The organism is Paraburkholderia sp. DHOC27 (genome assembly GCF_003429005.1).
Taxonomy (GTDB): Bacteria; Pseudomonadota; Gammaproteobacteria; order Burkholderiales; family Burkholderiaceae; genus Paraburkholderia.
Genome location: NZ_QVQV01000002.1, coordinates 713,371 through 771,041 on the forward strand (window position 1 = coordinate 713,371; position 57,671 = coordinate 771,041).

Below are 57,671 nucleotides of genomic sequence, written 5' to 3' on the forward strand. Positions count from 1 at the left end.
GCAGCTCGACGCGGCCAGCGCCACGTCCGACATGGTGGATTGCAACGCGTTGCTGCCGGGCTGAGAGAGGTTTCACCGTGACCATCCAGGTTCATCAGATGATCGAAGTGTAGGTTTGGCGGCATGGCGCCCGCAAGAAAAAATCCCGTAAAAACCGCTGTAAAAGCGGCATAAAACGCGCATTGAGCGGACGCAACAAGCGGACGCAATGAACGGACGCAATGAAGCCGCTCAGCGAGTGCCCGACACAGCGTCGTCCGCTGCCACCGTCACGCGTAATGTTCGGCTTCGTAGAGCAGTTTGCCGGCTTCGTCGCGCGCCGCCAGAATGGGCGCGCATTCGATCGGCCAGTCCACGCCGATATCCGGATCGCTCCACAGAATGCTGCGTTCGTGTTCGGGATACCAGAAGTCAGTGACCTTGCAGAGGCACTCGGCCCGCTCGGACATCACCACGAAGCCATGTGCAAAGCCTGGCGGCACCCAGATTTGCCGGCGGTTCGCCGCGCTCAGATGCACGCCGATCCACTTGCCGAAGGTATGCGAACTCAGGCGGATATCCACGGCCACGTCGAACACATCGCCCACCAGCACACGAATCAGTTTGCCCTGTGGATGCTGGATCTGATAGTGCAAACCACGCAGCACGCCGCGCCTTGAACACGAGTGATCGTCCTGTACGAAGTCGACGCCATCGGTGACGTGCAGTGCAAATTGCTCGGCATTGAAGGCCTCGAATGAACTGCCCACGTCATCGCAGAACAGATCCGACTCGACGACCTTGACTTCCGGCAACGCGGTTCTCATCACCCGGATGCCTCTGCCGCTCGCGCCATGCAGCGAAGCGGGCACTTGCCCGCGCTGCGCTCCCGCGCCGCGACTCGCCGCCCGCACATAACCGCGCCGCGCGCCATGCATGCCCTGGCGAATCTGCGCGGAGTAACGCACGTTCATGCCAGCGCCCCCGCCACCCTGCGCGTGATGGCCAGGTATTGCTGTGCGGTGTCGTTCAAGGTCAGGCCATCCAGCGAGCGTGCTACACGCGGGGCGCGCAATGCGTCGACCATCGCACTCGCGTATGCAGCGGTATGCGTCGTGTCGAGTAACTGCACGCCAGGAAAGTCGCGGGCGAAATGAAACGCGTCGATGCGGCTCGCTACGACCGGTATGCCGGTTGCCAGCGCTTCGAGAAACGCAATGCTGTGCCCTTCCGACAGCGACGGCATCGCGAATACGCGCGATTCGGCCAGCAGACGCGTCACGTCATCGCGCGGGCCGTCGACGATCACGCGTCCGTTCAGACCAAGCTCGCTGACGAGCGCCTTGACCGCGGCGAAATACGCCGGGTCTTCCACCACGCCCACCAGCAACAGACGCGCATCCTTGACGACCCGCGCCGCTTCGGCAAACGCACGCACCGTCTGCAGTTGATTCTTGACCGCGTTATAGCGGCCAATCTGCACGATCTGACCGCCATCGCTCTGACGGTTCGTCGCGCTATCGGTGGTGCAGACGAAGCGGCTCGTATCCACTCCGTTGGGAATCACCTGCATCAACGGATGACGGCCAATGGCTGCTACGTAGTCCTTGACGTTGGCTTCGGAGACGCCCACCACCGCACCGGCGCGCCGCGACAGCACACGTTCCACGCGGCGAAACATCGAACGCTCGAAATCGTTCGCCGCTGAGTGCATCACGTAGATGACGGGCACGCGCACGGGCAACGCGCGCGCGTAGAACGCGGGAATGGTTGCGTGCGCGAGCAGCACGTCCGGCTTGAAGCGACCAATGGCCTGATACAGATGCCACAGCTTGCCAAAACCACCGTGTGTACGCGTGGGAAACAGACACGTCACCGCCTGTTCGTCCAGTTCCGCACGCAACGCGGCGAAGTCATCCAGTTGCGGCAGCAACGAAGCAAGCGCCACCGTATCGCCATGCTGGCGTTGATGAACCGCGAGATCTTTGGCGAGCACTTCGGCGCCGGACAGACGCGGTGCGAGAACGAGATGAAGAATCCGCATTACGGCCTCTTGAGGATTCGATAGAACATCCAGGCGGCGGCGGCGCTCAACCCTGCCGTCATGGCCCACGCCACACCTGTGACGCCCCACAGATGCGTGGCGGGCGGCACGATGATGACGAGCGCGATCACCTGCAGAATGGAAGCCTGGGTCGCCGCCTTCGGTGCGCCCACCGCGCGCAGGTACGCCACCAGCATCGCAATCACAGCGCCAATCGCCATGTTGATGACGAAAATCTTGAAGAGCGGCACCGCGGACATCCACGCCGGCCCGAGCACGAACATGAAGAGCGGCGCGGCAGTCCAGCGCAGCACCAGCACGACCGCCACGAGACCGATGACGATCACGGTCATGTAGCGCGCGAAGAGCTTGGCAGCGGAACCGTCCTCACGACGATGATGCGCGGAGAAAGTCGGAAACAGATATTGACCGAGCGCGATGGCGGCGTCGGCGAGCAGCATCTGCGCGAGCTTCGACGACATCTGATACGCGCCGAGTGCGACGGGGCCAAGCAGCTTCGCGACCAGCACCTTGTCGAACTGGTTGAGCAGCAGATTGACGACGCTGCCGGCCCAGATCCAGCGGCTGAAGTTCACGTAGTGACCGATGCCATGCCAGGCAAGCCGCACAGGTGGCCGCGGCGTCATGGTGGTCCATGTCAGCACGGTCTTGAGCGTCTCGCCGACGATCATGCCGATCAGCACCGAAAACGCCCCCATGCCGCCCCACGCACACGCGAGACCAATCGCGCAGTCCGCAAACGCCGCGGACGTTTCGACGCCCGCCAGTTGCTGGAAGCCGCGATCGCGTTGAACCATGTAGTAGGCCGGTGACGCGATACCACGCAGCAATGGCAACGCCGCCGCCATTTGCAGCAGCACGAGTGAGCCGCCCAGGTGGAATTGCGCGTTCATCAACGGCGCAAGTGCGATGAGAAGCAGCGCGATGAGCGCGCCGCGCGCGGTGAGTGTGGTCCAGACCGCACCCAGCTCCGCGCGGGTGGGAACGCTCCTGGCCTGCACGACGGCTTGCGCGAGTCCGGTGTCGCTGAGTGCTTCGGCAATCGCCACCGCCAGCAACGCAACGCTCACGCTGCCGATGGCGGCCGGCCCGAGCATGCGGCCAATGGCCAGAAATTTCAGCGCGACGAGGCCGCGCACGACAACCTGCTGTAACAGCACCCAGGTGGCTGCGCTGCCACCAAATGCAGGCCTCATCGAGACAAGCGGAAGCCTGATCGATCTCACGGATGCCCTCCCCTTTAGTATGCGCCAATCCATGCCTGACACGTTAACGCGGCTGTTTATGCGGGGACCGCCATCTCATAGCCGATATCGGCCCCTGGCGGACCCGTGGCCCTGTTTTTAGTTACCTTGCGCATATGCCGAAAGATACCGTCCTCATTATCGAGCCCGATTTCTCGGGACACCGCTGGCGTTATGCCGAATGGGCCGCGCAGGCGTGTCTCGAAGCGGGCTACGCCTGCGTGATTGCGACCGCCTCGGCGAACGCCACGCATCCGCTCGCGCAGCGCCTCGCCAGGCCACAGGTGGACGGCGCGCGCGCGCCCGATCTGCAGATCACCTTTGTCGATCCGCCGACGCAGGAGTCACGCCGCGGCCTCGGGTCGATCAGCTACGTGCGGTTTTTCCGCTATTTCCAGCACATCTTCAAGACGGTGAGCCGCGAGCATCCCGTGGTGCGCGTCATCGTGCCTTACGTCGACTACTTTCTGTACGCACTGCCCGCGCTGGGTTCGCCGTTCGGCAAGATGCCGTGGGTGGGCATCACCATGCGGGCGACGTTTCAGCATCACGAGGCCGGTGTAGTTGCGCCACGCCGCCCGCTGGTCAACGCGGTCAAGGCGCAACTGTTCCGCCGGGCGCTGCGCACGCCGGGTCTGCGGACTCTGCTGAGCATCGATCCCACCCTGGGCGACTGGTGCGAGAAAAACGCCGCGGCAGATAGCGCCACGGTGCAATATCTGCCCGACCCGAGCCCCGATACCCCCGCTCCCGATCCGCTACAGGCACGCGAACGGCTCGGGCTGACGCTGTACGGCCAATACGTGCTGGTCTATGGCGCCATCAGCGAACGCAAGGGCATTTACGAACTGGTCGATGCACTCGCCGCGCGCGCGGACGCGCCCACGCTCGTGATTGCCGGCTCGCAGGACATGGACGTGCGCGCGCCGCTCAAGCGCCGCCTCGCGCAACTGTCTACGCCGCCCATCGTGCTCGATCAATTCATTTCCGGCGAAACCGAAAGCGACCTGTTTGCCGCCTGTGACGTGGTGTGGCTCGGCTACAAGGGGCACTACGGCATGAGCGGCGTACTGGTGCAGGCATATCGCGCCGGCAAGCCGCTGATTGCCACGGCGGAAGGCCTGATTGGCTGGTTCTGCCGCGACGGCGCGCTCGGGCCCGTGCTCGACGATCTCTCGGTCGACGCGATCAACCAGGCGCTCGATCTCGCGCTCGATTCGTACGACGCCTATCCGCGCCAGTCCGATGCAGCGGGCGGTCATCTGCTGGAACGCAATACCCTCAGTCACTTCAAGCAGACCTTGCAGTCGGCGCTGCGCGACAACGCGGTCTTGACCGCCGAGGAATGCCGCCAGGGCGCGGCCGCCTGATCGCTTCGCTTCAATTCCCTTCGCTTCACCACTGAAAAGAAAAGCGCGTGCCAGTCACGGCACGCGCTCGATGAAGCCAATCCCTCAAAGCACCTGTCCGCGTACCGCCGGCACTTCCAGTTCCTCGGGCATGCCCTCGCCGCGCGGCCCTTTGCGGCGCGCCGGGAAGATCGCATCGCGAATGCGCAGGAACGGGAATTCGATGGCCCGCGTCGTCACGTAGCCAATCACGATCGCGATCACGAACTGCGCGATCAGCACCGGCGCCCATGCGGCCACAGGCGGGACATGCCAGGCCGCGAGCTTGCGGATCAGCATGTCGCCGGGCGCGAGCGCCAGCGAATGCCACAGATAGATCCCGTACGAATACACACCCACCCATGCGATGGCACGGAAGAACCATGCCGTGCGCAGATTTTTCGAATATTCGAGGGTCAGCACGATCAGCGCGCAGAAGCCCAGCGCCTGCAGCGTGTAGCCAATGCTTTCGTCGAGCGGCACGTTCTTGGTGGCCAGCACGAGCCACGCAATCAGCGCGATCACGATCGCAATCAGCGTCTTCTTGTGGGATGCAATACGCTGATACAGCTCCGGCTTCATCCAGTAGACCGCAGCCAGAATCACGCCGAACAGCAGGCTGTCGATGCGATATTGGGTGTAGAAGAACGCGGCTTCCAGCTCGCCTTTGGACACCACGAAGCAGCGCGCCGCCAGCACGATGCCGCAGATAGAAAGCAGAATGGCGATGATCGCCGACGAGCGCAGTTTGAGCATCGTCACCAGCAACAGCAGCGCGGGCAGGAACAGATAGAAGTGCTCCTCCACCGCCAGGCTCCAGGTCTGCGAAATCGACGAGCCCAGGTAGTTCTGCATGTGCGTGAGATTCTGCACGAGGAAGGTACTGGTGGGATGCCGCCCGGCGAACACATGAAACAGGATCAGCACGTAATACGCGGGCCAGATCTTGAAGATCCGTCTGATGATAAAGCGGCGCGCGTCGATGCGGCCCACCTTCGCATACTGCTTGAGCAGCAGCCCGCCCACGAGGAAGCCGCTCAGCGTGAAGAACAGGTTGACGCCTTCCTGGCCGAAGTTCTTGAGCGGGTATTCAATGGCTGAAATGATCGCGCTGCCGGTATGCACCGTATGGAAATGGAACCCCATCACGGCGATGATGGCGATTCCACGGATGAAATCGAGTTCGATCAAACGTTGCGGGCCCTTTGACGTGCCCGTGCCGAACCAGCGCATGATTTCCCCCTTCCCACCCAATAAAAGCGCAGCTAATGTATTGAAAACGATTCCCCACCATCTGTCCTCATATCTTGTTGTGCCAGGTCCGCCGTCATCCGCCAACATCACGCCAATCGCGGCCATGCGCGAACCCTGTCGGCACTGTCCAACAGCCGTGTGCGCCAGCGTACCTAGCCGGCTGGCGAATCACGCCGAAGACTAGTTATTGCGCGCCGCTGTCACGGAAGGCGAATTTACGCACTGCTATATTCGTCGCAATGATTGGGGGAATCGGGGGCCTTGGGAATCATCCCAGGAGACTACCCGCCATCGCACTGCCGGCTCCCTATGAGCCCGCCCGGTTGCGCCCTTTTCGCTCAGGAGAAGCCGACCGTGCGCAACAAATTCACCGCCGTCTGGATCTGGCTCTTTCTCGTGCCGCTTGCGCTCGATTTCAAGGCGGCCGAGGATGCCTCCAGCCATCTCGCCCAAATCCTGCTCGTGGTCCCCTCGGTTGGTGCGGGCCTGTTGCTGCTGCTGATCGCGCCGCGCTTCGAAGGCCGCTCGCATCTGCGCAAGCTCATCACGTGGGGGCTGCTTGCCACGGTGCTCGGCAGCGCCGTCACGCAACTGCTGCAAGGCAATGATTTCGGCAACTATCTGCGCGTGCTGCTGCCGTTCATGCTGTTTCTGCTCGGCTACTTCGTGGCCTGCCATCCGTGGAGCGACGTACGCCTCGCGCAGATCGAAAAAGCCCTGTTCTGGGCAATGGTCCTCTCGCTCGTATTCAGCTTCGTGTATGGCGTGGCGACCGGCGGCGGTCTCGACAAGGTGCGTTTTCACATCGTTTCCGTGACGTTCCTCGGTTTGCAGGCCATCCTGCTGCACGAATTCGTGGTGGCACACCGTCACACACGCTTCGCCATTGCGCTGTTCATCGGTACGGTCGTGATCGAACTGCTGAGCGTGACACGCTCGCTGCTGATCGGCACCGCGCTGCTGTTCGTTCTCGCCACGTGGCTCAGCGCGCCCTCGTTGCGGCATCTGCTGCGCGCTGCCACGCGCGCCATCATGATCTGTCTGCTGATCGGTGTTGCCATTGTCGGGGTGGCGTCGTTGATGCCGAGTGTGTCGGCCCACTGGACACAGCGGATCTTCGCCTCGAAGGAAACCGAAGCCGGGGTCGATCCGACTACCATCACGCGGCTCGCTGAAATGAAGGACCAGTACGATCAGGTGACCGGCACGCCCTCTTCGTTGCTGCTGGGCGAAGGGTACGGTCACATATATCGCTACTCGCCCACTTACCTCGCCGATCTGCAAGGGCAGATGAGTGCGAAGGATTTCTTCGCCATTCACGAATGGGTCGCCGGCCACAACTTCTGGGTCTATCAACTGTTCGCCGGGGGCCTGTTGTTTGGCATCGCGATGCCGCTCGCCATCCTGTATGCGTTATATAAGGCGTCGCAGGCGCATCGCGAGTGGCGGCGACGCATGCCGAACCTGTTGTATCTGCCGGTGCTGGGCCGCTCCATTCTGCTGCTCGCCGCGCTGCCCGCCACCTCGATTGGCGGCAATCCACTCGGACCGCGTTTTTCCGGGCTCATCTACGGTGTCGCGCTCGGGCTGGTGGTGGCGAGCTACGCACGCATCGCGCAGACGCTGCGCGTACGCGCCACGCGCCGCGCGCATCGTCCGCATCGCGCTCCGGTGATGACGCCGCACGCGGGCGTCGCGCAGTGGCCAGCCGGCAACCTCGACGCTCACGCCGGCATGGGACAGTTGCCGCACAGCCTGCATGGCAGGGCACGCTCATGAAACTCCTTCATCTGCTGTCCACGCTGGATCCGCGCGCCGGTGGTCCAACTGAAGGTGTGCGCCAGAGCGGTCTCAACATGACCGCGCTCGGCCATCAGATCGAAGTCGCCACCGTCGACGACCCCACTGCGCCGTGGGTGAAGGAATTCCCGCTGCCCGTGCACGCGCTCGGTCCCGGCAAAGGCTTTTACGGCTATACGCAGGAACTCGTGCCCTGGCTCACCACGCATGCGCCGTTGTATGACGCCGTGATCGTCAACGGCTTGTGGCAGTACCACAGCTACGCGACGTGGAAAGCGTTGCGCCGACTCAACGTGCCGTACTACGTGTTTCCGCATGGCATGCTGGACCCGTGGTTCAAGCACACCTACCCGCTCAAGCATCTGAAGAAGTGTCTGTACTGGCCGTGGGCGGAATATCGGGTCTTGCGCGACGCGACACGGGTGGTCTTCACCACGCAGGAAGAGTGCCGCCTCGCGCGCGAATCGTTCCGCCTGTACCGGGCGCACGAGGAAGTCGTGGCATTCGGCACGAGCCGCCCGCCCACGCACGCGCCCGACTTGCGCGAAGCGTTCTATGCGGTGCATCCCGAACTGCGCGGCAAACGTCTGCTGCTGTTTCTCGGCCGTATCCATCCGAAGAAGGGCTGCGATCTGCTGCTGAAGGCATTCGCCGCTGCGCGCCAGCACGATGCGTCGGCGCATGTGGTGATGGCTGGGCCTGACAGTATCGGCTGGGGCGCCACCTTGCAGACACTGTGCAAGGACCTGGGCATCACCGGACACGTCACATGGGCCGGCATGCTGCAAGGCGATGCCAAGTGGGGCGCGTTTTACGCGAGCGATGCGTTTGTCCTGCCGTCGCATCAGGAGAATTTCGGCATCGCCGTGGCTGAAGCACTCGGCTGTGGTCTGCCCGCGCTGATCTCCGACAAGGTGAATATCTGGCGCGAAGTGGCCGAAGACGGCGCCGGATTCGTGGCGTCCGATACCGAGCAAGGCACGCTAGAGAGTCTCGCGCGCTGGCTGCGGCTCGACCCGGCTGCCGCTGACGTGATGCGCGCGCAGGCCATGCAATGCTTCGAGCGCCACTTTACGGTCGACGCCATGTCGTCCGATCTGCTGCGCGTGTTGCAGCAAGGGCGCCCCATTGGCGGCAGCAGGGAACGTTCCCTCGTGCTGGAATAAGCCATGGTGGTTCAAATGTAAAAGGCCCCGCTAGCGGGGCCTTTCCACGTGACGCACGCGGGCGCCGTAGCGCCCGCAGCCTCGTGTCACTTCTTGACGAGAAACAGCATATCCTCGCGCAGCGGCCGCACTTCAGCGGCGAACGGCAGCTTCTCCGTCGCGGCTTCGCCATTGCCGACAAACACCTGTCCCATCGTCGCCACGTCGGTCAACGGCACTGCGTGATGCGCGCGCAGCGTGTGCGCCACGTGTTCGGCCAGACGCAAGGTCAGCGCCGTGATCGTGATGGTCGGGAAGTTTGCGCCCACCGTCGGGAACACCGAACTGCCGGCCACGTACAGATTTGCCATGCCGTGTACCTTGCAGTCGCTGTCCACCACGCCCTGCTTCGGCGAATCGTGCATGCGCGTCGTGCCCATGTGGTGCCACGTGCCTTCCAGTTGCGTGGGCCACGGCTTGCCTTCCAGCGGCTCGTCGAGCGTCACCTTCGCCACGCCCGCGCGCTCCATCTCTTCCGCAAGGAGGATGTTGGTGCGGTCGAAGGTGCGCTTCACCAGCTCTGTCAATTGCCAGTCCACCTTCACGCGGTTCATGCCGAGCTGGTCGCGCTGGTTCGACAACGTGACGCGGCTGTTGCGGTTCGGCTCGGCTTCGACGATGGTCTGAAACTTCACGTCCGTGATCAGCGCACGCGGCTGGAACAGACGTGCCGCCCCGAAGGCGCCCGCCTCGACCGGATGCATGGCCATGGTGAGCAGATCGCGCGTGAGGCTCCAGCCAGGCTGGTCTTTCTTGAGCACGGCCTGCTTGCAGCGGATCAGCGCTTCCGCACCCGCCGTGTTTTCGCCGTAGAACATCGAATAGAACCAGACGCGCGCATTGAGCAGCTTTTCACGTTCGAGCACTTGCTGGGTGAGCGCGAACTGTGACGAGATATGCTGACCGTGCGCCTTCACGGCATCGTTCTGGTAGTGGTATTTGATGTCGTAGAGCTTGTTGCGCGCCCACGCCTTGTTAAAGCGGATGCTGCCCGACATCACACGCGGATGGTCCATGAAATAGCGGCCCACCAGATCATGGCCATTACCGAGGCCCGCGGACTGCACGCGGTTGGAGGCCAGCAGCAGGCGCGCGTTTTCGATGCCGCCGGTGGCCAGCACGAATACCTTCGCCGACACCGCGAAGCGCCGCCCGCTCAAGGTGCCCACCTGAATGCGATTGACCCGTTGCGCGTGGCTGTCGGTTTCAATGTCGAGCGCGTTGGCGTACAGCAGCACCCGCACATGCGGCGACTTCAGCAGTTCGCTGCGGTACTGCTTGCCGAAGCGCACCGGCGGGCTGAACTGCGAAATCGTGTCGCGCACCGTACCGCTCGGTAGAGGATGCCTACGCACGTCCGCGCGATTGATCGACGCTTCCCAATGAGCCGGATCGAAATTCTGCGGCCCCAGTTGCAGCAGCGCATGGGTGCGGGCGTAATACGGCTGCAGTTCTTCCAGCCCGAACGGCCAGCCGCTGTCCTGCACCCAGTCGCGCTTCTCGAAGTCCCACGGATCGAGCGGACGGCACCAGCCGCCCCAGCAATTGCTGCTGCCGCCGAGGAAGCGGCTGCGGCTGCCGTCGGCGAAAGTGTATGGAATGCCGACGTTTTCGCCGCGATAGAGATCGCGTGTCTCGTCGTCGGGCTTGTACCCGCCGCTCTCCAGCACGCAGGTATCAATGCCCAGCTTGTCCATTTCGAGTGCGAACGTGATACCCGCTACGCCCGCCCCGATAATGCAGACGGTTGTTTCGAGAACCGTCCGATCTTCAACACTGCGGCTGTCGATGAACATCCCCGCTCCCCTGATTCTTGTGCAGCCGTATCCGCGCGCCTTACTGGCCGCGTGCCTGAGGAAAACGCTTCTTGATGAACTGCGCCGGATTGCCGCCGTAAATGCCTTCGGCTTCCAGCGAACGATGCACGACCGAGAGCGGCGTCACCAATGCCGAACGTCCGATCGTCACGCCCATCTGCACCACGCACTTCGAAGCGATCCACACACCGTCTTCGATCACGATGGGCGCCACGCGCAGATCCATCGTGGTGGCGTGATCGTGTGAACCCGTGGTCAGAAAAGCGCCCTGCGAGATGCACACGTTCGCGCCAATGCGGATCGGCGCCTGGTTGTAGATCCACGCATCGACACCGAACCACGAATTCGCTCCCACCTCGAGATTCCAGGGCGCCTTCACGCGCAGCGGGTGCACGAAGCGGCAGTTCGGGCCAATCTTCGCGCCGAACAGACGCAGCAGCGCCACGCGCACACCCGAAAGTGGAATCAGCTTGTTGTTGATGACGCATGCCTCGACGAGGAACCACAGTGCCTCGGTGAGCCGGCTCACACGCCGCACATAGTTGCCCTTGCCGGCGCGGCTCAGATCGATCACACGCGGTACCGTTATCGAAGAAGCGGGCGCCCCTGAACCCCACTCTTCCGGCGCATTGATTTCGTCGCGTTTCATCTGCTTATGTACCCCACTTGCATCCGGTTCATGTGACGGAGAACCGCCGTATGCCGTCGTTTTCACGCCGCGCTTACCCCTTCGCCGCTGCGAAAACCCTGCGATAAATTGTGCCCAGTCCTTGCTGCGTTTCGATTTTGCGACCTCTCGATTGGCTTGATGTGCACAGGCTTTGTCGTCTTTCGACTGGCCCGCCAATCAAGCTGTGGCGCGGTTGCCGGTACCATGCACAGGTAGGGGCAAGACGCTGTGTCCCGCCCTCATGAATCGCACTGGAACCCCGCCATGAACTCACTTTCCCGCGGCCCTTTATTCGCTCTTCGCTTCGCCGTTCCATTCGCCTGCCTGCTCACGCTTGCCACCGGCACTGCGCACGCACAAACCGTTGCCAACTACGGCGATGCACCTGCAGCAGAGGCACAAGGCGCAGCGGCTGCCGCCAATCGCGCGGCCAATGGCAACGCCTTCAATGCGACCGGCGACGACGCGCAACTGCTGGGCGGTCCTGCTGCCTACGGCGACGCCTATCAACCGCGCCAGCCTGCCGCTGGCGCCAATGGCCAGGGCACCACCGCGTTCGAACACATGCTCAACGACCCTGGCACGCCGCAGGCCCGCAATGCACCGCTTCCTAAAGCCAAGGCCGGTGCAGCCGCCGGACTCGCGAATGGCAAGGGCACCTTGGCTGCGGGTGCCCAGGCACCGGCTGCCGGCAACGCAGCCTTGCAACTCTATGGCGACGGCACCGCAACCGGTGCCGCGCGCCACGAAATCTACAAATCACCCTGGTAAGCCTGGCGCCGGGTCAGCCCGGCGCCATTCAAATCAACTGCGCCGTTCAATCCACCTGCGTCGATTCCAGCGGCGTCTCGGCGAGCTTTTCGTGCGACACACCGCCGTTCATCGTGGACGGCACACTAGCCGAGCGCGCGACCACCGCATCGTTGCCACACAACTGCGCCAGCTTCGCGTTCAACGCTGCAAACACACTCACGCTCGACAGGCTGCGCTCCGCATACTCGCGCCCCGCTGCACCGAGTGCCGCACGGCGCACGGGGTCCGCCGCCAGCGCCTCGATCGCCTCCACCAGCGCGCCGACGTTTTCCGGCGGCACAGCGACCCCGCGTGTCGCCACTACGTCATACAGTTCCGTACCGGCACAGGCCATCGCGATCACCGCGCGGCCGCTCGCCAGCATGCCGCCGAGTTTGGACGGCATCACCAGATCGGCAGCGCCACCCCGTTGCGGCAACACGTGAATGTCCGCGAGATTGAGCAACTGATTGAGCTGATGCACCGGTTGCAAGGAAATGAACCGGCAGTTGGGCGAACCGGCGCAGCGCGCTTCGAGTTGTTCGCGCATCGGACCACTGCCGCAGAACACGAAGCTGATGTCGGTGCGCCGCGCCAGTTGCACGGCCGCCGCGACGACGATCTCGAGCCCCTGCTTCGAACCCATGTTGCCCGAATAGAGCACCACGGTTTGCGGATTGGCGTCGCTGTCGAGCCCGAGCAGCTTGCGATAATGCTGCGCATGCGCGAGCGGCACGATGGCGCGCGTGTCGACCCAGTTCGGCAGGCAATACGTCCTGCGCGCATCGACGCCCTTTGCGAGCGCCCGCTCGACCATCTTCGACGAGAGGCTCGATACCACGTCGAAACGCTTCAGCAGGCTGCGTTCCACCGCGAGCGCAACGCGCCGCGAGCGCTTGCCTTCGATCACGCCCAGATCGAAGGCCGCGTCGACTTCGTAATCCTGAATGTGCAGCCACGACTTCGCGCCGGAGAGGCGCGCAACCAGCCACGCACCCGGCGCGCTCATCAGGCTCGGTGCGATGCTCATCACCACGTCGGCACGCCAGACGAGCTGGGCCATCAGCACCGGCATGGCGCTGACCGCATAGCTCGCCAGATGCAGCAGACGCGAGGCGCCCGTCGGCTTCGCCGGCACCCATAGCGGCACGCGCAGCACGCGCACGGCGCCACGCCGCTCGGCACGATAACGCCAGCCGCTATAGCCTTCGGCAATGCGCCACTGCGGGTAATACGGCGGCCCGCAGACCACGCGCACGTCATGTCCTTCCGAGGCCAGCGCATCCGCCATTTCAGCGGTGTATTTGCCGACACCCGTGAGCTCCGGCGCGTAGTTGAGCCCTACGATTAATATTTTCATACCCCTCCCATCCACTCACCATGCCTCGCGCGCCGGCGCTGCATGTCAAATCCGTGCATCCAGGTGCAACACCCGGCTAGTGCGCCAGCATCATGGCGCAGCCACGTGCGATGTTCGAAGCAGCATGCGGTGGATCGAACCGCCCAATCACCTCCATACATGCGCGAGCGGTTTTCTCCGTATCGGCGAAGGCCTCCAGCGCCTGCAGCAACATGCGTTGCAAGGACGCCGTATCACCCGAACGGAATGCATAGCCTGTCACGCCGTCGATGACGAGTTCCGGCACGCAACCGCAGTTATCACTCACGACAACCGGGCAACCGTGGTTGAGCGCTTCGTTGACCACCAGACCCCACGGCTCGCTGAAACTCGGCAGCACCATGCAGGTGGCGCCGAAATACTCGCGCGACAGTCCTTCGTCCTGCAGACTGCCGACGAAGTGCACGGCATGCGCGATGCCCGCGTCCTGGGCGGCCTTCTGCAACTGCTCGCCCTGCGGGCCGGTGCCGACAATGCGCAACTGCGCCGCGGGAATCCGCTGCACGATCGCGCCGAACGCCTGCAACAGCGCGTCGACGCCCTTCTCCTGCGAGAGCCGCCCGACGAACAGAAACACCGGCGCCTGGCCACTGCGCGCGCGCAGACGTTGATCGAGCGCCTGCTCCGGTACGAACGAACGCGGCAGCGCCGCCGCCTGGCACGGAATGAAGATGCGCTCGCGTTTCGCGCCGAGCGACATCAGATACTCGCGGCTGCGTTCACCGAAACCGAAATAGCCGTCGCACAGCGCGAAAAACATGCGCTTCGGGATCGAGGTCAGCAACCGACGCGGCCGGTCCCGTCCGGTGGAATCGCAAAACACCGCGCGCCGCTTGCCGGTCAGAATGCACGCAATCAACATGGCCCAGTACTCGGGGCGGTGATAGCCCGGCAACACCACCAGGTCCGCATGCGTGCGCAGCACTTCCATTGTCAGGCGATACGTCATGCGCCACGTGGGCACGTCTTCGTAGCAGCCATCGAACAGCTTGCGCATTGGATACTGGTGATACCCGTAATCCACATCCGAGAAGCCGAGCCGGAAATGCTCCGTGTCGGAGATCTGCACAATCTGATACTTGATCGGGCTGGCCGCCGAAATGTCGTGCAGGGCCGAAAACACCACACCCTTATGACGCGACCAGACCACGTTATGGAAAATCGTCACGGAACCGCTTGCCATGTCACACCGTCCCTTCGGAGAGCGTTGCTGCGCCGAAACGCGCAATGAAATCCTGATACGTCGCCTCGATGCCCTCCTGCAAGCCAATGCGCGCACGCCAGCCAAGCCGCGTGAGACGCGAGACATCCAGCAGCTTGCGCGGCGTGCCGTCAGGCCGCGACGGATCGAACACGATCTCGCCGTCGAAGCCCACCACTTCCGCAACCTGCTGCGCGATCTCACGAATCGACAGATCCTCGCCCACCCCTACGTTCAGCAAGCCATCCGCGACTTCGCGTTCGAGCACGAACGCGGTGGCCGCCGCGAGATCGTCCACGTGCAGAAACTCGCGGCGCGGCGTACCCGTGCCCCACACCGTCAGTTCACTGTCGCCATTCAGCTTGGCTTCGTGGGCCTTGCGGATCAGTGCGGGCAGCACGTGACTCGTGCGCAGATCGTAGTTGTCATTAGGACCGTAAAGGTTGGTCGGCATCAGCGCCACGTACTTCGTGCCGTACTGGCGGTTGTACGCTTCGCACAGCTTGAGGCCGGCAATCTTGGCAATTGCATACGGTTCGTTGGTCGCTTCCAGCGGCGAGCTCAGCAGATACGCTTCTTCAATCGGCTGCGGGCACGCCTTCGGGTAAATGCACGACGAACCGAAAAACACCAGACGCGTGACACCCGCCTGATAAGCAGCGTGTATCACGTTGGTCTCGATGGCGAGGTTCTGGTAGATGAAGTCCGCCGGTTGTGTCGCGTTGGCGAGAATGCCGCCCACCCGCGCCGCCGCCAGCAGGACCACTTCCACCCGCTCACTGGCAAAGAACTGCTGCACCGCGCGCTGATCGAGCAGGTCGAGTTCAGCGTGGGTGCGCGTCAGAATCTGCGTGTAGCCGTCCGCCTGCAGACGTCGCACGAGCGCCGAGCCCACCATGCCCCGATGCCCGGCGACGAAGATCCGCGTGCTCTTGTCCATGACCGTTACTCGTGATGTTCGAGAGCCGTGAAGCCGGCCAGTGTCACCAGCGCATCGCGGCGTGCGATCTGATAGTCGGCGCGCACCATTTCCTTGACCAGCGCATTGAACGACGTGGACGGTTTCCAGCCGAGCCGCGCATGCGCCTTGGACGGATCGCCCAGCAGGGTCTCGACTTCCGTGGGCCGGAAGTAGCGCGGATCGACACGCACGATCACGTCACCCGGCGAGAGGCGCGTTTCCTTGCTTTCCACTTTCTCGACCACGCCGATCTCGTCCACGCCTTCGCCTGCGAAGCGCACCGTCACGCCCAGTTCGGCAGCCGCCGCCTGCACGAACTCGCGCACGCTGTACTGCTGGCCGGTGGCAATGACGAAATCTTCCGGGCTTTCCTGCTGCAGCATCATCCACTGCATTTCCACGTAGTCGCGCGCATGACCCCAGTCGCGCAACGCGGACAGGTTGCCCAGATACAGATCCTTTTGCAGTCCCACCGCAATGCGGCCAATGGCACGCGTGATCTTGCGCGTGACGAAGGTCTCACCACGCACCGGCGATTCGTGATTGAACAGAATCCCGTTACACGCATACATGCCATACGCTTCGCGATAGTTCACCGTGATCCAGTAGGCGTACAGCTTGGCCACCGCATACGGGCTGCGCGGATAGAACGGCGTGGTTTCCTTCTGCGGCACTTCCTGCACCAGGCCGTAGAGTTCGGAAGTGGACGCCTGATAGAAGCGGGTCTTCTTTTCGAGGCCGAGAATACGCATGGCCTCGAGAATGCGCAGCGTGCCGAGCGCGTCGGCATTCGCCGTGTATTCCGGTTCTTCGAACGACACTGCAACGTGGCTTTGCGCAGCCAGGTTGTAGATTTCGTCCGGCTGCACGCGCTGGATGATACGCACGATGCTCGACGAATCCGTCAGGTCTCCGTAGTGCAGGAAGAAGTGGCGGTCGGCGGTGTGCGGATCGCAGCACAGGTGGTCGATGCGATCCGTGTTGAAAAGCGATGTACGTCGTTTGATGCCATGCACGTCGTAACCTTTGGACAGCAGCAGATCAGCCAGATAAGAGCCATCCTGTCCTGTCACGCCGGTAATCAAAGCGACCTTACGATCCATGTTTGTTCCCCTCGTCAAACGTTCGACTGCAGAGCGGCGCGCCGGGCACTCAGGCCCAGGCGCATAAAAAAACCAACGTCGGTGCGGTAATGCGTTGCGTCAGTCCGCGCGACTTTCGTAACCGTAGTACCCGGTGTAGCCGCCCAGATTGAGCTTGGGTGGCGGCACATCGGTGAGCAGGACGCCGTGCAGATTGACGCCCGCATTGATGAGGCGTTTGAGCGCCTCGGAGATTTCCATCGCCGGATGACGGCCGTGCCGCACCACCATCAGCGTCGTGCCCGCGTGCTTGCCGATCAGCGCAGCATCGGTCACGGCAAGCACCGGTGGCGTATCGACGATCACGAGGTCATAGCCGCGTGAGAAATGCTCCAGCAAGGTGCGGAAGCGATCGCTCATCAACAGCTCGGAAGGATTGCCCGGCAGGCCGCCCTTGGTCAGGATGTCGAGACCGGGCAGCACGTCGTGCAGCACGCACTCCTGCGGGTCGGCACCGTTGAGCACATCGGAGAGGCCCGGTGTATGCGGCAGACCGAAATGCTTGTGGATGTCGCCGCGCCGCATGTCGCCGTCGATCAACAGCACACGCTTGTGCGCCGACGCCACCAGCGCCGACAGGTTCACCGACATGAACGACTTGCCGGCATCCGGCCGCGAACCCGTCAGCATCACCACGTTGTTGCGTGCCGAAGTCAACGCGTATTGCAGCGTCGTGCGCAGACTGCGCACGCCTTCCACGGCGACGTCGTCCGGCGCCTGCGCGGCCAGCACATGCACCCCGGCGCGCCGCAATCCGACATTGCGCTGCACGCGGTTCTGCAAGGTGCTGCGCGGTACCACCGCGCACACCGGCACGCCGAGCACGGATTCGATTTCCGTGGTGTTCTGCACGCCGCCATACAGCGTCTTGCGCGTGAAGGCCGCCAGAATGCCGAGCACGAGACCGAGGCCACCGCTGATCAGGATCAGCAGGGCACGTTGCGGACGCACCGGATCATCGGGCGGTTCCGCATAGTCGACCACGCGCACGCTGCCCACCTGGCCTGCCTTGATGATGCGCAACTGCTGCGCGCTGTTCAGCAGGTTCGTGTACAGCTCGGTATCCACCCGCACGTCACGCAGCAGACGCAGTGCGGTCTGCTCCGTATCCGGCAAGGTCGAGACGTTGTGCGTGAGCGAACCCTGCACGCTTTGCAGTTGCGAGATCTGTGCGTCGAGCGCCGCAACCGCCGGGTGCGCAGCCGTGAAGCGCGTCGCCAGTTCGGCACGCTGCTGCTGAAGGTCCACCAGCTTGGTCTTGTTTTCGACGATCTGTTGCAGCAAGAGCCGGCTTTCCTCGCTCAGATCCACCGTGCCCTGCTTGTTGCGGAAGTTGTTGTAACGCTGCTCGGCCTGATCGAGTTCGCTGCGCAACTGCGGCAACTGCTGGTCGAGAAACGCCAGCGTGTGTTCCGCTTCGGCGGACTTGCGATCCACGTCCTGCTGCACGTACTGCCGTGCGATGCCGTTGACGATGGCCGCCGTGAGATCCGGATCGACGCCTTCCAGCGTCACCGCGATGATCCCCGACTGCACGCTCGTCTCCACCACGTTCATGTCTTTCTGCAGATGGTTGACCGTGTCGAGCGTCGACCAGCGCGTCAGATCGAACTTCGTGCCGGGGCGTCCCACCAGATGATCGACCTGCAGGCGCACCGGACCGCGCGTGGTGCTGCCAAGCGCGAGTTGCCCGGCATGACCGCGCAGCACTTCAGTGCCGTTCTCGTCCGTCACCACGTACTGGTCGTCCTGCAACACCGTCAGCACGAACGGCTTGGCGTACAGTTCCTTCGGCGTGTCGAACAGCGACACGTTGATTTCTTCACCGCCCCAGCCATATTCCGGCATGCCGAACAGCGGCGAGGCGAGGCCATCCGTGCCGCGCCAGCGCGCGAGCAGGCTGCCGATCACCGGAAAGTGACGCGGCGCAGCCGTGATATCCAGGTGCAGCTTGTTGACCGTTTCGTCGATGACGAGCCGCGAGCGGATCAGTTCGATCTGCGCCGAGGTGACCGCCTTCGTGTCGAAGATCGACGCCATTGTCTGCAACGCGTCCTTGTTGCCGTTCGCGTTGCCGTTGCCGTTGTTGGCGGTGTCCTCCACCTGGATCATCACGTCGGCGCGGTACACCGGCGTCTGGACAAACGCCACGGTAGTGCCGATGAGTAACGCCAGCAGCGTGACCCCCAGGATCATCCGCCAATGCTGCGTAATGACCGTCAGGTAGTCCGACAGGCGTAACTCATCGCTGCTCTGGACATCGATATATCGGTTTTCGAAGTTGGTAGCCATGTCATCAATCCCGCACAACAAGTGTGTTGAGCCGAGACCGGGTCCGTGAGTGCGTCACGGACCCGGTTGCGGATTACTTCGTGACAACTGCCGCGGTCAGGCCTGCGTTGACCAGCGGCAACAACAGGTTCAGCACACGGCTGAAGCGCACGAGGCCGCCGGCATCGAGGTACACGATGTCCTTGGGCTCGAGTTCGAACTGGTTGGCCAGCAGCATGGAGACCGGCGAGGTCGCATCGAGGTGATACACCTGCGGCTTGATGCCGGGGCCGCCGCGGATCACGTAGAGCTCTTTCGCATCGGCCGTGCCGTTGTTGATGCTGCCCGCCTGCGAAACCGCTTCGCCGAGCGACAGCCTGCCGTTACGCATCGGCAGCACCGTGCCGGGCTTGTTGACTTCGCCCATCAGGTAGACGCCGTAGTCCTCACGTGCCTCGACGCGCAGAATGTCGCCGTTTTGCAGCACGATCTTCGAGGGGTTCTGGTTGTTGTGCAGCATCTGCGCGACGTTGACGTAGTACGTCTTGTCGTCGCGCACGATCACGACATGGCCCTGATCGGCGGTGGGGCTAAAGCCGCCCGCGCGATTGATGGCCTCGGTCAAGGTCATCGGAATGTCGTTGATGGTCTGCGAACCCGGCGTGCGCACTTCACCGTCGATGTAGATCTGCGCGGAGCGGTACGACGCCACGCGCACGGTGACCTGCGGCTTCACCATCACCTTGCTCAGGTCAGCGGAAATCATGCGCTGCACCTGCTCGGCGGTCTTGCCCTGCACGGGCAGATCGCCGCAATACGGGAACTGCACCTTGCCTTCGTGATCCACGACGAAGCCGAGCGCCGCATCCGCGGGGCGCGTGGATTCAGTCGGGTTGCCGAGCGCGGCCGCCAGTTCGGGGTGGTCCCAGACGGTGATCTGCAGCACGTCGCCGGGTCCCAGCTTGTAAGGACCGGCTTTGCTGAAGAGCGGCGTCAGGTCGTTGCCGTCGCCGTTCATATAGGCCTGCTGGGCCTGCTGAACGGTTGCCAGCGTGATATCGGTGATCGGCACCTGTTCGGCGCCGGTGGCCTTGCCGTCGTCGGTGTTGCTGACGGGCAGCGTGGGCGGGGTAATCATGCGCTGACCCGGGACGGTCGAGCATGCTGCCAGCATTGCGAAAGTCGTGATGAGCCCCAGCGTCCGTGCATGTTGAACCATCGCATGCGGGACGCCCTTCTTATTCATCGCGCTGTTTATTTGACACATATTAGTCTCCTTCTTCGCGTCAATAAGCATTGTTATGCACCAGGCCCTTAACGATCGTGGCCGCGATAATGCGCATGTCGAGCCCGAAAGACCAGTTGCCGAGGTAGTACAGGTCATGCTCCACTCGCCGCTCCATTTTTTCGATTCGATCGGTTTCACCGCGAAAGCCATTGATCTGTGCCCAGCCGGTAATGCCTGGCTTGATCCGGTAACGCTGGATGTAGCCCGCCACCACCTTCTGGTAGAGATCGTCGTGTTCGAGCGCGTGAGGACGCGGCCCGACCACGGACATGTCGCCGCGCAGTACGTTGAAAAACTGCGGCAGCTCGTCGAGACTCGTGCGGCGCAAGAACGCGCCCACTCGTGTGATGCGCCTGTCGTGGCGGGTCGCCTGTTGCAGCGACCCCGCCGCTTCGGAGTGCAAACGCATGGTGCGGAACTTGTAGATCGTGAAGACCCGGCCGTCCGCGCCTTTGCGTTTCTGTTTGAAGATCGCCGGTCCGCGGGATGACAGCCGGACAGCGATGGCAATGCCCAGCAGCAGCGGTGCGAGCGAAATGAGCGCGAGCGCGGCGAACAGCCGGTCGAACATTTCCTTTTGCAGCTGCGAAGTCTGTGACAGCGGTGAGGCCACCAGGTTGATGGCCGGCACGCCGAGCAGATCGATCATGGTGCTTTCGAACATCGCGAGGCTGCGCAGATCCGGCATGAAGCGAATGTTCACGAGATCGTCGCGCAGCTCTTTCACGCATTCGTAGATGGTCTGCTCTTCGGAAAGCGGCAAGGCGAGCCACAGTTCGTGGACATCCTGGGCGCGCAGAAAGTCGGCGAATTCGCGCATGTCGTCGAAGCCGCGCACATCGGGAATCACATCGCCGAGGGCCGGTTGATCGCGTGACACGTCGAGCACGGCCACGGTGCGAAAACCTGCTGCCGTACAGCCGTCGATCTTGCGCACGAGCGCGGCGGCATGTTCGCCGCGCCCGACCACCGCCACCTTGCGCAGATTCATGCCGGACTGCCGCACGCGTGCCAGCACGCGGTGCACCGCGAAGCGCGCGACGATCATCAGCGCGCCGGTCGTACCCGTCCAGTAGGCGAACCACAGACGCGAAACGAAATCGCTGCGGTGCAGGGTGTACATCAGCGCGAGCGCGCAGATCTGCACGGTGATCCACGCAAGCGACACCTGGCCGATCAGTTCGATCTTCGAGCGGCCCCGCCATGACACGTAGACACCGAAAGCCGGAAACAAGGCCAGCGCGAACGCGGCGGAAAACGCCACGAACGCATAGTAGATATTGCTCTGCCCGAGTTCGTCGAACCGGACGTTAGACGCGATGCCCGCGCCGGCGACGATCAACGTGACATCCACGAGGCGCGCAGCCAATGCTGAAGGCTTAATCATTTTTCTCTCCCCACCCGCATCGAAACAGATTCGCTTACTACGCCAGACTCAAGTGCAGCGACCATACGTATCGTCGAACCGCACGATGTCGTCTTCGCCGAGATACGATCCCGATTGAACCTCGATGATTTCGAGCGGCACCTTGCCCGGGTTCTCCAGCCTGTGCCGCACACCCAGTGGAATGAACGTCGACTCGTTTTCGCTCAGCAGGAAATGCTCGTCGCCGCGTGTGACCATCGCGGTGCCGCGCACCACGATCCAATGTTCCGCGCGGTGGTGATGCAGTTGCAGCGACAGCCGCGAACCCGGATCGACCACGATGCGCTTCACCTGAAACCGTTCGCCGTGGTCGATGGAGTCGTAAAAACCCCAGGGCCGGCGCACCTTGCGATGTTCGTCCGCCTCGGGCGAGTGCTGCGCCTTGATGCGCGCGACCAGCCCCTTGACGTCCTGCACCCGCGAGCGATCCGCCACCAGCACCGCATCCGCGGTTTCCACCACGACCACGTTGCTGGTTCCCACACAGGCCACCAGCCGGCCTTCCGAATGCGCGTACGAAGAACTTGCGCCTTCGAACAACACCCGGCCGCGTCCGACGTTGCCGGCCGCGTCCTTGTCGAGCGCGCCCCATACGGCATCCCACGAACCCAGATCGGACCACCCTGCCACCAGCGGCACGACGACGCCTTCGAACGGCTCGCCCACCGGACCTGCCACGCCCAGACGTTCCATCACGGCGTAGTCGATCGAATCCGCCGGTGCCTTGACGAAGGCTTCGGTCTGCGGCCGGAAGAACGGCCCGTCCATGCGGCCGCTTTCGATACCGGCGAGACACGCCTCGGCCATCGCCGGTTGCAGGCGTTTGACGAGTTCGAGCCACACCGACGCCCGCACCACGAAGATGCCGCTGTTCCACCAGTACGCGCCCGATGCCACGTATTGCGTCGCCAGTTCGAGCGCGGGCTTTTCGACGAAGCGCTCGATGCGGTATGCGCCACCATCCATTGCGTCGCCGAGGCGGATATAGCCAAAGCCCGTGTCGGGCCGCGTCGGCGGCACGCCTAGCGTGGCAATGGCGCCGCGTCCGGCGTGTTCGGCAGCCTGCGCAATGGCCTGCTGAAACGCCGCGATGTCGAGGATGGCGTGATCCGCGGGCATCGCCACGAGAATCACGTCTTCGCCATCGCGCATGGCGAGTGCGGCAGCCAGCGTCAGCGCCGGCGCCGTATCGCGCCGCGCCGGTTCGACCACGAGCTGCGCGGCGACCCCACTGCTGCGCAACTGCTCGGCCGTCACGAAACGATGTTCTTCGCCGCACACGATGAGCGGCGCCTTGCGTACTGCCCACGGCGCGGGAAAGCCGTCCATCCGGCGCACGGTGTCCTGCAACAGCGAGCACGTGCCGATCACGTCGATCAGCTGCTTCGGATAATGCTCACGCGACAGCGGCCACAGACGTGTGCCCGAGCCGCCCGCCAGAATCACGGGTGCAATGTCCATGCAAGCCGTCGCCGACCCTGCGTCGGCGACCGCCTGCGCGACGGGCAGCGAATTGCCGGCATCCCCGCCGGCACTGCCATCGTCAGTTACCCCTTCCCGCAACGCCTTTTCCATTATTAGTACTCCTACTACTAACCAGGACGTTCTTATTCCACTAGCGTCGATACGCGATTCGCTCGCGCGGGCGCAGCCAGGCCCCTGATGTCCCTGGCTCCCCTGACCGGCTCAACCCTGCGAGGCAGAACGGCTACGCGCCCGATACTCGGTTGGCGACAGCGCCATGCGCTTGCGAAAGATCTTGGCCAGCCGATCGCCGTTGCCGGTGCCGCTGCGCCGCGCGATCTTGTCGACCGGCAGTTCCGTCTCGGTCAGGAAGTTGCACGCAATGCGCAAACGAACCTGCAACAGGTAATCTGAAGGCGTGACGTGCATTTCGTGTTTGAAGCGGCGCAGGAAATTGCGCTCGCTCATGGCCGCCACGTGAGCGGCGTCCGCCACCGACACGGGCCGGTCACAGTTGGCCTCCATCCAGCGGGCCGCGGCGCGGATCTTTTCGCCCACGCTCATCGTGCCGCCCTCGGCGAGGCGCGGCATCAGCGCGGCGCCCATGCCCGGCATCACGCGATCGGCAACGTTGCGCGCCACGTCGAGACCGAGGTCCCGCTTGATGAACATCAGCGCGCTCTTGCCCGAGTCGTGATGTTCACGGGTCTCGTTCAGGGCCTGCTCGCCGCCACCGATATGCGTCAGGTAGGGATGAGCGTGGCGGATATCGTCGACGTCGACCAGTCCCGCGGCCGCCAGAATCTGGCGCCCCTCGGCGATCGGTTCGATGGTGCGGGTGCGCGAGCGCACGGTGCGCAGCCAGCCGAGCAGGCGTTCGTCGCGCGCTGCCGTCATGGCGCCGTAGCCGCCTGCCACGAACAGGATGTCGAAGCCGTTGTTGTAACGGGCGTCGACGCCATCCGTCCACATGCGGGCCGACGACGAGCTGGCAATGCTGCCGCCTTCCATCGACAGGAACTGCACTTCGTAAGGGGGATCATCGCCGCTGTGTGGCGCGGCAATCTCGTTGGCGGTATGGAACATCTCGGCTACGATCCCCGCGCCCAGCAGGCCAAAACGATCGAATAGCAGAATGCCTATGCGGCGAGCCGCACATCGAACGTTGACGTTAGGCGTGTGTAGCCAGGTAATCCTCGCAGTATCAACTGACAAATGCGGCATGATCTCTCCCCTACCATGTCATGCATTGTTGGCCATTTCGTCTGATTTTCTGAATTTTTTAATCTCATTGCGGTGCATCATAGCTATGTGCTAACCGCTGAAACCGATAGTGACGGAAATACGCGCTGTGTTGGCGGATTGCGTCGCTATATGCAAATTCGCAAATCAGAAATTGGGTACGACTGTTACAGGCACCGGACTAAATTACCGCTCGGCCGATTAATGTCATTTAGCCGACGATTTAAAGACGGCATTAAAACGTCGGACAAATCGACAAATCGATCGAGCGGATGCAGGCAGGTACGACAGGCGAAATCGCCGCGCAATGGGCGATGTTGCACTGCATGAGAGGGATATCCCTGGTGGGCATCCTCGTACGACGGCCTGTTGTGATAATGATGATGCGTCGCAACAACGCACACTTCGTTCCAGGGACCGTGTGGTATGGGATTGCGGCAATTACCCTCCCACAGAACACGCCTGGAACCTCAAAAACGTTTCAAAGGTGAACTCCAAAAGTGAATTCCGGCGAATCTATTGCGAAAACGATCCATCAAAATAGGCGGGTTAATTTTTACCGATCTCCGGGATACCTTGTCCTCAACCGCGACGAAGATTTCTGGCCGGATTACCGCGCCTTACACCCCCTCCGGAATTGATTCAACCTTGAAACAATGGTCCGATTGGCTTTGCGTCGATTTCGGCTTCATCATATTTTAACTGGCGAGGTAAATACAACTGGCGTTATAGCCCTATTAGACTGGTTTTGTGGGCTAACCCACCAAGCCCGCCGGAAAGCCGATGCGGCGGACTTCATGAGCCTCCGTTAAGGCGGTATAAATCGGGCTCGCAGGCAATCCGTTAGAAGATTGCAGGCTTGCATCAATTGCCAATGGTGCCAATTAAAGCTTGCAGGCGCCGGCACATTGAAACCGCCGAAAACATGCATATCGCGCCTGATATTTGGCGTGGACGGACAGGCGGCAGCCGATATGCTGATCCTCAACGTCACGCCTGGCGGGCGGAATAACACTACGCTGCGGCTCTGCCCGTGGCGCCCGAACGATTGGTTCGGCGCCCGGCACAGCGCGGGGAACGAGCGAGGCGCGCGGGGTCGCGCACAGGACCGGTTCGATGAAGAGAGACTTCGCGGCCAGCACACAGGACGCAGCCGGGGCGCGCCGCGCGGCGCAGCCCGGCGCGTGGCGCACGCATGTGACGCCGGTAACGCGGGTGGCCCGCGACGCGGCACTCCGTTTGATGGTTGCGCTCGCAATCACCGCTTGTGGTCCGCGTGACGAGACCGCGCGGGCGGCCACGGATGCCGCGAACGCTGCTCCGGCTGCGTCGGCTGCGGCCATCTCGCCGGAAGCAGCCTCGGCCACCGCGGCCACCGCGGCCACCTCTGCCGCTGACACGCGCAACCACGGCACGCTAACCTGCGGCGCGCCCGGCGCGCCCAGCAACGCGCCAACGGAAGGCGCCCCGCTCGAAGCGGACACACCGGGCAGCGACGGCACCCGCATGTTCGCGCTCGACCATCCCCTTACGCTCGCCTTCACCACGCGCACGCAAAACGCGGACACGCTCACGTGGCAGATCGTCGACGCATGGGACAAGGTGCAAGCGTCCGGGCGCTTCAAGGTCACAGCCGGTTCGCACACCGTCGCCCTCAAATGCACGTCGACCCTCGCGGGATACTTCGCGGTCAATGCGACCCTCGCTTCCGCGGGCACGACCCTGCCCGCACGCGGCACGCGGCCCGCCGGCATGGCGAGCTTCGGCGTGCTGCCGGATGTGTCCGCGGTGCTGACCCCGCCCACCTATGCACGCGAAGATCTGCACCGCTTTGGCGGCCAGGGCGCGGCGTACCTTGCCCCCGGCCAGCATTGCTGCGACGGCGACGGCTACCGGCCGCTCTATCCGGATCTCGGCCTGCGCTGGGTCAACGACAACCGCAACTGGTACATGATGGAGCCCAAGGGCCCCAATACTTTCGACGCCAGCACGCACCCACTCGCGTCGTTTTTCCAGCCCGGCGACCTGATGCGTCTGATCCAGCTCGACGGTATTCCCGCCTGGGCGAGTCCGACGCATACAGAGACGCACAGCTATTTGCCGGTCTCGTTGCCCGCCTACCAGAGCTTCCTGAACCGGGTCGGCCAGGAGTCGAATCACGTCCGCACCGAGCGCTTTCCGAAACAGTCACACAACTACTATCAGGTGACCTGGGAGCCGGATTACGACAGCGGCCTGCCGTGGCGCGATACGGACGCCAACCTGGTCGCGCTGTATCGCGCCACCTGGCAGGCCATTCACGCCACCGACCCGGACGCCATCATCATGGGCACCACCAACGCGTCGGTGGCCACCAACACGGAGTGGCTGCAACGGCTGACGCCGCTCGGCATTGCCAAATATCTCGACGGCGTGTCGATTCACGGCTACTACGATATCGGCACCTCGCCGTCCCATCCCCCCGAGCGCCTGGACGGCGACAGCGACGCCAGCAAGGCGGCGCAGTCGCTGCCCGCCACCATGCGCGCGCTGCGCCGCCAGATCGCCAGCACGCTGCATCCCGGCGCGCGCCTCTTCGTGACGGAAACCGGCATCAGCTACGATATCGGCACGCAGTACGGCGCCCATTACCCCACGCCGAACGTGTTGTATGCGCAAGGCGCAGTCGTCGCGCGCACGCACCTGATCCTGCTCGGCGAGGGCGCGGACGTCACCTACCTGTTTTATATGAACGACTTTCCCGGCCAGATCGGCTACGGGCTGTTCTTCGAACTGAGCAATCCGCAAGGCGCCTTCGGCCCGTCGTCTATCAGTCCCAAACCCGCGGCCATGGCGACCGCCGCGATGACCCGCATCATCGACGGCACCAACACGCTTGGCCCCGTCAACGGCGTGCCCGCCGGCGTCTATGCGTACGCGTTTCAGCAGTTGAATAACGGCGCCGTGATTACCGCGCTCTGGACCCACGACAACGCGGTCTGGAACGCGAGCAAGGGTTTCAGTTCGACCTACCAGGTGCCCTACGCCCTGCGCGTCGACGCGAAAGGCACTGCCGGCCAGGTGACGGTGCTCGACATGATGGGCAACGCTTCCACGCAGACGTATCAGGACGGTGTCGTCACGCTCGCGCTGAGTGAAGCACCTGTTTATGTGATCTCCACCAACGCCGCCGTGGCGAAAGCGAACGTCACCACACCTGCGGGTTATGTCGCGCAGTAGCGTTTGGCCTGATGTGCAGAGAGTTCGGCGCATTTGGCAGGGATGCGAAATGTGGCGCGGCGGCGCGAGACGTTAGACTCAATCCGTCTGTGTATCGACCGGACCGTGCGTGCCGAACGTGAAGAACCTGAAAAACGAGACCATGCTTGCCCGACCAGAATTTCTCGACGTCGTCCGCCTCACGCCGCTCATTTCGATCGACCTGATCGTGGTGGATAGCGACGGCCGTGTGCTGCTGGGCCGCCGCGTCAACCGTCCGGCGCTCGGTAGCTGGTTCGTGCCCGGTGGCCGCATCCGCAAGGACGAAACGCTGAACGGCGCCTTTAGCCGGATTGTCAGCGAAGAGCTCGGGCTCGATAACATGACGCAGCACAGCGCGTGTTTTCGCGGTGTGTTCGAACATCACTACGACGACAATTTCGCGGGCGCGGCGGATATCTCCACGCACTACGTGGTGCTCGGCTACATGCTCGTGCTGCGTGACACGTCGCGAGTCGGCCGCTTCGAGCAGCATAGCGACTACATCTGGATGGCACCGGCCGAACTGCTCGCCTGCCCGGACGTGCACGAAAACACCAAGGCGTATTTCCGCTAGACGGCGGGTCGTGTCTGCTGGCACTTCGCGTTTTGCGCTTTCTTTCCAGCGTTTTTTCTCTCAAGCTTCCTCACGCCTTTCAGCGTAAGGGTTTCGTCATAGCTCAGTCCGCGCGCTCCTTAAAGAAAGTTTCATCAAACAGTCGCGCTGTTTCAGACATCCGGCCGTGGTCTCGCTCCATACTTGGCCCATCGTGTCAGGTATGAGGAGTCGCAGCATGACGATGACCATCGAAATGATCAACGAGTACGGCACCCACGCGGTCGACGTCACCATCGACGAACGCCATGTGGTGTTGGGCGCCGAAGAAGTGGATGCCGTGATCGAGCGTCTCGCGCTGATTCGCGCGTCCATGCGTCCGGAGATTGCCAAAGAGCCCTCGCGCACGCATCAGTATGTGATCGAGATGGATCCCTGCTGGCACACCGAAAAGCATCCGCTCTATGAAGGCGCCGTGCTGTTCATGCGTCATTCGGGTCTGGGCTGGGCCGGCTTTGCGTTGCCTACGCCAAGTCTTGCCAAGCTGCACGAGGCGTTGGGCAAGCATCTCGCTCAACTCGAAGAGAGTCACGCGTTGATGAACTAGACGCGGCTCCACCACGAGCGGCCGCGTTATTGCAAAACCTGCAGGACAGACTTTCAATTCACGCGCGCACTTCAGCACAGTGCCAACCTATACTGCCTCGTCCGCATCACTGCGGACTAGTTCAAGAAAATCTCCTTAGAAGCGCGGCTCTGTCCGCGCTTTTTTTTGCTCGCAGCGCAGACTTCATGAACATTGCAGCAAGTTAAAAAAGACTTAATCAAGCTGGCAGTGCCGTTTTACCCGTGACCGCCCATGATGCACGCATTCTCCTCATCCGGGCGTTATAACCATGAACCAGCTACAAGCCATGCGGGTGTTCACACGGGTCGTCGATCTCGCCAGTTTCAATCTGGCGGCGCGGCAACTGGGTATGTCCGCCGCCGCTGTCACGCGCAGCGTCAGCATGCTCGAGGCTCATCTGAATATGCGCCTGCTCAACCGGACGACGCGCAGTTTGTCGCTGACCGAAGTGGGCCGCGAGTATCTCAACGGTTGCCGGACCATCATCGAGAAACTCGATGAGATGGAATCGAACCTCGTGCAGACCAGCCGCGATCCGAGCGGAACCTTGCGCATTGCCGCGCCCATGACCTTCGCTACATCTGGCCTCGGCACGCTGCTCGCGGCTTACCGTGCGATGCATCCGCGTGTCGATTTCGACATCACCACGTTCGATACGCACATCGACATGGTCGAGGGCGGCTTCGACGTCTGCTTCTCCGACGAGCGGCGTCTTGCCAGCTCGACCCTCGTAAGCCGCACGCTCACCAGCATCGAAGAAGTGACGGTGGCCTCGCCTGCCTATCTGGCGCGCCACGGCACGCCGCGCGAGCCCGCCGAGTTGAGCCGCCACGGACTGCTGACGGTCTCTGACGGCACCTCGCGCAGTTGGGAATTCGCCGATGCCAAGGGCGTGTATCGCGTTGGCACCGGCAGCGCGTTGACCGCGACCAGCAGCGCCATGGTGCGCGTCGCCGCGCTCAATCACATGGGCATCGCATTGCTGCCGCTGCCGTTCGTCAGCGACGATCTTCAGCAAGGCTCGCTGGTGGCGGTGCTGCAACCCTACGAAGTCAACGGCGGCCCACGGCACGTGTCGATTCTCTATTCCGGCCGCAACTACCTTTCGATGAAAGTGCGCAGCTTCATCGACTTCGCGGTGAGCCAGTATCGCGCGCCGGACAAACCCGTCACGCTGCGCGCTGTTGCCTGATTGCACCGTCTAATCCTCGCGAATCATGCCAAAAATACTAACCATCGAAGATGACGAGATGATCGCGGACGACATCGCACGCACGCTCAGCGCGCACGGCTTTACCGTCGAAGTGGCGCGTACCGGTCGCGAAGGGATGGCCAAGGTGATGGCGGGCGACTACGACATCGTGACGCTCGACCGCATGCTGCCCGATCTGGACGGCCTCACGATTCTCGCCACCATGCGCGGCGTCGGCATGGAAACGCCGGTGCTGGTGATGAGTGCGATGTCCGACGTCGACCATCGCGTGCAGGGCTTGCGCGCCGGCGGCGACGACTATCTGACCAAGCCCTTCTCCGCTGAAGAAATGTTTGCGCGCATCGAAGTGCTGTTGCGCCGTCGCCCCCGCCAGGCATCAGGCGACGCCGTGCTGCGCACCGGCGCCTTGCAACTCGACCTCGTGCGCCGGCGCGTCACGCACCGCGAACGTGAACTCGAATTGCAGCCCACCGAATTTCGCGTGCTCGAATTCATGATGCGGCACGCGGGCCAGGTGCTCACACGCACGATGATTTTCGAAGCCGTGTGGGGCTGCCGCTTCGATCCGGGCACCAACCTGATCGACGTTCATGTGGGACGTCTGCGCAAGAAGGTCGATGTGCCAGGTGAACGGCCGCTCATTCGCACGATTCGCGGCTCGGGTTATCTGTTCGGCTGAAGCTTCACGCGCAGTCCACGTTTCTATCGCCCTCAGAAAAACGCAACGCACATTTGCACGCACATGAGCATGCCTGCGTCGTATCCGCCGTTGCAACGTCGTTTTGCGCAGCATGTTGCCTGTCTAAAAGTTGTTTCATTTTTTTAGTCGCCGCCTGTTAGGGGCTGCTCTCCAGAATACCGACAGCGGGCAAAGCACCATCCGTACTTGCCCTGACCGCCTTACGTACGCGGTGTGATTCGCGTCCCCGAACGGAGCAGCTTTCGATGTTAAAAATAGTCCGGCTTGCCTTAACGCGGCCTTACACGTTCATCGTGCTGGCGTTGCTGATTCTCGCAATCGGCCCGCTATCCGCACTGCGCACGCCAACGGATATTTTCCCGGACATCCGCATTCCCGTGATCAGCGTGGTGTGGAACTACGCCGGTCTGCAACCGGACGACATGTCCGGGCGCATCGTCACCTACTACGAACGTTCGCTCGGCACCACGGTGAACGACGTGCAGCACATCGAGTCGCAATCGTTCCGCGGCTACGGCATCGTCAAGATCTTCTTCCAGCCCACGGTGGATATCCGCACGGCGACCGCCCAGGTCACCTCCGTATCGCAGACCGTGCTCAAACAGATGCCACCCGGCACGACGCCGCCGCAGATTCTCAACTACAACGCGTCGACGGTGCCGGTGCTGCAACTGGCACTGACTAGCAATACGCTGGACGAACAGAAGCTCGCTGACTACGCGACCAACTTCATTCGTCCACAGCTATTGAGCGTGCCTGGCGTGGCCATTCCGACCGCGTATGGCGGCAAGACCCGTGAAGTGCAGATCGACCTGGATCCGCAGGCGCTGCAAGCCAAGAAGCTGTCCGCGCAGGACGTGGCCAATGCGCTCGCGCAGCAGAACCAGATCATTCCGGCAGGCACCGAGAAAATCGGCCGCTTCGAATACAACATCACGCTGAACAACAGCCCGCTCTCGTTGCAGGAACTCAACAACCTGCCTATCAGGAGTGAGGATGGCGCCACCATTTATATCCGCGACGTGGCGCACGTACGCGACGGCTATCCGCCGCAAACCAACATCGTGCGGGTGGACGGCCATCGCGCCGTGCTGATGAGTATTCTGAAGAACGGCTCGGCCTCGACGCTCGACATCATTGCTGGCGTGAAGGCACAACTGCCGCGCATCGAAGAGACGCTGCCGCCCGGCCTAAAGCTCGTCACGATGGGCGACCAGTCCACCTTCGTCAAAGGCGCGGTCAGCGGTGTGGCGCGCGAAGGCATCATCGCCGCCGCCCTCACCTCGTTGATGATTCTGCTGTTCCTCGGCAGCTGGCGCTCCACGCTGATCATCGCGGCCTCGATTCCGCTTGCCGTGCTGGCCGCGATTGCCGGTCTCTCGGCGATGGGCGAAACCCTCAACGTGATGACCCTCGGCGGCCTCGCGCTCGCCGTGGGTATTCTGGTGGACGACGCCACCGTCACGATCGAAAACATCAACTGGCACCTGGAGCAGGGCAAGGACGTGCGCAGCGCGATCATGGATGGCGCTGCGCAGATCGTTGGACCGGCGTTCGTGTCGTTGCTGTGTATCTGCATCGTGTTCGTGCCGATGCTGTTGCTGAACGGCATCGCGCGCTTCCTGTTCGTGCCGATGGCCGAGGCCGTCATCTTCGCGATGGTGGCTTCGTTCGTGCTGTCGCGGACCTTCGTGCCGATGCTCGCGCAGTATCTGTTGCGCCCGCACGTGTCGGGCGGTCACGCGTCCGGCGAACTCGCCGCCGCTATGGACACACACGGCGGCCATCACACGGCTGCCCCTTCGCGCAATCCGCTGGTGCGTTTTCAGCGTGGCTTCGAACATCGCTTCGAACGCGTGCGCGGTGTCTATCGCATCGTGCTCGGCCTTGCACTCACCAATCGCAAACGCTTCGTGGTGGGCTTTCTGATCGTGGTGGGCGCATCGTTCCTGCTCGCACCGTGGCTCGGCCGCAACTTCTTTCCGAATATCGACTCGGGCGAAATCACGCTGCACGTGCGTGCGCCTATTGGTACGCGCATCGAAGACACGGCCGCTGAATTCGATCACGTCGAAAACGCCGTGCGCCGCGTGATTCCGCCGGACCAGCTGCGCAGCATCATCGACAACATCGGCTTGCCCAACAGCGGTATCAACCTCACCTACAACAACAGCGGCGTGACGGGACCGCAAGACGGCGACATCATGATTGCGCTGAACGAAAATCATGCGCCCACTGCGGACTACGTGAAGACGCTGCGCAAGCTGCTGCCGCGCGAATTTCCCGGTACGACCTTCTCGTTCCTGCCGGCGGATATCGTCAGCCAGATCCTGAACTTCGGTTCACCGGCGCCGATCGATCTGCAGGTGGCAGGACCGAACCAGACGGGCAATCGTCGCTACGCGAATGAAGTGATGCGCCGGATGCGGCTGATTGCGGGCATTGCCGATACGCGCATCCAGCAGGCCTCGACGTATCCGCAGTTCACCGTCTCCGTGGATCGCTCGCGTGCGGATCAACTGGGCATCACTGAAGACGACGTGACCAACTCGGTGGTGGCGAGCCTCTCCGGCACGAGCCAGGTGTCGCCGACTTTCTGGCTGAATCCGCGCAATGGCGTGTCGTATCCCATCGTCGCGCAGACGCCGCAATACCGGATGGAATCGCTCTCCGCGCTGAACAATCTGCCGGTGACCAGCAAGGACGGCCAGTCGCAGATTCTCGGCGGCATCGCCACGATCGAACGGGGCGTGGGCGACGCCGTGGTCTCGCACTACAACATCGAACCGCTCTACGACGTCTTCGCCACCACCCAGGGCCGCGACCTGGGCGCAGTGGCCACGGATATCCAGCACATCCTGCATGCCACGGCGAAAGACGTACCCAAAGGCACCGTCGTCACCTTGCGCGGCCAGGTGCAGACCATGAACAGCGCCTTCGTTGGACTGTTGCTCGGCCTCGTCGGCGCAATCGTGCTGATCTATATGTTGATCGTGGTGAATTTCCACTCGTGGAGCGACGCCTTCGTGATCGTCACCGCGTTGCCCGCCGCGCTGGCCGGCATCGTCTGGATGCTGTTCACCACCCATACGCCACTCTCCGTGCCGGCCTTGACGGGCGCAATCCTCTGCATGGGCGTGGCGACCGCCAACAGTATTCTGGTGGTGAGCTTCGCGCGCGAACGGCTTGCGGTCACGGGCAACGCACTGGTGGCGGCGATGGAAGCCGGCTTTACGCGCTTTCGCCCGGTGCTGATGACCGCGCTCGCGATGATCATCGGCATGGCGCCGATGGCGCTCGGCCTCGGCGACGGTGGCGAACAGAACGCCCCGCTCGGCCGCGCCGTGATCGGCGGTTTGATTTGTGCAACCTTCGCGACGCTGCTGTTCGTGCCCGTCGTGTTCAGCCTGGTTCACCGCAACGATGCCGCAAGGCACCCGCCCGTGAAAGACCAGGATCAAGATCAAGACCAATCCTCTTCCGAATCTGGAGTGCTCCATGTCCACTGAGATCGAGATCAGTTCTCCGAAGCGTTTGCGTCATCTGAAGCTGGTCGGCATCGTGGTGCTGCTCGCCGCCGCCGGCATCGTGACGACCGGCATCCTGAGCCGGGTACACGCCACACAGGAAATGACCACATGGTCGGCCGAACAGGCCGTTCCCACCGTGGCGGCGTTTACGCCGAGCCCGCAGGGCGCGACCCAGACGCTGATCCTGCCGGGCCACCTGTCGGCTTTCGTCAACGCGCCCATTTACGCGCGCGTGCCCGGCTATCTGCATGCGTGGTACGCGGATATCGGCACGCATGTGAAAGCCGGGCAACTGCTCGGCATCATCGACACGCCGGACCTCGATCAGCAACTGTTGCAGGCGAAGGCCGATCTGCAGACGGCGCAAGCCAACGAGAAGCTCGCGGCCTCGACGGCCGCGCGCTGGACGCAGATGCTCAAGGAAGATTCCGTCTCGCAGCAGGCCAGCGACGAAAAATCCGGTGACCTCTCCGCCAAGCAGGCCGAAGTGGCCGCCGCCCAGGCCAACGTGAACCGCCTCGAAGCGCTGGAGTCGTTCAAGCGCATCACGGCGCCGTTCGACGGCATCGTGACCGCGCGCAAGACCGATATCGGCGCATTGATCGACGCGGGCGGCGGTCAGGGCAACGCGCTCTTCACCGTGTCGGACGCGAACAAACTGCGGGTCTACGTCAACGTGCCGCAAAGCGACGCCGCGGCCATCAAGCCCGGCATGACAGCGACGCTGACGGTGCCCGAACGCCCAGGCGCGAAGTTCAACGCCACACTCGTGGATACCGACGATTCGATCACGGCATCCACCGGCACGCTGCTCGTGCAACTGGAAGTCGACAATCAAGGCGGATTGCTGATTCCTGGCGAATACACGGAAGTTCATTTCGCCATGCCAACCAATCCGCACACGTTGCTGATCCCCGCCAGTTCGCTGATTTTCCGCCAGAGCGGCTTACAGGTCGCGGTGGTGGACAAGGACAACCACGCGGTCCTGAAGCCCGTCACCATCGCTACGGACCTCGGCACGCAGGTCGAGATCGGCACGGGTCTGGATGCCAGCGACCGCGTGATCGACAATCCGCCGGATTCGATCGCTACGGGCGACGCCGTACGTTTGTCCGACCCGCACGCCACCAACGTCGCGAGTACGCCGGCCGCCCAGCTTGCGCAACGTGCACAACGGCACCGGGAGCCGGTTCATGGTTAAGGCTGCGCGCAGATTCCGATTCAGGCGCACGGCATGCGTCGCGCTCGCGGTCAGCGCGCTCTTTAGCGGCTGCTCGTTTGCGCCGGTTTATCAAGTGCCGCCCACGGCGACACCCACGGCGTTCAAGGAAGGCGGCGCCTGGCAACTCGCGAAGCCGGCCGATCAGATTCCCCGTGATGCCTGGTGGGAGGTCTACCGCGACCCGCAGCTCGACCAGCTCGAAGTGCAGGTAGCCAAGGCCAATCCGAACGTGGCGGCTGCCGTGGCACGCCACGATGAGGCTGCGGCGTATCTCGACCAGGCGCGCTCCGGCCTCTTCCCGACTATCGGCTTGAACGCCAATGTGTCGAGCAACCGGCAATCCGACAACCGGCCGTTGCGCGGCGGCGGCGAGCCGTCGGTGTACGGCTCGAATACGGTGGACGTCGGCTTCAATTACGACCTCGACCTGTGGGGCAAGGTGCGCAATGAAGTGAAGGCGGGTCAGGCGGCGGCGCAAGCCAGCGACGCCGATCTCGCCTCGGTGCGGCTCAGCCTGCAGGCGAGCCTCGCGGATGCGTACTTCAATCTGCGCGGGCTGGACGAGCAACAGCAACTGCTTGCCGACACCATCACCACCTATGAACGCGCGTTGAAGCTCACGATGAGCCGGCACGCCGGTGGCATTGCGTCGGACCTCGACGTCTCCCGCGCGCAAACCCAGCTTGCCTCGGCACGCGCCTCGGCCGAAGACGTCAAGGCGCGCCGCGCGCTCTATGAGCACGCCATTGCCTCGTTGACCGGCGTGCCGGCTTCGTCGTTCTCTCTCGCGCCCGCGGTTGGCCTCGCGTATCTGCCGTCGATTCCGGCCGGCCTGCCTGCCGCATTGCTGCAACGGCGGCCCGACATCGCCGCAGCGGAACGGCGCGTCGCCGAAGCCAATGCGAAGATTGGCGTAGCGAAAGCGGCGTTCTTCCCGGACGTCTCGCTGGGGCTCGATGGCGGTTTCCAGAGCGATACGTTGTCGCCGTGGATCATGGCGCCGAACGAGATCTGGTCGATCGGCCCGAGCCTCGTGATGACACTGTTCGACGGTGGCCGCCGCGAAGCGATGACCCAGGAAGCACGCGCGAAGCTGGCCGAGAACGGCGCGACGTACAAGGCAACGGTACTGCTCGCCTTCCAGCAGGTCGAAGACAATCTCGCGCAACTGCATCACCTGGGCGACGAGGCAACCCAGCAAAACGAAGCGCTGGTCGATGCGCAGCGTACGCTGAAGCTCTCCATGTCGCGCTACAAGGACGGCGCAGTGAGCTATCTGGACGTAGTAACGGCGCAGACCACCGAACTCAGCACACAAACGCTCGCCCTGAAGGTCAACACGCGGCGTCTGCTCGCCTCCGTGGGGCTGATCCAGGCACTGGGCGGCGGCTGGGGTGTCGACTCGGCGGCTTCATGAAAAAGCTTTTAAGTATTCGACAGCGCAGGGCCGAATGCCCTGCCAGCAAGCCGTTTCGCACGTCGCGCCGATAAATTTCTTTTCACTTTCTTACCACCGATCCGCTAAAGCCCGGCGACTATCCTTCTAGTTAGCCGGACGACGAATGGATTCGCGATTCGCGCCGCGGTGCCTGAACCTCGTACTGAGCCCCGAATTGAGTCCCTTAAACTTTTATCTTTAGGATGCCAAAATGAAATCCCTGACAATCGCTATCGCATTGGTTGGCGTCACCGCTACTGCTTCGGCATTTGCGCAGAGCAACCCGCCCTCGAACACGTCGGCAACGGAAACCACCCAGGTGGCCGCCAATACCACGCAGGCGCCTGAATCGGCAGGTCAATGGGTTGCGCCGTATGGCCAGCCCACGCAAGGCAAGACGCGCGCCCAGGTCTATCAGGAACTGGTACACGCCGAACAGGACGGCCAGCTGGCGTACCTGAACTCGACGGTCTACGCGCATTGACACGTCTGGCAAAGGCGCACTCATGAAAGTCCGTTCTGTGCTCAAACGCTCCATTGCCTGGACGCTCGCGGCGGCCGCCGCGAGTGCGCTGCTGGCCGGCTGCGCGGGGCCGGGCCCGCAGGCCGCCAACAGCTCGGCCAATAGCTGTGTGGGACCCGCCAGCTTCTGCAACATCTACTTCGGCTCATGAACGCAACGAGCGCGCTGCCCTGCTGGGTCAGCGCGCCCGCTTGCTGCACATTCGCGCGGCTTGTTGGCCGCACTTGCCGCTAACGCGGCGTCATCGCAATCTGATAGCCGTAGCGGCTGATCGTTTCGATCCGCACTTCCGGCAAATGCTGCGCCAGCTTGCGACGCAGGCGCGATACCACCAGATTGACGCTCGATGGGTCCACGTCTTCCTTTTCCGGCCACGCATAGCGAATCAGTTGATCGCGCGGCACCGGTGCATTGATCTGGCGCATCAGGCATTCGAGCAGCAGATATTCGCGCCGCGTCACTTCCACGCGGCGCGATCCTTCCATCAGCTCGCGGGTGTGCGGATTCAGTGCCAATGTCATCGCGGTGGGTGTCGCCACCGGCTGATCGCGGCTGACGCGCGAAGCACTCGTGCGCCGCAGCGCCTGCATCCGTTCATGCATTTCGATGAACGAATACGGCTGGCCAAAACAGGCATCGGCGCCGGCACGCAGCGCACGCGCACGTTCCTGCGCGCCGGACTGGCCCAGCACCGCGACGATGGCCGCGCCGCTGCCCGCTTCGACGAACTGCGGCAAGGCCGCCAGCAACGCCGGATACGCGCCGGGATCGAGCGACATGACCACGATCACGTCGAACGCTTCCTGGCCTGCCAGAAAGGCGCCGTCGCGCAGATCATCGGCGCGCTGCAAACTATGTGCGCTCTCCTGCAATGCCTTGAAGAGCCAGGCGGATTCAGGATGCGGCGTAGCGACGAAGAGAATGCGCATTCAGCCTCCGCTTCGCGCAGTGAAAAAGATCGCCGGATTCATGCGAGCGTCCTCGACCAGCATTCCACGCTGATCCGCGTACCCGGTGCGTTATTGCCGATATGCATGGTGAAATCATGCACACGAAACACCGCCGAGACGATGCTGAGGCCGAGCCCCGAACCCGACAGATGGCGCGTGCTTTCGCCGCGATAGAAGCGTTGTAGCACCGCCTCGCGTTCGTCGGGGGGAATGCCCGGCCCGTTGTCGGCGATCGTCACGAGCGGGCCGTCGGCGGTCTGTTTGAGTGTCATGTTGACTGTGCTGCCGTCGGGACAAAACTTGAAGGCGTTGTCGAGCAGATTGCTGAAGGCCTCGAATAACAAGGCCCGGTCGCCGTGAATGGGCGGCACCGCCTCGGCCTCGACCACGAACTGGATCGCCCGCGCTTCTCCGAGCGGCTCGTAAAGCTCGGCCACTTCGTCGATCAGGGTCTTCAGCTCGACCTCGCCGAAGCCACCGCGCCGCTGCAAGGTGCCGATCTCGGAGATGCGCAGCATCGCGCGGAAGCGGTCCAGCAAAGCGTCGGTCTCGGAACGGGCCCGCTCCACCAGCGTCGACAACGCGATATCGTCACCCGTCTCGGCACGTTCGGCGATGTGTCCGAGCAAGGTGCGCACATGCGCGAGCGGCGTGCGCAGATCATGGGCGATGCCGTCGCAGGCGCCCTTCACTTCGTTCATCAGGCGCTCCACTTCTTCCAGCATGTGATTGACCAGATGCGCGAGCATGTCGATTTCGTCGCGCCCGCCAATGGGCAGACGCTGGGCGAGATCGCCCTGGGCGATGCCCAGGGTGACACGGCGGATCGCCTTGAGGCGCTGCACCTGCCGCACGCTTAACGCGAGACCGCCCACCACACCCGCGACGAGGCACAGCACGCCGCCGCCGATCAGCGCATTGATGATGGTTTCGCGAATCCGCAGGATGTGGGTCAGGTCGCGCGCCAGTACGAGCGTTTCGCCGTCGTGGCGTTGCTCGGCCATCGCGCGCACCACCGGCGACGGCTCGCCGCCCTGGATCTGCAACGTATGCTGCAACGTGACGCCGCGCCGGTCGTGCGGCAGACCGGGCGGAAGACTGAGCACGTCCCCGGCAATCAACTGCCCGGTGGGCGAGAACAGGCCGTAGTAATTCGTGTGCATGCGCTCGTGTTCGAGCCGCCGGTGAATCGCGTCGGCGAGTTCGGAATGCGGCATGGAATCGAAGTAGATGAACTGCCACTCCATCACGACATCGGTTTCGCGCTCCATGTCGCCCGTCACCGCGGCGCCGATCAGGCCCAGCAGCGACATCACCGAGATGGAAAAAATCACGGCATACACCGTAATCAGGCGGAACGTGCTGGAATGCCAGCGACGCCCCAAGGCGGATTGCGCAGGGAAGGAGGTGTCCGTCAAGGTGGTCCGCTCAGTGTCTGCTCGGTGGTCTGCTCAGGCAAGGATGTAGCCCGAACCCCGCACGGTCTGGATCAGTTGCTTGACCCCGGGCGGGTCGATCTTCTTGCGCAGGCGCCCCATGTGCACGTCGATCAGGTTGGTGCCCGGATCGAAGTGATAGCCCCACACGGCTTCGAACAGCATGGTGCGGGTGATGGTCTGGCCGGCGTGGCGCATCATGAATTCGAGCACCCGGTATTCGGTGGGCAGCAGCACGATCTCGGCGCCGTCGCGCTGCACCTTGCGGGAGATCAGATCGAGTTCGAGCGGACCGACGCGCAGCAGGGTTTCGAAGGGTGCCGTGGGCGTTTGACTGCGCCGCAACAACACCTCCAGGCGCGCGGTCATCTCTTCGGGGTCGAACGGTTTGGTGAGGTAGTCGTCGCCGCCTGCGCGCAAGCCCCGCACGCGTTCGTCCACGTCGCCCAGCGCGCTCAGCATCAAGACCGGCGTCTGGATGCCGATGCTGCGCATGGTGGTGAGGATGGTGAGGCCGTCGACACCCGGCAGCATGCGGTCGAGCGTGATCACGTCGTATTCGTCGCTCATGGCGCGCGCCATGCCGTCGCGGCCGTTCGCGACCCAATCGACGCTAAAGCCGCGGCTTTTCAGTTCACCGACGATTTCATTCGCGGTGATTTCGTCGTCTTCGATGGTCAACACTCGCGACATGATCATTTCGCGCGTCGCGGCAAGCCCAGCGTGCTTGAGCGGGGCGCGAGAGAGGTTATCCGTGGAGGTACATGATGCCATATCCGGCCTGGGGCTGAGTGCGGGTTCGGGCGGCCCGGCCCGTGCCGGCGCGCATGAAGCCCATGTGAGGCTCGACATTACGCGCGCGCCTTTAACCGACTCGCGTCGCCTGCATGAAGAAAAATTTAAGTTCGCGGCGCGCGGCCCGCAGATGAAACAAGCTTCATTGTGCTGACGCCGATCCGGTAGCGCCCATCCCCTAGCCTGTTTCCATCCCGGCAGCCCTTTGGGGTGACGGTGGTTCAACGTTCACAGGATGGCAACCATGAAACTCACGACCCGCACCGTATTGATGGCTTTGATGCTTGCCGGCAGCACGTCGGCGATGGCGGCGCCGCATCTCACGCCGCATCAATGCAATAGCTATCCGTTCAAGCCGCTCAAGGGCGAAGTCACCCATAAGCAGTTGATGCGCGAACTGGCTGAACTCGAAGCGCAAGGCTATATGCCTGGCGTGGACAATGCCGACTACCCCGCCGATATCGAAGCCGCGCAGGCGAAACTGCAGGCGCAATATCGAGCCGACTGCTTGCCTGCGCAACCGGTTAACTCAGTCAACAATGGCAATGCGGCCGCGCCGGTGGCGTCGCCGGCTCCGAACCAGGCCAGTTGATGGGCGGCATCAGGGGGCGCCTTCTCGCGCGCCCCTGCCGTGCCGCCTCTGTGCCGCTTGTATGTCGCTTGTCGCGCGCTCCTTCTACGCCCTTCCCCGCAGTTCCCCGCTGCCTCGCCATGAGGCACAACGCGTGCGCGCACAGTTCACCAATCTGTTTTAGAATCTCGCCGCATTGCAATTGCGGCTGGTGCCTGTTTTTATTGCAAACGGTCGCCGGTCAGGCGGTCGCCATGCAAATACGGATTAAAACGAGCCTTCATCAGATTACAAAAACATTAGGCATCGCACCGCAGAGGAACGAATCGCGCCACGATTCATTCCCGGAGGCAAAATTCCCCGCGTTTGCGCAATCCATTTAGAGCGCATCCTCTAAACACAGTATGCCCCCATCAAAAAAAGTTTGACGCGCGATTTTGAACTGATATCGTTCCGTCGCAGGAAAGATAGCCGAGCGCTAGTGCCGGAATATGAAAAACGTGTGAAGTTAGTGCGTGTTTTCAGCCGTCGCAGCCTGCGCCGAAATGAAGGGGATGCACTACATATCGTCTATTAGTACTTCTACGCAGATAGACCTTTGGCCGACTCCGCTCATCCCCGCGGACCGACCAGACTCTATTCAAGGCGGGCACGCGCTTTGCGCCTCCAGTACGGAGACGACACGCCGTCGCCACGCTGAAGCTCAGACGGGCCGAAAGCCTTGAAAGCTTGAATCGCGAGCGAATACGGTGACATCCCATCTGGAGTCCAAAGAATGTTTTTCGCGCCCCATGTTTGGGCAGAAGTCAGCAATGTTTCGACGTAGCAAGAACGCTGTAGTCACGGAAATGGGCGGTTCACGCCGGGAGGAACAAAGGTGGTAACGAAAGTTGAAGGGCAGTTTCCGGCGGGAACAGCCCCGGTTCACAGAACCGGGCGCCCGCGCGAGTTCGGGAAAAAGCAGCAGAATCCCGTACGCCGCTTTGGCGGCATCGCCGCCGTTCTCGTCCTCCATATAGTGCTGATCTATGCACTGCTCAATGGCCTCGCCACCAAGGTGGTGCAAGTCATTCAGCATCCGATCGAAACCAAGATCATCGAGCCGGTGAAACCGCCGCCTCCGCCGCCGATGCCGGTCGTGCAACTGCCGCCGCCGAAGTTCGCGCCGCCGCCGCCGCCGTTCGTGCCGCCGCCGGAAGTGAACGTGCCGACGCCGCCGCAGCCCACCATTACGCACCAGGCTGCACCGGTCGTGGCACAACCCGCGCCGCCGCCGGCTCCGGCCGCACCGCCTGCTCCGCCGGCCAAACCGGTCAGCGCACAGGTCGACGTGGCATGCCCGAACTCCGATCAGGTCCGTTCATCCGTGGTCTATCCGAAGGAAGCGCAGGAAAACAACGTCACGGGCGATGTTCTCATTGAATTCGTAGTCGATCCGCAGGGCCATATTACGGATGAGCGCGTCGCAAAGTCGTCAGAGGATTCTTCCCTCGATCGTGCGGCGTTCAATGCGGTAAAGAAGTTTAGTTGCGTTTCCCAAGGCCAACCGGTCCGTGTCCAGGTTCCGTTCTCGTTTAACCTGAACTGAGCCCACGAACCGAGCGGTACCGGTAGCGTTTTATTAGTCACGTTGTACAAGTTCAACGCATGAACTGGAGCAGACATGAAGAAGCGTTCTCTCGCCGCAGTGGCGGCAAGCATGTTGATCGCCGCATCGGCGACGACTTTCGTTGCACCGCAAGTGGCCTTTGCACAAGCTAGCGACGCAACGGTTGCCGCCTCGGCAGCCGACGCTGCGCCGACGGCTGCCGCTGCATCGGCACCGGCCGACCAGGCTGTGCCGCCGCCGGCACCGGCTACCTCGGAAACGGTCAACAACCCCTACGGCCTCGGCGCCCTCTGGAAGAACGGCGACTTCGTCGCGCGCTTCGTGCTGATCCTGCTGGTGATCATGTCGATGGGCAGCTGGTACATCATGATCACGAAGTTCTTCGAGCAGTACCGTGCCAACCGCCGCTTCAAGAGCGCGGACGAGCAGCTGTGGACCGCGCCGTCGCTGGCTGAAGGCGCGAAGATGCTGGACGAAGGCTCGCCCTTCCGCTTCATCGCCGAAACCGCGATCGAAGCAGGCGAACACCACGACGAAGCCCTCCTCGAAGCCGTGGATCGCAACACGTGGATCGACGTCTCGGTGGACCGCGCCATCACCAACGTTTCGAACCGCCTGCAGGACGGCCTCGCCTTCCTCGGTACGGTCGGCTCGACGGCTCCGTTCGTTGGTCTGTTCGGTACGGTGTGGGGTATCTATCACGCGCTGACGGCTATCGGTATTGCTGGCCAGGCATCGATCGACAAGGTGGCAGGTCCGGTGGGTGAAGCGCTGATCATGACCGCTATCGGTCTGGCAGTGGCTGTGCCTGCAGTGCTCGGCTACAACTTCCTCGTGCGTCGTAACAAGTCGGTGATGGAACGTGTGCGTGGCTTCGGTGCCCAGCTGCACACCGTCCTGCTGGCTGGCGGCAAGAAAGCAAAGCGTGCCGTAGCAGGTCAGAAGGCGACGCTGGTCGAACAAGCGGGGTAAATCATGGCTATGAGCGTTGGGCAAGAGGGGGATGAGGACGAAGTCATCTCCGCCATCAACACCACGCCGCTAGTCGATGTGATGCTGGTTTTGCTGATCATCTTCCTGATCACGATTCCTGTTGTTACGCACACGGTGCCGGTGAAGTTGCCGAGTGAGGCAGTCCAGCCGCTGCAGACCACGCCCAAGAGCATCGTGATCGCGGTCAACCGGGATGGCGATTTCTTCTGGAACGAGAAGCACGTGGATGCAGCGACGCTGCTCACGCAGTTGAAGACCGTGTCTGTGATGCAACCGCAACCGGAAGTCAACGTGCGTGGCGACCAGAACACGCGCTACGAGTTCATCGGGCGTGTGATCACCGCGTGCGAGCGCGCGGGTATCGCCAAGGTGTCGTTTATCACTGAGCCGCCGCCGCGCGGAGGCTAGCATTGCATGAGACCGTAGCGGGCGCTGAGGCGTCCGCCGCGGTCGACAGGAGCCGAATATGGGAATGAATGTAGGTTCAGGGAGCGGCGGTGAACCGGATGTGATGGTCGACATCAACACCACGCCGCTCATCGACGTGATGCTGGTGTTGCTGATCATGCTGATCATCACGATTCCGATCCAGACGCACGCGATCAAGATGAATTTGCCGGTGGGTAACCCCCCTCCTCCGGCGGTGCAGCCGGAAGTGGTGCAGATCGATATCGACTTCGACGGCACGATGATGTGGAACGGTCAGCCTCTGGCCGATCACGCCGCACTCGACTCGCACCTGCAACAGGTGGCAGCCGAGCCCGTGCAGGCCGAGATTCATCTGCTGCCGAACAAGCTGGTGCCGTACAAGGATGTCGCTGCCGTGCTGGCTTCGGCGCAGCGCATCGGCGCCACCAAGATCGGTCTGATCGGCAACGAGCAGTACATGCAATAAGGATGTGAGAGTGCTAATGATCCATCAACGGTTCAAGCGTGCCGTGCTGGCGGCCGCTTTCGGGGGGCTCTCTGCCCTCGCCATGCTGCCGGTTGCGTCACACGCTGCCGACACGCTGCGCCCGGAAATCGCCAAGCCGCTCAACGACGCACAGACCCTGTACCGCGCGCATAACTACCAGGGCGCGCTGGGCAAGATCTCGCAGGCCGCGGCAGTGCCGAACAAGACGCCGTATGAAAGCTATATGGTGGAAGAGATGCGCGGCGCAGCCGCCATCGCCGCGGGCGACAACGCGGTAGCTGCCCAGGCGTACGAAACCTTGCTGTCTTCCGGCAAGCTGACGGGCGCCGACGAGCAGCACACCGCTGCTGCCCTCGCAGGCATCTACTTCCAGCAGAAGAACTATCCGGCGGCGATCAAGACGGCACAGCGTTACGCCAAGGCGGGTGGCACGGATCCGGACATGCACACGCTGCTGGTCCAGTCGTACTACCTGTCGAACGATTGCACGAACGTCGTGAACCTGCTCAAGCCTACGGTGGATGCACAGGCGAAGGCCGGTCATGCACCGGACGAATCGCAACTGCAACTGCTGGGCACCTGCGCACAGCGTTCGCACGATTCCGCTACGTATCGCGGCGCGCTCGAAAAGCTGGTGGCGTTCCATCCGAAGCAGTCGTACTGGGATGACCTGTTCGCGGCGATTCGCAGCAAGCCGGGTTACTCGTCGGCACTGGACATCGACACCTATCGTCTGCGCCGTGCTACCGGTTCGCTGACGACGGCTGACGACTACATGCAGATGACGCAGCTGGCCATCGTTGCGGGTACCACTGTCGAAGGCAAGCAGGTAATCGATCAGGGCTTCACGTCCGGCGTGCTCGGTCACGATGCCGGCGCGGATCGCGAGAAGCGTCTGCAGGCGCTGGCTGACAAGCGTGCGACGAGCACGGTCGACAGCAACGGCGTGCCGATTCCTCCGTTCGACGCAGCCTTCAACCAGGTGTTCGCTGGCCAGGCTCAACAGGGGCTGGCGACGATGGAAGCGCTGATCGCCAAGGGTGGTCTCGATCACCCCGACCAGGCGCAACTGCATCTGGGCGAGGCGTATTTCGTAGCCGGACAGAAGGCCAAGGCGATTCAGGCGTTCAAGGCCGTCAAGGGTGACGATGGCTCGGCTGATCTGGCAAGGCTGTGGATTCTGGTGGCTTCGAAGTAAGCGGGTAGCCGTTTGATTGAGTAGATCGAGTATTAGCAGGCTGTAGCTGGAATTTCGCGCCGTAGATGGGGACTTTGTTTAGGTCTTTGTCTGCGGCGCGATTGTTTTTGGAGCGGGGGTTTTACGATGTGCTGCGGCGTCCGCTGCGGTGTACGGTGTGCGAGGCGCCCTACCCTTTGCCCCGCCCCACCCTCACCGCGGCTCCATCTCCCGATCCGATGGCGTCTTCCCAGCGTGACCATCGCCACGCTCTCCACCATGCCGCGCCGCTCCCGCCGAAGACGCAGACGATGCCGCGGCAGCCGAACCACCTGCCGCCCTCCGCCTCCCACGCGTCAACGACACCACCGCATGGAACGCCACCGGCGCGAACACGAGGCCCAGCAGGGTCGCCGCCAGCACGCCGCCGAACACGCCCGTGCCGATCGAGCGGCGGCTCTCCGCCCCCGCACCGCTCGACACCACCAGCGGCGCCACGCCCAGCAGAAACGCCGCGGAGGTCATCACGATCGGTCTGAAGCGTGCCCCCGCTGCGTCGATCACCGCGCGGCTCAGCGGCGCGCCGCGTGCGTGCAGATCGCGGGCGAACTGCACGATCAGGATCGCGTTCTTCGCCGACAGGCCGATCACCGTGATCATGCCCACCTTGAAGTAGACGTCGTTTGGCATGCCGCGCATCAACACCGCCGCCACTGCACCGATCACGCCGAGCGGCACGACCATCAGCACCGCGAATGGAATCGTCCAGCTTTCGTAGAGCGCAGCAAGCGCCATGAACACGGCGAGCAGCGACAGGCCGATCAGGAGCGGCGTCTGCTGCTCCGCGACGGTTTCCTCGCGCGCGGCATCCACCCAGTCATAAGAAACGCCCGTGGGCAAGGTCGCGTTGGCGAGGCGTTCCATCTCCCGCATCGCGGCGCCCGAGCTGTAGTCGCGCGCCGCCCGGCCGCTCACGTCGAGCGACGGATAACCGTTGTAGCGGTTCAGCGCCACCGGCCCCACGGTCCACTTGCTCGACGCAATCGCGGACAACGGCACCATCGTGCCAACGTTGTTTTCGACGGACAGCGCCATCAGTTCGTCGTCGGTCATGCGCGTCGACGCATCGCCCTCCACCACCACGCGGCGCATCTGCCCGCTCGACGGGAAGTCGTCCACGTAGGTCGAACCGAACGTGCTGCCGAGCAGGTCCGATAGTTTGTCGAACGACACACCCAGCGCATACGCCTTCACGCGGTCGATGGTGAGTTCGATGCGGGGTGCGTCCGGCAGATCTTCGGAGTGCACATCGGCGAGCACCGGGTCGGTTTTGGCCTTCGCAAACAACGCTTCACGCGCGGCTTTCAACGCATCGAGCCCCACACCGCCGCGATCTTCGAGACGAAACACGAAGCCATCCGAGTGGCCCACACCTGGCACCGAGGGCGGCAATTGCGCGTCCACCCGGCCATCGAGGATCACCCCGAACTCGCTGTTCAACTGGTCCTGCAACTGCATCGCACTCAGCTTGCGCGCGTCCCAGTCCTTCAGTTCCACGAACGCCATGCCGACGTTCTGGCCCGTGCCCTGAAAGCTCCAGCCAATCAGGCTCGTGACGTGGGCGATTTCCGGATGCCGGTGCAGGATCTGCTCGACGCGTTTGATCACGCCCAGCGTGCGCGCCTGGGTCGACCCGGCGGGCAACTGGATCATCACCTGCAACTGCCCTTGATCTTCCGTGGGCAGGAAACCGCCCGGCATGCGCCAGTACAGCACGCCGCAGAACGCCACCAGCACGACGTACACCGCGAGCACCGGCGCGATGCGCTGCACCGTGCGCGTGGTGAGCCAGCGGTAGCCGTGCGAGGCGCTATCGAAACCATCCGAAAACTTCGAGGCGGCACGCGCAGCGATACCGCGAATGCCACGGCGTGCATCGCGCTGCCGTGGTGTCGTGCCGGTCGGTTTGAGCAGGTTCGCGCAGAGTGCGGGCGTCAGCGAAAGCGCCATGAAGGAGGACACCAGCATCGAGGCAATCATCGCCACGGAGAACTGACGGTAAATGCCGCCCACGCTGCCCGGGAAAAACGCCATCGGCACGAACACGGCCGTCAGCACCGCCGTCACGCCTACGATCGCGCTGCCGATCTGCGACATCGCCTTGCGGGTCGCTTCGCGTGGCGGCAGGCCCTCCTCTTCCATCACGCGGTGCACACTCTCCACCACCACGATGGCGTCGTCCACCAGAATGCCGATGGCGAGCACGAGACCGAACATCGTGAACACGTTGATCGACAAACCGAACGCGAGCAACGCGAGAAACGCACCCATCAGCGTGACCGGAATCACCACCGTCGGCACCAGCGTGTAACGCAGATCGCGCAGGAACAGCCACATCACGAAGAACACCAGCACCACTGCTTCGACCAGCGTGATCACCACTTCCTTGATGGCGATCTTCACGAAGTGGGCGGTGTCGAAAGGAATCTCGATCTCGACGCCCGGCGGCAAGCTCTTCGACAACTCGGCGAGCCGCGCGCGAATCGCGTTCGAAGTCTCCAGCGCATTGCCGCGCGGTCCGAGCTGAACGCCGACGGTTGCCGAGGGCCGGCCGTTCAGACGCGACCAGAACGAGTAGTCGTCGCGGCCCAGCTCGACGCGCGCCACGTCGCGCAGCCGCACGGCGGAACCATCCTGTTTCGCCTTCAGTACGATCTGGCCGAATTCCTCGGGCGAGATCAGTTGCCCCTTCACGCTCACCGACGCGGTCATCTGCTGACCCGGCACGGCGGGTGCATCGCCAAGTGTGCCCGCCGTCACGGAGGCGTTCTGCGCCATGATGGCCGCGTTCACGTCGCCGGCAGCGAGGCCGTACTCGCGCAGCTTCATCGGATCGAGCCAGATGCGCAGCGCTTCGTCGGAGTCCCACAGCTGCGCCGAGCCCACGCCCGGTGCGCGCTTCAGCTCGCGCATCACGTAGCGGTTCAGGTAGTTGGAGAGTTCGGTGGAATCGCGCGCGCCGTCCGTGGAGGTCAGCGCCACCAGCATCAGGAACGTGTTGGACGCCTTGAACACGCTGATGCCGTTCTGCACCACCTGCTGCGGCAGACGCGGCTCGATCTGCTTCAAGCGGTTCTGCACGTCGACCATCGCGATGTCGGGATTGGTGCTCGGCGAGAAGGTGGCGTCGATCTCGAGATTGCCCTGGCCGTCGCTGCTGGTCTCGTAGTACAGCATGCCGTCGGCGCCATCGAGACTTTCTTCGATGATGCTGCCCACGTTGCCGTCGACCACTTCCGTGGCGGCACCCGGATAGCTCGCGACGATCACGATGCGCGGCGGCGCGAGACGCGGGTATTGCGCGACCGGCAGTTGCGGAATCGCCAGCGCGCCCGCCACGATGATGGCGAGCGCAACGATCCATGCGAAGACCGGGCGATCGATAAAAAATGAAGGCACGCGGGCGTCCTGTCAGTGCAATCAGTGCGGTGCCGCGGCCGGCGCACGCGCGGCCACGTGCGTCGGCGCGAGCGCCGGGGCATCGACGAGACGCGCCATATGCAAGGCGTCGGCGAGCATGCCGTCGCGCATGGCAAAACCGCGCGAGCGCCCTTCTTCGACGAACCCGAAACTGCGATACAGCGCGATCGCGGCGGCGTTGTCGGTAAACACGGTGAGTTCGATACGGCGCAGTCCCAGCGAGCGATCCGCGTGCGCGACCAGCGCGCCGAACAGCGCGCGGCCCACGCCGCGTCCCTGATAAGCGTCGTGCACGGAAATGCCGATTTCCGCGCTATGCGCGCGGCGCGGCGGCGCCACCGCGAGACCGGCGTGAGCCACCACACGGCCATCCAGCTCGGCGCACAGCACGACGCCACCGTGCGGTAGCCTGGTGAACCAGGCGGTCATGCTTTCTTTGGTGCGATGACCGAGCGTCAGCGTGCCACGGCGCACGCCTGGCTGATTCATGATCTCGGCGACCGCGGCCATGTCGGACGGCTCGCAGGCGCGCACGACGATGCGCGGCGCGTTCGCGTCCGCTGCGGGTGTCTCTCTCTCAAACCTGCTGGTGCTCATTATTTTGTAGTCCGTTGCGTCCACTGCCGACGCCGTCTCCAACGTCACGTTGGTCCACGTTGCTCAGGTTGCCAACGTTGCCGGAGTCGCCAACGCGGCATATGGCATCGGTTCACGCAACCGTGCCATCAGATAGCAATCAATCAGCACGCCGTCGCGTAACACCGCGCCGCGCTGCAGGACTTCTACTTCGAAACCGCATGCGCGGTAGAGCGCAATGGCCGGCTCGTTGTCGGTGAACACATTGAGCTCGACCCGGCGCAAACCGAGCCAGTTGTCGGTCAGATCCAGCAGTTCGGCCATCAGCGCGCGGCCGATACCTTGCCTGTGCCACTGCTCATGGACGCCCAGCGCAAGCCGCGCCGTGTGGGCGCGGCGCGCCTTGCCGGCGCGCAGTACGCCGAAGCCGACCAGTATATCGCCGGCCACCGCCGCAATGGCGAGGTCCGGAGCGGCAATTTTTTCCAGCCACGCGCGCGTTTCGGTCAAGGTCCGGTACGGTTCGACCGGATTGCCGTGCAGCATGGCGGCCTGTTGCTCCAGCGCGTGAAGCTGTTCAGCATCCGCCACACGCAGCGCGCGTAGCGTAACGCTCTCAGATGACGCTGTTGTTGTTATGTTCAGCTCCGTTCACTCAAAGTGTCAGTTCGAACCCGCGCACCAGCAGACCCGGCAGATGCATGCCGCCCGTGGCGCGCTCGCCCCAGGTGGAGTCGCTCAGCAACAGTTCGGGCTGCGCCGTGAGCCGCTCCAGTTGATCGCCCAACAGGCCGTACAGGCTGTCGTCGAAACGCATGGCCTCGACCGGCGCCACGATCTTGCCGTGCTCGACCCAGAAGGTGGCGAAACGCGTCATGCCGGTCAGGCGGCAATTCATGCGGTCCGAGAAATTCACGTACCAGAGATTGCCCACGTACAGGCCGGTGTCGAGCTGCGCGAGGATGTCGTCTTCGGCGAGGTCGCCGCCTTCCATCGACAACGCCGCCGGCACTTCGCTGTCCAGCGCGCCGTTCGGCTGCAAACCATATTCACGCGCACTGCGGGCATTGGTCAGACGTTCGACGCTGCGCCCGTCCTGCACCAGCGGCACGCTGGCGCGCAGATAGCCGTCGTCGTTGAAGCCCGGCGTGATGCCGAGACCAAGGTCTTCGGTCAACGTGACACGTGGGTCCAGTGCGACTTCACCCGCATGCAGCTTGTACAACGCGCTGCGCGAGGTGGCTTGCGAGCGCGCCGAAAAACCGCCCCATGACGCCGTGCCCAGCAATTCTTCGAGCGCGCCAGGCGCAAGATACGAACGATAGCGTCCCGGCGTCAGCGTGCGTGGCTGCATTGCCAGCACCGGCATACGCGCGGCGGCCTGCTCGACCTTGCGGGCGAAGGTGGCATCGCTCCAGTGGTCGCCCGCGTACGTCGTCTTGATCGCGCGACCGCTCGGGTCGTACAGCGACCAGCTGAAATTGAAGTTGCTGACTTCGTACCAGCCGCGGCTGCCCTGCGTGGACGCAAAGCCGCGCACGATGGTGCCGCCCGCATAAAAGCCCACGAAATCGAGGCCTTTTGCGCATTCCGCCACCGTGCGTACCAGCGCCTGCGGCTGCGGCACCTTGCCGGCGCGGCGCGTCGAGCGCTCCCATTGCGAGGTGTCGAACAGCAGATGCGGATCGTCCGCGGCATCGCGCAACGCTTCGCGCAGGGTGACCAGCGCGCTGGTCACTTCCTGCAGATCCGCGCCGGCGTCGCCGCATACCGTCAGCGTCGAATAGGCCTGCCGCGCGCCGTCGATCAGACGCAAGGTCAGCTTGCCCTGCGACACCTGACCGATCTGCCGCACCTTGCCCGCGTTGAAACGGATGAAATCGGATTGCTCGGCGGAAAACGACAGCAGCGTGATTTCCGCACCGTGTTGCGTGCGCTCCACCTCGTCTGCAAGCAGCAGGAAGTGCCGATGCCAGTCCAGCGACGCCGCGCTCTGTACCACCGTAGGCTCGCTCATCATGCGCCTCCGAACACGTCGATGTTGCTGAACACGCAGGCCGGCGACGCGTGGCCGACGCGAATCACCTGTGCCGGTTCGCCCTTGCCGCACATCGGCGTGCCGAACACCTGGCGGGTGCTGGCATCGCCCACAGCGGAGAGACTGCGCCAGAAATTCGCCGAGATGCCGCGATAGTTCGGCTGCTTCACCACCTGGGTGAGCTTGCCGTTTTCGATCAGTTGACCGAACTCGCAGCCGAACTGGAATTTGTTGCGATGGTCGTCGATCGACCACGACGTGTTGGTGCGCATCAGAATGCCGTGCTCGATATTGCCGATCATCTCGTCGAGCGTGCGCGTGCCCGGTTCTATGTTCAGATTCGCCATCCGGTCGATCGGCGGACGGTTCCAGTTGGACGCCCGCGAATTGGCCACACCCGGCAGATGCGCGCGCTGTTGCGAGAGCGCGCCGCCAAGCGGCCGTTCCAGCACGCCGTCGCGAATCAGATACTGCTTCTTCGCTACCGTGCCGTCGTCGTCGAACGCATACGCGGCTGCTTCTTCACGCAGTTCAGGGTCGAACGTGACGTTGAGCAGGTCCGAGCCGTAGCGGTAGTGGCCGAACATCTCCGGCTTCACGAAACTCCAGCCCGCGAAATTACGCTCGTCGCCAAGAATACGGTCGAGCTCCAGCGGATGGCCGATCGACTCGTGAATCTGCAACATCATCTGGTCGGGCATCAGCAGCAGATCGCGCTTGCCGGAAGGGCAATTCGGCGCCGCCAGCAATTGCAGCGCTTCATCGGCGATGCGTGCGCCGGCACCGTCGAAACCGTAACGTGCGAGCACTTCGATACCGCCCTGCGCGAGCGTGCCGTAGTTGCCGTTGAGCGTGCGCACCTGGGTGTCGCCATCGGCATGCGCGGCGACGCTCAATTGCGGCATCACGAAACGGAAGCGCTGGTCGATACGCACACCGTCGCCGGTGATGTAAAACTGATCGGTCTGCGTGAGCTGCACGCTGGCCGTGCGCTCGACGATGCGCGCGTCGAGATTGGCGGCGGCGCATTCGTGCGCGAGACGCTCCAGCCATTCGCGGCGGCTCGGCAATGCGTGTTCCGCATTCGGCGACACGTACTCGCCGCTGGTGGCCGGACGCGCGATCACGCTATGGTCGATCAGCGAGAGCGACGCGCTCGCCTTGGCGCGCGCCGTCGCGATGTCCAGCGCCGCCTGCAAACCGGCGGCGGATAGATTGGCGGTGGCCGCGTAGCCCGCACCCGCACCGACCCACGCGATCAGCATGGCGCCGCGATCGCGCACGGTGCGCAGCGGTTGTGCGATGTCGTTGCGGACCTCGTGATCGTCGATGGTTTCATCGACGATGCGCAACGACCAGAAATCCGCGCCGCTTTTCAGCGTGCGAGCAGCCTGCGCCCACCGTTCGTCAATCATGCGATTTTCTCGTGAAGGTCCGATGCGGGCGTCATCATCGACGAAGCCAGCAACGACTGCGTATAAGGATGCGACGGGGCGTGCAGGACGTCGATCGTATCGCCCGCTTCCACGATACGCCCGGACTTCATGACGATCACGCGATGCGCCATCGCTTTCATCACCGCCAGGTCGTGGGTGATGAACAGATAGCTCAGCTTGTATTTCTTCTGCAGATTGGTCAACAGGTTCAACACCTGTTTCTGGATCGACACGTCGAGCGCACTGGTCGGCTCGTCGAGCACCAGCAGTTCGGGTTCGACCGCAAGCGCGCGTGCAATGGCGATCCGCTGCCGCTGGCCGCCAGAGAATTCATGCGGATAACGCAGCATCGACTCGACCGGCATGCCCACCTCTTCGAGCAGCGCGCCGACGCGATCGCGCCGCGTTTTGGCGTCGATATCCGGGCGATGCACCGCGAGCCCTTCGCCGATGATCTGCTCCACCGTCATGCGCGGCGAGAGCGAGCCGAACGGGTCCTGAAACACCACCTGCATGCGCGAATACAGCGCGCGTTTCTCCCGCGCGTTTTTCAGCGACGACAGCGGCAGGCCGTCGATCTCGATCAGGCCTTCCGCCGGATGCTGCAAGCCGAGTACGGTGGCCGCGAGCGTCGACTTGCCTGAACCGGATTCGCCCACGATGCCGAGCGTTTCGCCGCGTCGCAAGGTCAGATCCACGTCGTGCACGGCGCGGAACGTGGACTTGCCGAACATCGAACGCAGGCCCTTGGCGGCCACGTGATAGTCGACGGCCAGACCCTTCACTTCGAGAATGCGGCGCGCGTCGGCCTCGACCTCGTCCACCGAGCGTTGCGGCTCGCTGTCGAGCAGACGCTGCGTATAGGGGTGTTGCGGATTCGAGAACAGCGCTTCGGTCGTGTTGGTTTCGACCAGCACGCCCTTCTCCATCACCGCCACGCGCTGCGCGAAACGGCGCACCAGATTCAGGTCGTGCGTGATCAACAGCACGGCCATACCGCGTTCTGCGGCTTCCTGTTCCTGCAGGTTGATCAGCAGATCGACGATCTGCTGGCGCACAGTCACGTCGAGCGCGGTGGTCGGTTCGTCGGCCAGCAACAGACGTGGCCGGCACGCGAGCGCCATCGCAATCATCGCGCGCTGGCGCTGGCCGCCCGACAACTGGTGCGGAAAGCTGTCGATGCGGCGCTCCGGCTCAGGAATGCCAGTACGGCGCAGCAGTTCGATGCCGCGCTCGCGCGCCGCATTCGGGCGCAAGCCTTCATGCAGACGCAAGCTTTCGGCGATCTGCTTGCCGACCGTATAGAGCGGATTGAGCGCCGTCATCGGCTCCTGGAACACCATTGCCACGTCGGCGCCGCGAATCCCGCGCATCTGCTGCTCGGTTTTCTGCAACAGGTCTTCGCCGTCGAGCAGCATGCGCCCGCTCAGAGTGGCGTGTTCGACGAGCCGCAGGATGGACAGCGCAGTCACGCTCTTGCCCGAACCCGATTCGCCGACCAGCGCGACGCGTTCGCCACGTGCGATGGAAAGGCTCAGGTCCTGCACCGCGACCTTGTCGCCGAAACGCACGGAGAAGCGGTCGATTTCCAGCAACGGTTGATTCACGGGCTGCTTTACAGGTTGATTCATTACTTGCCCCCTCCAAATGCCGAGCCTTTCGCACGCGTGTCGAGCGCGTTGCGCAAAGCGTCGCCCATGAAGGTCAGCAACAGCAGCGTGATCACCAGCGCCGAAAACGCGGAGATCGAAATCCACCATGCGTCCAGATTGTTTTTACCTTCGGCGAGCAGTTCGCCGAGGCTCGGCGTCGGCGGCGGAACGCCGAGGCCGAGGAAGTCGAGACTCGTCAGCGACAGAATCGCCGCGCTCATGCGGAACGGCAGGAACGTGATGACCGGCGTGAGACTGTTGGGCAGCACGTGACGCCACATGATCTGCCAGTTCGACAGACCCATGGTGCGCGCGGCTTTCACGTAGTCGAGCGAACGGTTGCGCAGGAACTCGGCGCGCACGTAGTCCGACAGCACCAGCCAGCCGAACATCGAGAGCAGGATGAAGAGCAGCCAAAGCGTCGGCTCGAAAATCGACGCGAAGATGATCAGCAGATACAGGTCCGGCATCGAACTCCAGATTTCGATCAGGCGCTGGCCGATCAAATCGGTGCGTCCGCCGTAGAAGCCCTGGATGGCGCCCGTCAGCACGCCGATCGCCACCCCCGACACTGTCAACGCGAAGGCCATCAGCACCGATAAACGGAAGCCGTACAGCAGTCGCGACAGCACGTCACGGCCGAACTGGTCCGTGCCGAGCCAGTTGCTCGCCGACGGCGGCGCCGGATACGGATGCGCCGCGAAGTAGTCGATCGTGTCGTAGTGGTAGTGATTCGGCGTATAGACCGCGAAATTGCCGTTACCTTCGAAACGCGAGCGGATATACGGATCGAGGTAATTGGTCTTGGCCGGGAAGTCGCCGCCGAACAGCGTCTCCGGATAGTCCTTCACGATCGGAAAGTAGTAGTGGCCGTCGTAACGCACGATTAGCGGACGGTCGTTGGCCAGCACTTCGCCGAACAGGCTGATCACGAACAGCGCAGCGAAAATCAGCAGGCTCCAGTAACCGAGACGCTGGCTCTTGAAACGCAGCCACGTGCGCCGCCACGGCGAAACCGACGCGACGAGCGTGACCGCCGCCGGATCAGCGGCCCAGGCGGTTGAATTGGATGCGGGGGTCGACGAGGACATAGCAGACGTCAGCAATAAGTTTGGTTACGAGACCGATCAGCGTGAACAGGAAGAGCGAACCGAGGACGACGGGGTAATCGCGGCGGATCACCGAGTCGTACGAGAGTTGGCCCATGCCGTCGAGCGAGAACAGGGTTTCGATCAGCAGGTTGCCGTTCAGGAACGCGCCCACGAAGGCGGCGGGCAGACCTGTCAGCAGCGGAATCGCGGCATTGCGCAGCACGTGCTTCCACAGCACGTCGCGCTCCGGCGCCCCTTTGGCTCTTGCGGTCAGCACGTATTGCCGGCCAATTTCCTCGAGGAAGGTGTTTTTCGTCAGGATGGTGACGATGGCGAAGTTGCCCACCACCGAAGCGGTGACAGGCAACACGATGTGCCACAGGTAATCCAGTGCCTTGCCGAAGGCGCTCAGGTCCTGGAAGTTATCCGAGGTGAGGCCGCGCATGGGGAACACCTGCCAGAAGGTGCCGCCGCCGAACAGCATCAGCAGCAGCACGCCCAGCACGAAGCCAGGAATGGCATAACCGGCCAGCACCAGCACGCTGGTGACCGTGTCGAAGCGCGAGCCGTTGCGCACCGCTTTCGCAATGCCCAGCGGCACCGATATCAGGTAAGTGAGCAGCACGGTCCACAAACCGAGCGTGATGGACACCGGCAGCTTGGACTTGATCACGTCCCACACGCTGTCGTGCTGATAGTACGACTGCCCGAGATTGAAAGTCGCGTAGTTCTTCATCATCAGGAAGTAACGCGTGAGCGGCGGCTTGTCGAAGCCAAACTGCTTCTTGATCTGTTCGAGCTGCTGCGGGTCGACGCCCTGGCTGCCGTGGTAACCGCCGCCGCCCGACCCCGCCTCTCCGCCACGGCTGGCGCCGTGGCGGAGTTGCGTCATCACCTGTTCGACCGGCCCACCCGGCACGAACTGCGTGACGACAAAGGTAAGGGTCACGACGCCGATCAAGGTCGGCACCATCAACAACAGACGTCTAAGAATATAGGCAAGCATGGTGAACCTCAGTTTGCTGCAGACGGACTGGAAACCGGCGTGGCTGCGCTGAGCGCGGCCTGCGGTTTCTTCCACCAGTAGTCGATCACCCAATCCTCGTACTGATACGAGTCCGGCACGATCTTGGGGAAACCCATCGTGCTCTTGTAGCCGATGCGCGCGTTCGGCGCGAAATACTGCGGCACGAGATAGTACGAATTGACCAGCACGCGATCGAGCGCATGCGTCGCTGCTTCCAGATCGGCAACCGTCGTCGCCGACAGCACGTCATGGATCAGCGCGTCGACGGC

General features: G+C 63.1%; 48 protein-coding genes (2 of these 48 only partly in view). 20 read left to right on the forward strand and 28 right to left on the reverse strand.

Features of this window, described 5'->3' with window-relative positions:
* The 4 genes from D0B32_RS11375 to D0B32_RS11390 all read right to left on the reverse strand — a co-directional run.
* A protein-coding gene (locus D0B32_RS11375) for a GNAT family N-acetyltransferase (RefSeq protein ID WP_117334032.1) crosses the window boundary here: on the reverse strand, nt 1–85 show its beginning. 557 nt of this gene lie to the left of the window's left edge; only the first 85 of its 642 coding nucleotides appear in the window; its start codon is at nt 83–85; the stop codon falls past the left edge of the window.
* 184 nt (nt 86–269) lie between these two features.
* The gene (rfbC, locus tag D0B32_RS11380; RefSeq protein WP_259294981.1) at nt 270–806 is read right to left on the reverse strand and encodes a dTDP-4-dehydrorhamnose 3,5-epimerase; all 537 of its coding nucleotides are present in this window, start codon (nt 804–806) and stop codon (nt 270–272) included.
* A gap of 143 nt (nt 807–949) precedes the next feature.
* Nucleotides 950–2,023 carry a glycosyltransferase family 4 protein gene (locus D0B32_RS11385; protein ID WP_117334033.1) on the reverse strand — a complete coding sequence of 358 codons (1,074 nt, stop codon included), beginning with the start codon at nt 2,021–2,023 and terminating at the stop codon, nt 950–952.
* Nucleotides 2,023–3,270 (reverse strand): oligosaccharide flippase family protein, encoded by a 1,248-nt coding sequence (locus D0B32_RS11390; protein ID WP_117334034.1) that lies wholly within the window; start codon nt 3,268–3,270, stop codon nt 2,023–2,025. Before D0B32_RS11390 ends, D0B32_RS11385 begins: the two co-directional genes overlap by 1 nt.
* Nucleotides 3,271–3,404: 134 nt before the next feature.
* Between D0B32_RS11390 and D0B32_RS11395 the strand changes: the two genes are divergently transcribed.
* Complete coding sequence (locus tag D0B32_RS11395) at nt 3,405–4,658, forward strand: glycosyltransferase (protein WP_117334035.1); 1,254 nt, start codon at nt 3,405–3,407, stop codon at nt 4,656–4,658.
* An 84-nt stretch (nt 4,659–4,742) separates the two neighbouring features.
* Here the strand turns inward: D0B32_RS11395 and D0B32_RS11400 are convergent, their stop codons facing one another.
* Nucleotides 4,743–5,909: an acyltransferase gene (locus D0B32_RS11400; RefSeq protein ID WP_117334036.1), complete on the reverse strand. Its 1,167-nt coding sequence runs from the start codon at nt 5,907–5,909 to the stop codon at nt 4,743–4,745.
* Nucleotides 5,910–6,284: 375 nt separating this feature from the next.
* On the opposite strand from D0B32_RS11400, the gene D0B32_RS11405 reads away from it, so the two are divergent.
* Both D0B32_RS11405 and D0B32_RS11410 read left to right on the forward strand, forming a co-directional pair.
* A complete protein-coding gene (locus tag D0B32_RS11405) occupies nt 6,285–7,709 on the forward strand; it encodes a hypothetical protein (RefSeq protein WP_147329517.1) in 1,425 nt (474 codons plus the stop codon).
* Nucleotides 7,706–8,896, forward strand: a complete 1,191-nt coding sequence (locus tag D0B32_RS11410) for a glycosyltransferase (protein WP_117334038.1) — start codon at nt 7,706–7,708, stop codon at nt 8,894–8,896. The genes D0B32_RS11405 and D0B32_RS11410 overlap by 4 nt, the downstream gene beginning before the upstream one ends.
* A gap of 86 nt (nt 8,897–8,982) precedes the next feature.
* Here D0B32_RS11410 and D0B32_RS11415 read toward each other — a convergent pair whose 3' ends face one another.
* Together D0B32_RS11415 and D0B32_RS11420 are read right to left on the reverse strand one after the other, a co-directional pair.
* The gene (locus D0B32_RS11415; protein ID WP_117334039.1) at nt 8,983–10,731 is read right to left on the reverse strand and encodes a GMC oxidoreductase; all 1,749 of its coding nucleotides are present in this window, start codon (nt 10,729–10,731) and stop codon (nt 8,983–8,985) included.
* A gap of 40 nt (nt 10,732–10,771) precedes the next feature.
* Nucleotides 10,772–11,401, reverse strand: coding sequence for a DapH/DapD/GlmU-related protein (locus D0B32_RS11420; RefSeq protein WP_259294961.1), 630 nt, complete (start codon nt 11,399–11,401; stop codon nt 10,772–10,774).
* Nucleotides 11,402–11,686: 285 nt separating this feature from the next.
* On the opposite strand from D0B32_RS11420, the gene D0B32_RS11425 reads away from it, so the two are divergent.
* Entirely contained in the window at nt 11,687–12,193 is a 507-nt protein-coding gene (locus D0B32_RS11425) for a hypothetical protein (protein WP_117334040.1), read from the forward strand.
* A 46-nt stretch (nt 12,194–12,239) separates the two neighbouring features.
* Here D0B32_RS11425 and D0B32_RS11430 read toward each other — a convergent pair whose 3' ends face one another.
* From D0B32_RS11430 to D0B32_RS11470, 9 genes are all read right to left on the reverse strand, one after another.
* Nucleotides 12,240–13,574, reverse strand: a complete 1,335-nt coding sequence (locus D0B32_RS11430) for a glycosyltransferase WbuB (RefSeq protein ID WP_117334041.1) — start codon at nt 13,572–13,574, stop codon at nt 12,240–12,242.
* Nucleotides 13,575–13,650: 76 nt separating this feature from the next.
* Nucleotides 13,651–14,796: a glycosyltransferase family 4 protein gene (locus tag D0B32_RS11435; RefSeq protein ID WP_117334042.1), complete on the reverse strand. Its 1,146-nt coding sequence runs from the start codon at nt 14,794–14,796 to the stop codon at nt 13,651–13,653.
* A 1-nt stretch (nt 14,797) separates the two neighbouring features.
* Complete coding sequence (locus D0B32_RS11440; protein WP_117334043.1) at nt 14,798–15,754, reverse strand: GDP-L-fucose synthase; 957 nt, start codon at nt 15,752–15,754, stop codon at nt 14,798–14,800.
* A gap of 5 nt (nt 15,755–15,759) precedes the next feature.
* Complete coding sequence (gene gmd / locus D0B32_RS11445) at nt 15,760–16,878, reverse strand: GDP-mannose 4,6-dehydratase (RefSeq protein ID WP_117334044.1); 1,119 nt, start codon at nt 16,876–16,878, stop codon at nt 15,760–15,762.
* Nucleotides 16,879–16,977: 99 nt separating this feature from the next.
* Nucleotides 16,978–19,209, reverse strand: coding sequence for a polysaccharide biosynthesis tyrosine autokinase (locus D0B32_RS11450; RefSeq protein ID WP_117334045.1), 2,232 nt, complete (start codon nt 19,207–19,209; stop codon nt 16,978–16,980).
* A gap of 73 nt (nt 19,210–19,282) precedes the next feature.
* Nucleotides 19,283–20,407, reverse strand: coding sequence for a polysaccharide biosynthesis/export family protein (locus D0B32_RS11455; protein WP_404935548.1), 1,125 nt, complete (start codon nt 20,405–20,407; stop codon nt 19,283–19,285).
* 67 nt (nt 20,408–20,474) lie between these two features.
* On the reverse strand, nt 20,475–21,863 hold the full coding sequence (locus D0B32_RS11460; protein ID WP_117334046.1) for an undecaprenyl-phosphate glucose phosphotransferase: 1,389 nt from the start codon (nt 21,861–21,863) through the stop codon (nt 20,475–20,477).
* A 48-nt stretch (nt 21,864–21,911) separates the two neighbouring features.
* On the reverse strand, nt 21,912–23,477 hold the full coding sequence (locus D0B32_RS11465) for a mannose-1-phosphate guanylyltransferase/mannose-6-phosphate isomerase (protein ID WP_310591192.1): 1,566 nt from the start codon (nt 23,475–23,477) through the stop codon (nt 21,912–21,914).
* Nucleotides 23,478–23,588: 111 nt separating this feature from the next.
* Entirely contained in the window at nt 23,589–24,590 is a 1,002-nt protein-coding gene (locus D0B32_RS11470) for a GlxA family transcriptional regulator (RefSeq protein WP_117334047.1), read from the reverse strand.
* 1,134 nt (nt 24,591–25,724) lie between these two features.
* Between D0B32_RS11470 and D0B32_RS11475 the strand changes: the two genes are divergently transcribed.
* From D0B32_RS11475 to D0B32_RS32520, 10 genes are all read left to right on the forward strand, one after another.
* Complete coding sequence (locus tag D0B32_RS11475; protein WP_259294962.1) at nt 25,725–27,827, forward strand: hypothetical protein; 2,103 nt, start codon at nt 25,725–25,727, stop codon at nt 27,825–27,827.
* 142 nt (nt 27,828–27,969) lie between these two features.
* Nucleotides 27,970–28,422 carry a GDP-mannose mannosyl hydrolase gene (locus tag D0B32_RS11480; RefSeq protein WP_117334189.1) on the forward strand — a complete coding sequence of 151 codons (453 nt, stop codon included), beginning with the start codon at nt 27,970–27,972 and terminating at the stop codon, nt 28,420–28,422.
* Between the two features lie 223 nt (nt 28,423–28,645).
* Nucleotides 28,646–29,008 carry a hypothetical protein gene (locus tag D0B32_RS11485; protein ID WP_117334190.1) on the forward strand — a complete coding sequence of 121 codons (363 nt, stop codon included), beginning with the start codon at nt 28,646–28,648 and terminating at the stop codon, nt 29,006–29,008.
* 289 nt (nt 29,009–29,297) lie between these two features.
* Nucleotides 29,298–30,221 carry a LysR family transcriptional regulator gene (locus tag D0B32_RS11490; RefSeq protein WP_117334048.1) on the forward strand — a complete coding sequence of 308 codons (924 nt, stop codon included), beginning with the start codon at nt 29,298–29,300 and terminating at the stop codon, nt 30,219–30,221.
* A gap of 25 nt (nt 30,222–30,246) precedes the next feature.
* Nucleotides 30,247–30,921: a response regulator transcription factor gene (locus D0B32_RS11495; protein WP_117334049.1), complete on the forward strand. Its 675-nt coding sequence runs from the start codon at nt 30,247–30,249 to the stop codon at nt 30,919–30,921.
* Between the two features lie 266 nt (nt 30,922–31,187).
* Nucleotides 31,188–34,451 carry an efflux RND transporter permease subunit gene (locus tag D0B32_RS11500; RefSeq protein ID WP_117334050.1) on the forward strand — a complete coding sequence of 1,088 codons (3,264 nt, stop codon included), beginning with the start codon at nt 31,188–31,190 and terminating at the stop codon, nt 34,449–34,451.
* On the forward strand, nt 34,441–35,673 hold the full coding sequence (locus D0B32_RS11505) for an efflux RND transporter periplasmic adaptor subunit (protein ID WP_117334051.1): 1,233 nt from the start codon (nt 34,441–34,443) through the stop codon (nt 35,671–35,673). Before D0B32_RS11500 ends, D0B32_RS11505 begins: the two co-directional genes overlap by 11 nt.
* Nucleotides 35,666–37,111 carry an efflux transporter outer membrane subunit gene (locus tag D0B32_RS11510; protein WP_117334052.1) on the forward strand — a complete coding sequence of 482 codons (1,446 nt, stop codon included), beginning with the start codon at nt 35,666–35,668 and terminating at the stop codon, nt 37,109–37,111. Before D0B32_RS11505 ends, D0B32_RS11510 begins: the two co-directional genes overlap by 8 nt.
* 232 nt (nt 37,112–37,343) lie before the next feature.
* Nucleotides 37,344–37,616, forward strand: coding sequence for a DUF4148 domain-containing protein (locus D0B32_RS11515; RefSeq protein ID WP_117334053.1), 273 nt, complete (start codon nt 37,344–37,346; stop codon nt 37,614–37,616).
* A gap of 22 nt (nt 37,617–37,638) precedes the next feature.
* Nucleotides 37,639–37,806, forward strand: a complete 168-nt coding sequence (locus tag D0B32_RS32520; protein WP_181969785.1) for a hypothetical protein — start codon at nt 37,639–37,641, stop codon at nt 37,804–37,806.
* Between the two features lie 79 nt (nt 37,807–37,885).
* Here the strand turns inward: D0B32_RS32520 and D0B32_RS11520 are convergent, their stop codons facing one another.
* The 3 genes from D0B32_RS11520 to D0B32_RS11530 all read right to left on the reverse strand — a co-directional run bounded on the left by D0B32_RS11520 (nt 37,886) and on the right by D0B32_RS11530 (nt 40,734).
* Nucleotides 37,886–38,584, reverse strand: coding sequence for a response regulator transcription factor (locus D0B32_RS11520; protein ID WP_117334054.1), 699 nt, complete (start codon nt 38,582–38,584; stop codon nt 37,886–37,888).
* 38 nt (nt 38,585–38,622) lie between these two features.
* A complete protein-coding gene (locus tag D0B32_RS11525) occupies nt 38,623–39,918 on the reverse strand; it encodes a HAMP domain-containing sensor histidine kinase (protein WP_117334191.1) in 1,296 nt (431 codons plus the stop codon).
* A 138-nt stretch (nt 39,919–40,056) separates the two neighbouring features.
* On the reverse strand, nt 40,057–40,734 hold the full coding sequence (locus D0B32_RS11530) for a response regulator transcription factor (RefSeq protein WP_117334192.1): 678 nt from the start codon (nt 40,732–40,734) through the stop codon (nt 40,057–40,059).
* Nucleotides 40,735–41,080: 346 nt separating this feature from the next.
* On the opposite strand from D0B32_RS11530, the gene D0B32_RS11535 reads away from it, so the two are divergent.
* The 6 genes from D0B32_RS11535 (at nt 41,081) to D0B32_RS11560 (ending at nt 46,123) form a co-directional block, all read left to right on the forward strand.
* Complete coding sequence (locus D0B32_RS11535; RefSeq protein ID WP_117334055.1) at nt 41,081–41,428, forward strand: DUF4148 domain-containing protein; 348 nt, start codon at nt 41,081–41,083, stop codon at nt 41,426–41,428.
* An 856-nt stretch (nt 41,429–42,284) separates the two neighbouring features.
* The gene (locus tag D0B32_RS11540; protein ID WP_117334056.1) at nt 42,285–42,995 is read left to right on the forward strand and encodes an energy transducer TonB; all 711 of its coding nucleotides are present in this window, start codon (nt 42,285–42,287) and stop codon (nt 42,993–42,995) included.
* Nucleotides 42,996–43,070: 75 nt separating this feature from the next.
* The gene (locus tag D0B32_RS11545) at nt 43,071–43,988 is read left to right on the forward strand and encodes a MotA/TolQ/ExbB proton channel family protein (RefSeq protein ID WP_117334057.1); all 918 of its coding nucleotides are present in this window, start codon (nt 43,071–43,073) and stop codon (nt 43,986–43,988) included.
* A 3-nt stretch (nt 43,989–43,991) separates the two neighbouring features.
* Entirely contained in the window at nt 43,992–44,417 is a 426-nt protein-coding gene (locus D0B32_RS11550) for a biopolymer transporter ExbD (RefSeq protein WP_117334058.1), read from the forward strand.
* A 58-nt stretch (nt 44,418–44,475) separates the two neighbouring features.
* The gene (locus tag D0B32_RS11555) at nt 44,476–44,904 is read left to right on the forward strand and encodes a biopolymer transporter ExbD (protein ID WP_117334059.1); all 429 of its coding nucleotides are present in this window, start codon (nt 44,476–44,478) and stop codon (nt 44,902–44,904) included.
* A 16-nt stretch (nt 44,905–44,920) separates the two neighbouring features.
* On the forward strand, nt 44,921–46,123 hold the full coding sequence (locus tag D0B32_RS11560; RefSeq protein WP_181969790.1) for a tetratricopeptide repeat protein: 1,203 nt from the start codon (nt 44,921–44,923) through the stop codon (nt 46,121–46,123).
* A gap of 192 nt (nt 46,124–46,315) precedes the next feature.
* Here D0B32_RS11560 and D0B32_RS11565 read toward each other — a convergent pair whose 3' ends face one another.
* From D0B32_RS11565 to D0B32_RS11605, 9 genes are all read right to left on the reverse strand, one after another.
* Nucleotides 46,316–49,561: a multidrug efflux RND transporter permease subunit gene (locus D0B32_RS11565; RefSeq protein WP_117334061.1), complete on the reverse strand. Its 3,246-nt coding sequence runs from the start codon at nt 49,559–49,561 to the stop codon at nt 46,316–46,318.
* A gap of 21 nt (nt 49,562–49,582) precedes the next feature.
* Nucleotides 49,583–50,179, reverse strand: a complete 597-nt coding sequence (locus D0B32_RS11570) for a GNAT family N-acetyltransferase (RefSeq protein WP_117334062.1) — start codon at nt 50,177–50,179, stop codon at nt 49,583–49,585.
* A gap of 63 nt (nt 50,180–50,242) precedes the next feature.
* On the reverse strand, nt 50,243–50,803 hold the full coding sequence (locus D0B32_RS11575; RefSeq protein WP_117334063.1) for a GNAT family N-acetyltransferase: 561 nt from the start codon (nt 50,801–50,803) through the stop codon (nt 50,243–50,245).
* Between the two features lie 10 nt (nt 50,804–50,813).
* Complete coding sequence (locus D0B32_RS11580; RefSeq protein ID WP_117334064.1) at nt 50,814–52,175, reverse strand: TldD/PmbA family protein; 1,362 nt, start codon at nt 52,173–52,175, stop codon at nt 50,814–50,816.
* Entirely contained in the window at nt 52,175–53,611 is a 1,437-nt protein-coding gene (locus D0B32_RS11585; protein ID WP_117334065.1) for a TldD/PmbA family protein, read from the reverse strand. The genes D0B32_RS11580 and D0B32_RS11585 overlap by 1 nt, the downstream gene beginning before the upstream one ends.
* A complete protein-coding gene (locus tag D0B32_RS11590; protein ID WP_117334066.1) occupies nt 53,608–55,263 on the reverse strand; it encodes an ABC transporter ATP-binding protein in 1,656 nt (551 codons plus the stop codon). Before D0B32_RS11590 ends, D0B32_RS11585 begins: the two co-directional genes overlap by 4 nt.
* The gene (locus D0B32_RS11595) at nt 55,263–56,375 is read right to left on the reverse strand and encodes an ABC transporter permease (protein ID WP_117334067.1); all 1,113 of its coding nucleotides are present in this window, start codon (nt 56,373–56,375) and stop codon (nt 55,263–55,265) included. The genes D0B32_RS11590 and D0B32_RS11595 overlap by 1 nt, the downstream gene beginning before the upstream one ends.
* Nucleotides 56,329–57,381: a microcin C ABC transporter permease YejB gene (locus D0B32_RS11600; protein WP_117334068.1), complete on the reverse strand. Its 1,053-nt coding sequence runs from the start codon at nt 57,379–57,381 to the stop codon at nt 56,329–56,331. The genes D0B32_RS11595 and D0B32_RS11600 overlap by 47 nt, the downstream gene beginning before the upstream one ends.
* A gap of 8 nt (nt 57,382–57,389) precedes the next feature.
* Nucleotides 57,390–57,671 carry the final stretch of an extracellular solute-binding protein gene (locus D0B32_RS11605; protein WP_259294963.1) on the reverse strand. It continues 1,542 nt past the right edge of the window, so the window shows 282 of its 1,824 coding nt (coding positions 1,543–1,824); its start codon lies off the right edge, out of view — the gene reads right to left on this strand; it ends in the stop codon at nt 57,390–57,392.

Excerpts from the sequence above, each read along its gene's own strand:
- D0B32_RS11590 (WP_117334066.1), bottom strand. The coding sequence starts at position 55,263 with ATGAATCAACCTGTAAAGCAGCCCGTGAATCAACCGTTGCTGGAAATC.
- D0B32_RS11460 (WP_117334046.1), bottom strand. The coding sequence starts at position 21,863 with ATGATTAAGCCTTCAGCATTGGCTGCGCGCCTCGTGGATGTCACGTTG.
- D0B32_RS11400 (WP_117334036.1), bottom strand. The coding sequence starts at position 5,909 with ATGCGCTGGTTCGGCACGGGCACGTCAAAGGGCCCGCAACGTTTGATC.
- D0B32_RS11440 (WP_117334043.1), bottom strand. The coding sequence starts at position 15,754 with ATGGACAAGAGCACGCGGATCTTCGTCGCCGGGCATCGGGGCATGGTG.
- D0B32_RS11525 (WP_117334191.1), bottom strand. The coding sequence starts at position 39,918 with ATGTCGCTGCTGGGCCTGATCGGCGCCGCGGTGACGGGCGACATGGAG.
- D0B32_RS11520 (WP_117334054.1), bottom strand. The coding sequence starts at position 38,584 with ATGCGCATTCTCTTCGTCGCTACGCCGCATCCTGAATCCGCCTGGCTC.
- gmd (WP_117334044.1), bottom strand. The coding sequence starts at position 16,878 with ATGGATCGTAAGGTCGCTTTGATTACCGGCGTGACAGGACAGGATGGC.
- D0B32_RS11415 (WP_117334039.1), bottom strand. The coding sequence starts at position 10,731 with ATGTTCATCGACAGCCGCAGTGTTGAAGATCGGACGGTTCTCGAAACA.
- D0B32_RS11530 (WP_117334192.1), bottom strand. The coding sequence starts at position 40,734 with ATGTCGCGAGTGTTGACCATCGAAGACGACGAAATCACCGCGAATGAA.
- D0B32_RS11480 (WP_117334189.1), top strand. The coding sequence starts at position 27,970 with ATGCTTGCCCGACCAGAATTTCTCGACGTCGTCCGCCTCACGCCGCTC.
- D0B32_RS11580 (WP_117334064.1), bottom strand. The coding sequence starts at position 52,175 with ATGAGCGAGCCTACGGTGGTACAGAGCGCGGCGTCGCTGGACTGGCAT.
- D0B32_RS11600 (WP_117334068.1), bottom strand. The coding sequence starts at position 57,381 with ATGCTTGCCTATATTCTTAGACGTCTGTTGTTGATGGTGCCGACCTTG.
- D0B32_RS11510 (WP_117334052.1), top strand. The coding sequence starts at position 35,666 with ATGGTTAAGGCTGCGCGCAGATTCCGATTCAGGCGCACGGCATGCGTC.
- D0B32_RS11515 (WP_117334053.1), top strand. The coding sequence starts at position 37,344 with ATGAAATCCCTGACAATCGCTATCGCATTGGTTGGCGTCACCGCTACT.
- D0B32_RS11455 (WP_404935548.1), bottom strand. The coding sequence starts at position 20,407 with ATGGTTCAACATGCACGGACGCTGGGGCTCATCACGACTTTCGCAATG.
- D0B32_RS11570 (WP_117334062.1), bottom strand. The coding sequence starts at position 50,179 with ATGAGCACCAGCAGGTTTGAGAGAGAGACACCCGCAGCGGACGCGAAC.
- D0B32_RS11495 (WP_117334049.1), top strand. The coding sequence starts at position 30,247 with ATGCCAAAAATACTAACCATCGAAGATGACGAGATGATCGCGGACGAC.
- D0B32_RS11450 (WP_117334045.1), bottom strand. The coding sequence starts at position 19,209 with ATGGCTACCAACTTCGAAAACCGATATATCGATGTCCAGAGCAGCGAT.
- D0B32_RS11585 (WP_117334065.1), bottom strand. The coding sequence starts at position 53,611 with ATGATTGACGAACGGTGGGCGCAGGCTGCTCGCACGCTGAAAAGCGGC.
- D0B32_RS11385 (WP_117334033.1), bottom strand. The coding sequence starts at position 2,023 with ATGCGGATTCTTCATCTCGTTCTCGCACCGCGTCTGTCCGGCGCCGAA.
- D0B32_RS11435 (WP_117334042.1), bottom strand. The coding sequence starts at position 14,796 with ATGGCAAGCGGTTCCGTGACGATTTTCCATAACGTGGTCTGGTCGCGT.
- D0B32_RS32520 (WP_181969785.1), top strand. The coding sequence starts at position 37,639 with ATGAAAGTCCGTTCTGTGCTCAAACGCTCCATTGCCTGGACGCTCGCG.
- D0B32_RS11485 (WP_117334190.1), top strand. The coding sequence starts at position 28,646 with ATGACCATCGAAATGATCAACGAGTACGGCACCCACGCGGTCGACGTC.
- D0B32_RS11595 (WP_117334067.1), bottom strand. The coding sequence starts at position 56,375 with ATGTCCTCGTCGACCCCCGCATCCAATTCAACCGCCTGGGCCGCTGAT.
- D0B32_RS11430 (WP_117334041.1), bottom strand. The coding sequence starts at position 13,574 with ATGAAAATATTAATCGTAGGGCTCAACTACGCGCCGGAGCTCACGGGT.
- D0B32_RS11395 (WP_117334035.1), top strand. The coding sequence starts at position 3,405 with ATGCCGAAAGATACCGTCCTCATTATCGAGCCCGATTTCTCGGGACAC.
- D0B32_RS11420 (WP_259294961.1), bottom strand. The coding sequence starts at position 11,401 with ATGAAACGCGACGAAATCAATGCGCCGGAAGAGTGGGGTTCAGGGGCG.
- rfbC (WP_259294981.1), bottom strand. The coding sequence starts at position 806 with ATGAGAACCGCGTTGCCGGAAGTCAAGGTCGTCGAGTCGGATCTGTTC.
- D0B32_RS11545 (WP_117334057.1), top strand. The coding sequence starts at position 43,071 with ATGAAGAAGCGTTCTCTCGCCGCAGTGGCGGCAAGCATGTTGATCGCC.
- D0B32_RS11555 (WP_117334059.1), top strand. The coding sequence starts at position 44,476 with ATGGGAATGAATGTAGGTTCAGGGAGCGGCGGTGAACCGGATGTGATG.
- D0B32_RS11475 (WP_259294962.1), top strand. The coding sequence starts at position 25,725 with ATGAAGAGAGACTTCGCGGCCAGCACACAGGACGCAGCCGGGGCGCGC.
- D0B32_RS11560 (WP_181969790.1), top strand. The coding sequence starts at position 44,921 with ATGATCCATCAACGGTTCAAGCGTGCCGTGCTGGCGGCCGCTTTCGGG.
- D0B32_RS11470 (WP_117334047.1), bottom strand. The coding sequence starts at position 24,590 with ATGCCGCATTTGTCAGTTGATACTGCGAGGATTACCTGGCTACACACG.
- D0B32_RS11465 (WP_310591192.1), bottom strand. The coding sequence starts at position 23,477 with ATGGAAAAGGCGTTGCGGGAAGGGGTAACTGACGATGGCAGTGCCGGC.
- D0B32_RS11490 (WP_117334048.1), top strand. The coding sequence starts at position 29,298 with ATGAACCAGCTACAAGCCATGCGGGTGTTCACACGGGTCGTCGATCTC.
- D0B32_RS11505 (WP_117334051.1), top strand. The coding sequence starts at position 34,441 with ATGTCCACTGAGATCGAGATCAGTTCTCCGAAGCGTTTGCGTCATCTG.
- D0B32_RS11550 (WP_117334058.1), top strand. The coding sequence starts at position 43,992 with ATGGCTATGAGCGTTGGGCAAGAGGGGGATGAGGACGAAGTCATCTCC.
- D0B32_RS11535 (WP_117334055.1), top strand. The coding sequence starts at position 41,081 with ATGAAACTCACGACCCGCACCGTATTGATGGCTTTGATGCTTGCCGGC.
- D0B32_RS11500 (WP_117334050.1), top strand. The coding sequence starts at position 31,188 with ATGTTAAAAATAGTCCGGCTTGCCTTAACGCGGCCTTACACGTTCATC.
- D0B32_RS11425 (WP_117334040.1), top strand. The coding sequence starts at position 11,687 with ATGAACTCACTTTCCCGCGGCCCTTTATTCGCTCTTCGCTTCGCCGTT.
- D0B32_RS11410 (WP_117334038.1), top strand. The coding sequence starts at position 7,706 with ATGAAACTCCTTCATCTGCTGTCCACGCTGGATCCGCGCGCCGGTGGT.